Origin of the sequence: Croceicoccus mobilis (assembly GCF_001661965.1) — a bacterium.
GTDB classification, from domain to species: Bacteria; Pseudomonadota; Alphaproteobacteria; order Sphingomonadales; family Sphingomonadaceae; genus Croceicoccus; species Croceicoccus mobilis.
Genome location: NZ_LYWZ01000024.1, coordinates 57,672 through 115,342, shown reverse-complemented (window position 1 = coordinate 115,342; position 57,671 = coordinate 57,672). Strand labels below are relative to the sequence as shown.

The following is a 57,671-nucleotide window of genomic DNA, read 5'->3' as shown; positions in this document are numbered from 1 at the left end:
AGGTCGATTGTCATGTCCGGTCCGACGATGGGCGCTTTGTCGCCCTCCCAGCACCGCATGAAGAGTGTGCCACGATTGGTCTGATTGCTATCGGGTTGAAGGCTGCGCGGGGATATACTCAAAGCGTCGGTTCCCGCCGGATCGAGCAGTTTGAGGCGGACCGAACGGTAGCTCTTTCGGCCTGGCGCCACTGGCGTGAACCATGCAAGTGTAGCTGAAAGGCTATGCGGTCGCGCCTGCCCGCTCATTACTGCAGGCACCGGTATGCGCACCGTTGCGACTCGCTCGGGTGACAGCTGACCCACCGCCCAGAACGTCGCGCGATCATCAGCGCAAGCAATGGCCTCTTCCGCATCTACGTAGCCGAAGCCGAGGAAGCGTCGGATGTTGTCCTTGATATGACTGTGATGCCCACCAACAGGTCCGATAGTTGCTTTGATCCGCGCGGCGATATCGTCCGGCCAACGGGCCGGATGAACCAGCAGCGCCTTGAGCAGGACTGCGCGCTGAATATGCGGAAGGTCAGCGAAGCCGGGATGAGCCGCTTCAAGCGCATCATGTATTCGATGGCTGGTGCGCGAAGCCAAGGCAGTCGCGCCGCTAGTTCCCCCGGAATAGGCCTCGGCCGCCTCGATCCCGCCGATACGTGGCGCCGCGACCTTAAGCCCGGTTGGCCGCGTGGACGCTGCGGGCCTTACGAAGACATGACCATCGGTTCGCACTTGTCGAAGGTGCTCGCGACCGCCGGGCATCAGGATGTCTGGTTTTACCGAGCGAGCGAAACCAGGGCCGAGCGCACTCGACGGATTTGCTGCCCGCATCTCAGGGAACGGATCTATGATGGTCCGAGCGCCGCGACGATCGGTGGCTGAGACCCAGTCGTCGTTCGACGCGCCCACGGTAACACCGTTGATCGTCTCGGAAGGTGAGAACATTCGCCGGTCGGCCATTACATTGCCGATCGCGGTTAATGTGCCGTCGCATCGGGCGCCGCCGTCTGCATCTTCAAAAGCACTGCCAGTTGCGAATGCGGGAATGCCGAAAGCTTCCTTGACGTTGCCGGCGCTCACCAGAAACAGGATGCCATAGCGATAGGCAAGACGGTCCAACAGGCGTGCCCACGCCGACAGCGCAAACTGAAAGGGACGGCGTTCATTACCGAGCGACAAATTGACGATCAGTACGCCGGGCGCGGTGGCATTGTCGCCTTCACGCATCGCGCGTACGGCCAGATAAATGATATCGACGACAAGGCGGCGGGGCGGGAACCGATCGCTTGCGCCCATGACCGGAATCATATGGACTTTTCGAGGCAGTGCCGGCGCGGGATTATTGCGGTCGCCATGTACGATGAGCGAAGCCATGGCCGTGCCGTGAACGCGCTGGTCTACCGGAGCATTGGGTTCGAGCTCAAACTGGTCGTCCACGACGAGATGGCGTGCCAGAAGCGGATGCGCGGCGACCGGAACGCCATCGAGCAATGCCAGAATGGGCTCTCGCAACTCTCCTATGTCTTCCGGCGCTCCCGCTGGCGTTGCATCTTCTATCTCGATGGTCGTGGCTAAGCTTTGCGGCCGGATGTGCATGACCGGATCGAGGCCGGCAATGCTATCGGCCGAGCGTTCGATGATTTCGCGGATCGCCCGTACCGGCAGATCTATAAGCAGCGCGTGATAGGCGATATCGGCGAGCCGCGCCCGTGAGACAATTTGACCGCCGCGCACAATCACGGCTGCCCGAACTTTCTCTTCCTGCGCGTCCGCCTGCGCTTCCGATCTCCGATAGATCAGTTCGATCTCAAGAGGGACCAGTTCATTGTCATCCCGCTCTTCGATCTCTTCGGCCAGAAAACCCGCATCAATCGGTTGGACCCGATCTTCCGGTCCCCATGGGCGCAAGTCGCGGAGAAGTTCGAAAACGCCGCGCCAGGGCGTCTCGCCAAATCGGAGCTGGTCATCATTCCAGCGCTTCCACAGAGAAAGCAGTTCGGCGAGAGCGCGTGCATCCGGCACAAGCAGATAGGCGACCGGTGCCTTGTCCTCGTCGCTCCCCAGCTCTTCTTCATCGATCAGCTCAAGGCCCGGGACTTTCTGGACGGCGGTTGCGAAATTGTTGATCGAACCGCGCACCTCGAAAACGAGCAGTCTTTCAGGGGCGAGAGCTGCCGGATCGGCGCGCAACTCAAGGCCGTTCGGATCGCGCCCAAGGGCTTGGGCAAGACGATCGAATTTTGGTGTGAAGGTGTCCCGCTGACGGTCTTTCGGAAAAGACTCAGGTGGCCTGGGAAACCTTTGCTGACCGGCGGGACGCGGTCTTGGCTGTTCTGGAGTTAGCCTTAACAGAGGCTTGGTCGGATCGCTCGGCATCTATGGATTCAGGCCGTACCCGCGATTTCCATAAATCGAGCTCCTTGGCGAGCGCGTCATCAATACTGATCTCCCCCAATCCCAATATCTGCCGACGCCGTACATTCTGGCAAAGGTCGAGCGCTTCGGCGTAGCTGATCGAACCTAGGCGAGTGGCGAGCTTCTGCATGGGCATCTTCGGTGCCTCGGGCCAGCCACAAACGATCCGATCCAGAAATATCTCCAGAAGCTTGCGATCCGGTTCCGGGAAGGCCAACCGCATTTGGAAACGGCGCCACACGGCGCGATCAAGCAGCTCCGCATGATTTGTAGCGGCAATCACGATCACATAGGGTGGCAACTGATCCAACTGCATGAGCAGGAAGGAGACGACTCGCTTGATCTCTCCGGTCTCATGCGTGTCGCCACGCTCCTTGCCGATCGCGTCGAACTCGTCGAAGAACAGAACGCTCGGCTGTGTCCTCACATAATCGAACAGCTTGCGCAGACGCGCATTGGTTTCGCCAAGATAGCTGCCGATCAGGGCGTCATAGCGCACAACGAAGAAAGGCAGAGCCAGAGACTCTGCTACGGCTTCGGCGAAGGATGTCTTGCCGTTTCCGGGAGGTCCGGACAGCAAGATGCGGTGGCGCGGTTCATAAGCATGTGCCCGCAGTACATCGGCGCGCATATGCTCTTCGATGAGTTGTCGCCCATTTTCGCGTGCGGGAAGTGAGAGCAGCAGATCATCGAACCGGACTTTCGGTTCCACTTCGAGAATAGTATCGCGGCCCGGGCCGATCTGTGGCTGCGAGGTCGTGAGCGGTGGTGGCGTTACTGGAACCGTTGATAGAGCGCGTTCCAGACGATCCGCAAGAATATGATGTTTCTTAGCGCGTTCGTCGGCGACTATGGCCTCGGTAGCTGCACGCAGCGTCTCGCGATCGCCAGCAACGCTGGCGCGAACGAGCGAGACGAGGTGATCAGCGCGTGCCATTTTTCTCCTTTTCAATCCGATAATTCACCGCGCCAATTCGACACATCGTGAATCTAGCCAAATTTTCCGTCGCTGTAATCAACTAATCTCGGTGGCTTCCCCGACTTGGTCAGCGCCATGACGCTCCCGCAGCTGGGCCGACAATCATGCCGTTGTCCATGAGCACCTGAATGTTGGGCAGCTTTAGACATGCTAAATCGAAGCAAGGAATGGCCCCATTGTCGGCGAAAGTCGCTTGGCTCGACGGGGTGCGGGGCTGTCAGCATGGTATTAATTCAATTCAGTGTCAGGTCGATGTGGCATTCAAGACCATCAGGCAAGAAACTCAGTTTGACAGTCCCGTTCGCGGCGACCGCTTTCGACATCAATTTCGTCCCAAAGCCACTGATATCTTCCTCGCCCACCAAAGGTCCTCCACGCTCTTTCCAGTTGATGGCGATGCTAGCTAACGATCGTTCAATTCTGACTTCGACGTAACCCGTTTCATTGGAAAGCGCTCCGTAACGGGTCGCGTTTGTGAGCAGTTCATGAAAAACCAGACCTAACCCCTGCACGGCGGGTGCCGATAAGGCCATCTCACGTTTCACGTAGACCTGGATCCGGCTCACTTGAACGTCAAATGCCGACAATTCTTGTTTCAATACTCGGCTTGGCACCATCTCGTCGGTGCAACCATCAACTAGCAACCGGTGGGTTCGGGCCAAGGCGCCAACCCTGCCGTCCAGCGCATGGGCGAATGGCTGAACGTCATTTGCATCTCGAGCCGACATTCTGATCATTGACCCGATCACGGCCAGCATATTTCCCACCCTGTGGTTCAACTCCTCGGTAAAGAGTTGAAGCCGAGCTTCCTTTTGTTTGGTACCTGTTATGTCCATGACGTGGCCGATCATTTTTACCACGTTGCCATCGTCGTCCTGCAAGGGACGTCCTGCGGCTTTGATCCAGCGTATGTCGCCAATGGCAGTCCTGATCTGGGTTTCGAAGAACCATTCCTGACATTTTTCGACGGCTGCCATTTGCAGATTATCGACCCGCGCTCGGTCTTCTGGAACAACGTGCTCGAGAAACTGATCGTAGGTCCATGCTGAAAGCGGCTCAGCATAGCCGAATATGCTGTCGTGAACCCTGTTTCTCACAGCGCTCCTGGAGCGCAAATCAAGCTCCCAGATGCCGATCTGACTCGTTTCAATGACAAGCCGCAAGTGGTCGGCACTTCGCTCCTCAAATGGCTGCAAATCGGGCATATGGGCAGTCTAGGCGAGCAGATGAGCACTGTCATCTAGCCATTCTCTCCGCGAGGTGGGCCCGCCACCCCGAGATCGTCAGCGATCAGAGCATCCTCCGCTTTGGGCATTCCAGTTAATGTAGAAGCAAAGGGGGGGTGGTAGGGCCGGTTCGACCAATGGATGGCGCCAATCATTTGCACCAATTCGCATACGTTCGTTCGGCTCTCGGCTTCGTTTCAGCCATAATCCGCCGTGTGAATGTAGGGCAGGTTTTCAACGGTCGCTTTCGATGCTTTGAATGTCGGTTGTGTCGGCGAAAGCGGCTTACTGCGAATCTAATTGACAAGGATTAGATAGATGTCCGGCGCCGGTGATCGCTGAATTTTTCGCCACCCAAAGCATTGGTGCGCATGCCATTGACTTTCTATGGCTTGCAAAGCTTGCAGCCTGCCCGGCGGCTTCGCGCACGGCCTCGCTTATGGTGCATTGTCATCTCCAATTTCTAGGACTGCAAAGCAGGCAAGGCCGATCAAAAGCATCTCGTGATAGCGACGCGCTATATAATACCATACATCAGATTGGCGCTGGAAAGCAGTGTCCCTGCCTAACTAACGTGATCGCCGCCTGACATACCACGCAATCGCCACCGGCAGGGCCAATGCCATCGCAATCGGCATTGTCAGCGATAGGATGGCAAAGGTCCAGTTCTGCCAATTCGATGCACGCTCGTGGGCGAACTGTTCAACCTGAAATACGACCTGGATAACACCCGAAACGCCCAGAATGCCGAACAACAGGTTGAGCAGCCTCTCCTGACTCTGCTCGTGTTGGTCGTCCTTCTCACGCTGCCTGCGATTCAAGTCCCGGACGTCCTCCTCAAGCGCCGCCAGTGCACCCTGATAGGCCTCCTTCAGACGTGAAGTTCCGCGCAACAGTTCCAGTTCTTCAAAGACATCGCGCTCGGTATCGTAGCGAAACGGGTTGCGATAACGATGCCGCTCATATTTCTCGAACGCATCACGGCGAACGGAGTTGATCTGCGCTTCCGCCTCGGCAAAGCTGCCGCTGTCGATCTTCGACTGGATTTCGTCGATCGCCCTGAAAGTCGCCTCCTCCTGCTCGCGGGTCAGCGCTTCGTTATGCATCGCAAGTGCGTGAATCAGGAACGCATAGGGGCAGGTGCCGATGTGATCGTTGCCAACCTCCAGAGTGCGCGATCGAGGGACGAAGGTGATCATCGCCCGAGGATTGGCGAAGCGGACGAAAAAGCCCTCCTCTTCCTGCTCTTCCGATTTTGGATAGATGGGATCCAGGCTGTCGAGCACCTCGCTCGCTTCCTGATTGGTGAAATCGATGATGTTCTGGTTGAAGCCTGCAAGAAAGAGGTAGGCTAACCGGGTCTCTGCTGGCCGGCTGCGCTGTCGGCGTACGCTGCGCCAGTAGTCAGGGCCCAGAAGGACATGTGGCGACGACGCCTTCAGGGCCTTCTGCTGCGCGATCAATTCCGGATATTGGCGGAACTGGGCATCGGGCACGCGGGTGCGGCGCTTCATCAACACGCCATTTTCGACAGGTTCGATCAGTTCAAAGAATTGGCGGTCGTGAAAATAGAAACTGGACCGATTGGCAGGAACCGTCAGGCCCGGCATCTCGATCGAAGGAACATTTTCGACCGCCTCGGTGAACCCCGGCAGGGCAATGTTACAATCCCTTTCCAGCCTGTCACGATCCGCCCGATAGCATTCGGCCACGAAATCCCAGAACGGCACGGCTTGAGCTTCACCCGCTGCCCGCGTGACGGTTAATCCCACCAATGCATCGAGACCTTCTGGGCCCCGTGCGGGATCGAATTCCTTGGGCCACGCCAGTTTCTGCAGGAGCGATAGGAAGTAATAGGTCGCAGGCACGGTCCCTGCCCCTTCGGCTGCAAGGTCGACTCCATAGCGATACTCGAAACCAAGGTTCCAGCTGAAGGCTCCGTCAGGATAACGATACCAGAAGCGGCGGAGGGAAATTTTACGGTTGCGGCGTTCCGGTTCGATCGCAACGGCAAAGGCACTGCCTTCCGTCATCCATTCGACAAGGCTAGGCATGGCAAAGTCGAGCGTTTCCGCCGGACCCGCGCAAAACAGGAGATCAGGCACTTTCTGCTGGCGTGATCGATCAGCGATATCGTTGAACAGAGGGTCGATCGCCTGGCTGAGTGCCAAAGAGCGATCGCATTGGGATCCGTCCGGCACGTGCCCGATGCGGGATCGCGGCAGATAGAACGACAAGGTCCAGTAGAGCGTTCGGTCTTCAGCCGCCGATCTCACCGCTGCCATCTTCTGGATCAAGTGAAGTTCCCCCGATATTCAGTGATGAAGCGGGTCAGACCGCCCTCAGCCGCAATCACCTCGCGCCAGTGCCAATATTGAATCGCATTGCGGCCAGTTCGTCCTGTCACTGGATAGCTTATCCAGTGCTGGTCCGATGTTCAGAAGATCGATCATCTCGCCTGCTTCGGCGCGGACACGCAAATCTTCCAGCTGAGCCGAGGCGATCGGATCGCTGGTTGGGTCCCGCCCCTTGAGCACTGAAATCTGAAAGAAGCTTCGCAAATGATCGTGGAGAAAACGCGCAGACATTTGTGGCCCGCTGAAGCCTAGGACCGAATAGACCAGCGCATCCTCGGCAGCCTGATCTGCCGATAGGGCCGGCTGCACATAGTCAAAATCAACGGCCCGTGCGCCAAGATGCTGCCAAAGCCGAAGTCGCTCGACCTGATCGGTCCCGCCCCTTTCGTTGTCTTGAGCATATTCCGCTTCGGTCATGCGAAGAGGATCATTCTGTTCAATGAAGATCGCGGGGGAACCCGCCCGATCGCCCAAGGCCCGAGAAGACAACTGTGCCACGACCGACAACAGCAGGCGTGCGTATCCGCGACCTCGTACCGATTGGTCAACGAACAGATAGTTCAGCGCAACCGCAGTGGGCGGATGACCGGTTAGCGGCTGTATGGCCGTTGCCAGGAAATTTGCCCCTCCCAGCAAAGTTCCGTCGTTATCCTCGAGAACTGCGATCATTTCGCAGTGGGATGGCGGGTCGGAACATGTGTTGCCTGCATTCATGCCGAGGCAGGCTCGAAACCCCTCAATATCCTCTTTCTCGTCGGGGAGCACGAAAGCCCGTTCATAGGCCTCGAAGAACCGATCGACGATTGGCGATAAGGCCCGGGTCGTTGCGCTGACACGCAACCCGCCTTCCAACCCCAGTACCCAAGCTTCATCGGAATCGGGAATGGGCTGATCGACCTGCATAAGTGACTATTAGCCTTCATTCGAAAACGTGTCAGCCTCACTGTCGCTGCATTCGTCACGAGGTATGCGCTTACCGGTACCCAGCCACCACTTGCTTAGTGAACAGGGCCGGACCGCTTGCCAAATCAGCTTGCACCTCTAAGCTTGCAGAATGGGTCCGACAGATCACAGCTTGCGATACATGGCATATTGCCAGCCCCCCGCGAAACCGGGGCAGTTGCTGGGTCTTTGGCTGATGATCGCGGTGGTCGTGCTGTCGGCACTGCCGACACAGGCACAGCCGCGCAGCCGGATTGTCGGATCGGCATTCGACCCCGGTTCGGTGTCCGTCCTGGTCAAGGCGCGCGACGAACATCCTGCCGCCAAATCCGAACAGAGACGCAAACAGGACCCCGATCAGGCTTCGGGCCCGGCGGTGCCTGTATCGTCGGTCACTGCGGCCCTGGCAGTTACCACAGGTCCAGCTCGCGATGAGATTGCCTCCGGATCGGCACCTCCAAGCGCACCGCGCCTGACAGCCAATCCGCCGCGGGCACCACCTTCCGACAAGGCCTGATACCGGCAAGACCTCACCGTCCTGCCGGATGATCGCGCACCCTGCTGTGGCTCGCGCGATAGCCCCTCTATATCCGCCGCACACTGTTTAAGGGGTTCGACGCCCCCTATCGGCAGTAGCGGCATACCGTCTCCTATCTGGCAGGAGATTATATTGCCCCATTATACGCCCCTGATCGGCACCATCGTTGCCGGTCTCGTCACTGCATTCGTCATGGGTGCCATTGCCCAGCGCCTGCGCATTTCACCGATCGCGGGCTATCTGTTCGCGGGCGTTCTGATCGGTCCGTTCACTCCCGGCTTCGTCGCCGATATCTCGCTGGCGAACGAGCTGGCCGAAATCGGCGTGATCCTGCTGATGTTCGGGGTCGGGCTGCATTTCTCACTGCGGGACCTGTTGTCGGTCAGGAAGATCGCGGTCCCCGGTGCTTTGGTTCAGATCGTAACCGCCACGCTGCTCGGCCTCGGCCTTGCGCACTGGATGGGCTGGCCGCTGATCGCGGGCCTGATCTTCGGCCTTGCGCTTTCGGTCGCCAGCACGGTCGTGCTGCTGCGGGCCATCCAGTCGCGTGATCTGGTCAATACCGATCGCGGACGGATCGCGGTAGGCTGGCTGATCGTCGAGGATCTGGCGATGGTCGTCGCGCTTGTCCTGCTGCCGCCCGTGGCGCAATTGATGGAGGGCGGCGGTTCGGCGGCGGGCATCGTCGCCGTTCTGGGACTGACCACCGTGAAGGTCGGTGGTTTTGTCGCCTTTATGCTGATCGTGGGGCGGCGGCTGATCCCGTCGGGCCTGCACTGGGTCGCGCATAGCGGTTCGCGTGAATTATTCCGTCTGGCGGTACTGGCCATCGCGCTGGGCGTGGCTTTTGGCGCGGCGCATATCTTTGGCGTGTCCTTTGCGCTGGGCGCGTTTTTCGCAGGCATGATCCTTGGCGAAACCCCGCTCAGCAAGCGGGCCGCAGAGGAGACGCTGCCGCTGCGCGATGCCTTTGCCGTGCTGTTCTTCGTGTCAGTGGGTATGCTTTTCGACCCGTCGGTGATCGTGGCACAGCCGCTGCCCTTGCTGGCCACGGTGGCGATCATCCTGCTGGGCAAATCGCTGGCTGCCTATGCCATCACCCGCGCCTTCGGCTATGAAAACCGCACGGCGCTGACGGTATCGATCAGCCTCGCGCAGATCGGCGAATTCTCGTTCATTCTTGCCGGTCTGGGCACCGATCTTGGCGTCCTGCCGGACGAGGCACGCGACCTGATCCTTGCGGGCGCCATTCTGTCGATCTTTGCCAATCCGATCCTGTTTACGCTGGTATCGAACCACATCGCGGGCGGCGTGCATTCGCAACGCTCTGCCAACGGTGCGCAAAGCAAGCAGGTGGAACGGATCATCCTGGTCGGCCATGGCCGCGTCGGCAGCCTGTTGGCCCGCGACCTGCGTCCGGCCGACCGGCACATTCTGGTCATCGAAGATCGGCCCGAAACCGCCGGGGCCGCCTCGCAAGAAGGGTATGAGGTCATCATCGGCAATGCCGTCAACTGGCAAGTGTTAGCCGAAGCCCACATCGAAAGCGCCGATGTGCTGATCATCGCAATCCCCGAGGGATACGAGGCGGGAGCTATCGCCGAGACGGCGCGCGGAATGAACCCCGCGATCACCATTGTGGCCCGCGCCCATTCGGAACAGGAAGTGAAACATCTGGAACGGCTGGGCGTCGATCACATCATCATGGGCGAGCGCGAGATTGCCCGAGGCCTATTCAACCATATGCGCCAGCGGCGGGAAACCGCCTGAACCTGTTGGCGGCAGGCATCCCCCAGCTGCCGCCGGAACGGCGTGCCCAATTCCCTCTTCCCATGGGCACGCCGTTCCATCTCCATCAACCGATACCGCTGCCCCACAACAGGAAGCCTGCCAGCGGTATTCCCACGAATATGCCCAGAAAGACCGCCGCGTTGCGCAGGTCCCTCAGGCCAAAGCTGTCGATATGATCGCTACGGAACTGGCGATATTGCGGGGCGATATCCTCCTCGGATGCCAGCATCGCGACATCCATGGCGGTCGCTTCCGTGCGGAACCAGCGCAGCACGCGCTGCAACTCGGCGTCGGTCAGATCGGGGTATCGGGCAAGGATGGCGGCAATTTCGGCACGCAGCATTATGCACGCCTGTTGGCGCGTTGTTTCGTCGGTCATTTTTCACCTGATGAACGATTGGGATCATGGCCCGACCGTGCGGGCCCGTTCGATCAGATGCGTGGTGGTCCCCGTGCCCGGTTGGCCCGCGGGGCGGACTGGCGCAGATCGCCTGCCCGCGATGGGAACCAGAGGCTTTGCCCGTCCGCATCCGCACCGGCAGAGACAGAGCCGGTATGGAACGGCACGGTCGCCTTGCCGCCACCGCCCTTTTTGAAATCGTCGGCACGCAATGCATTTTGCACGGCGGGCATGATTGCCTTGTGCCATTCCAGCGGTCCGCCCGCTGTCGCGCCGTGCTCACCCGTTCCAGCAATGGCAACAGGCTGCCCCGCTTGCGCGGGTGCCGCAGCCGCCATTGCCAGCGCAAGCAGCGCGAGCAAGCGGAACATGGAATGGATCAGAAGTCGCACGCGAAACCCATCTGACGAAATGGGGGCTCGCGCAAGCTGATGAATGAAGGACGCCTATCGAATTGCGGATTAAGCACAGGGAACGACCGCTATGTTGGCGCAGCTGGCCAAGAAACCCGGGTGCCCGGACGTGCGCTTTCGCAGTTTTTTAGCCAAAAAAGCGGGCGGTCCGCAAAGGACCATTGCCGTAATCAACTCCATTGAGCTGCTTGGACCGTGCTACTCGCTTGACAGCGATCATCCACTATCCGGTGGTTTTCAGTAGCTTTAGAAAACTACCCTTTCTCGCCAGCACATCGACAAGGGTATAGCGGTCAAGCACACCGAGAAACGCGCTCAAGGCTTCGTCCAACACGCTGGTCAGGCCGCAGGCCGGAGCGATGATGCAATCTGCACATCCGACGAGGTCGAAATCGTCCTCCGTATGGCGGATCAACTGGCCAACATTGATGCTGCTGGCTTCGCGCGCCAGCCGGATCCCTCCAGCACGTCCCCTGACGCTGACCAGATATCCTTCGTGCACCAGGTCGCTCACCACCTTCATGAGATGGTTTTGCGAGATTCCGTAGGCGCGGGCGATCTCGGCGATCGAGCAAAGGTCATCGGGGCGTGCGCCCAGATAGAGCAGCACGCGCATGGCATAATCTGTGTAGCGTGTCAGACGCATTGCCCGGCTTCCAATTTCGTTTGCCAAAAATGATGCATCTATATTGCATGTTTAATTACGTCCGAATAGATGCATTGCAAATGCATGTTTTGGAGTCGGAGCATGGGAACCGCAAAAATCGACGAGGCCAGCCTGCGGAATACCGTTGAGGCCTTCTACGCGCGGGTCAGGGAGGACGAGCAACTTGGCCCCCTGTTCAATGATGCGATCGACGACTGGCCAGAGCATCTGGACCGGCTGGCAGCCTTCTGGTCGTCGGTTATGCTGGGGACCGGTCGCTACAAGGGACAGCCCGTTCCCGCCCATCTCAGGCACCGAGACCAGATGAGCCCGGAACTGTTCGAGCGCTGGCTCGAAATCTGGGCCCGGGCAACCGATGAGACGATGCCCCCTTCTGCCGCCCGCGCCCTGCAGGAAAAGGCACGGCGGATTGCCCAAAGCCTTCAGCTTGCCCTCTTCTTCCGGCTCGACACGGACGCGCCGTCGCGGGCTCCTCGCGCGGCGGTCGAGGCGAACTGAGCCACAAAGATTCCCACAACCAGAAAGACAGGAATGATGACCCGAACCCTCAGCGAAGAGACGATTGCACTCGTCAAGGCGACTGTCCCGGCACTTGAAGCCCATGGCCTCGATATCGTGCGCGAGATGTATGCCCGCATGTTCGAGAACCGGGAGATCCGCGATCTCTTCAACCAGTCCCATCACGGCGACAGCGGTTCGCAGCCACGCGCGCTGACGGGGGCGATCCTCGCTTATGCCAGCAATATCGAGAACCTGGCCGCGCTGGCGCCCGCCGTGGAACGGATCGCGCAGAAGCATGTCGGCCTGCAGATCCTGCCCGAACATTATCCCCATGTTGCGCAAGCACTGCTGGGCGCGATCAAGACCGTACTTGGCGAAGCTGCCACGCCGGAAATCCTCAATGCCTGGGGCGAGGCATACTGGTTCCTTGCCGACATTCTCATTGCCCGCGAGACGATGGTCTACACGAAGCAGCGCGAGGCCGAAGGTGGCTGGAATGGCTGGCGCGATTTCCGGATCGACGCAGTCGTCGAGGAAAGCAGCGTGATCAAATCCTTCATCTTGCGGCCGGTGGATGGACAGCCGGTGCTACGTCACAAGCCCGGCCAGTACCTGACCTTCTCTTTCGAGATACCGGGTCATCCGCCGGTGAAGCGCAACTACTCGATCTCGTCTGCGGCCAATGGCGAGACCTATCGCATCTCGGTCAAGCGCGAAGCGCTGGGGCTTGCTTCCGGCTGGCTGCATGACCAGGCAGCAGTCGGGACGGTGTTGAAGGTCGCCCCGCCTGCCGGGGAATTCTTTCTTCCCGAACACACGGAGCGACCGGTCGTCCTGCTGTCTGGTGGCGTGGGCCTGACTCCAATGGTCGCCATGCTGGAAGCACTGGCTGAACGCGGCGAAATCCAGCCCGTGCAATATATTCATGGCACGCATAACCGCGACACTCATGCCATGTCCGATCATGTTCGCCAGCTTGCCTCGGCACACCCGAATTTCACCGTCATGGATTTCCACCAAACGCCCTATGACGATGAGGTCCGGGGCGAGCATTACGATCACGCCGGGATCATCACCGATGATTGGCTGCTGGCGCACGCGGCAGTTAATCAAGCGGACTATTTCATCTGCGGCCCGCGTCCGTTTCTTCGCGCAGCCGTTTCGGCCCTGTCGTTGGCTGGTGTGCCTTCTGCCCGGATCCACTACGAGTTTTTCGGACCGGCTGACGAATTGCTCGCCGCCTGATTAAACGGTTCAAAACTCATGTTCCCCGGGGAGCCTTGCCGATTTGGCAGGGCTCCCTGCATCTTTAAATGCGGTGGTCACACACCCAGTCGAAAGCTTCACTTGTTCAAACAGCTGATTTCTCATTCTGCAAAGCTCATGCCGCAGGCTGCCATTGGCCATCTCGGCTGGCTACGCGGAGCGATCGGTGCCGGTTTCGCTATTATAGCCGCAGGTGCAATTACCATCGTTTTCCTGGGGGCGAACAGCGCGGCCTTGCCTTGGCTGGTCGCGCCGATGGGGGCATCCGCAGTGCTTTTATTTGCTGTTCCGGCCAGCCCTCTGGCTCAGCCATGGCCGGTCATTGGCGGCGACCTTCTGTCGGCCGTGATCGGAATAGGTGCAGGCGTACTGATCGGAAGCCCCTTGATCAGTGCCGGACTGGCGGTCTGTCTTGCCATCGCTGCCATGTCCTTGGCGCGATGCCTTCATCCACCGGGCGGAGCATGTGCGCTTCTATGCGCGCTTGGTGCGGCGGGACCTGATGCCTGGGGTTGGGCCTATATGCTGCCAATCGCGATCAATGTGTTTGGTCTTGCTGCCTTCGGATGGCTTTACAACAACCTGACAGGTCACCCCTGGCCCCACCGGCTCGTTGTGCCCAGCACCCAGCACGCAAGGATGGCGACCGCCTACACGCACGAAGACCTCGAAGTCGTCCTTGCTGACTGGAACGAGGTTCTGGATGTCGACATCGATGATCTCGATGCGATCTATCAGGCACTTCAGCGGCAGGTTCAAAGGCGGGAGGGACAGGGCGGGTAAGTTCTACTCAAGACCCACGATCGGCCATTCCCATCAAAGCGTCGCTTTCAACAAGCCGACAATGAAGGCTGCGACCGTGACCAGAAGAAGTAGCAACGCTATGTTCGCTGCTCTCCAACTCTTTTCGCCACGGGACAGCATTTCCTCAAATTCCAGATCGATTTGGGAATCATCGGATTGCCCTTCTGTGGGTTGATCAAGGAAAGGCGAAATTAGTTCCGCAGCGCTTACAGTGGCCTTCGGTATCGGCAACAAGAACCTGCAGCCGTGACGCACACCGTCGATCCATACGATTTCGGCGGCACACTCTCCTGATATTGGCAGATCGATATGGAGGGTTTCACCAGGGCGGAGCGCAGCCCTCGTCTCCAGAAGTAGACCTGTCTCGGAAAGGTTGCGGATTATCGCCGGGGATCCGGAACTTGCGGCCTTCGCCTCAACCTCTACCCTGACTGTCCGTCGCGCCCGTGAGCGACCATCGCGCACCGCCTTTTCGGTATGAAGTCTCGCTATGAACATTTGCACCCCCAGTTTGGCAGCGATGCTCAGCGGTGAAGGTTAACAATTCCCTAGGCTTAACTAATGTAAATACCCTTCTGCATGTGAGCCTGATTTGTAAGCCTGCGCCATCTGGCGAATAATTGCCGTCAATCAATCGTCCACTATCGCCATGAAGTGCCTGAAGGCCGCCGGTCCGCTATCGTTTAGAGTTTCGGACGCCGTGAGGCATCGGAAAGCCGGCGGTGCCCGAACCAGCGGGCCGCAAGCGGTTATCTATGGGGATTTCGGATTCGGAAAGTGCTGGGCGCTGGTGAGCGTGGCCGATAATGCCAGCGTCGAATTATACTAAGTAACGCCATGTTGATCACTTCAGGAACTCCCGACCAGCAAGCAAGGTATCGTGCCAATGGCCAATGTTGGTCATTGGAGAAGTGCCATGGGACATTCAGATCTAGACCCCGCCATTCATGATCGGCGGCCTTGGAACGCAGGACAGACTATCGGTCCTAAACGCCCGCTGAAACCGAGAGATATCTGGGCTATCCGGTTCTTCCTAGATGAGCACAAGCGAATACGAGATCGGGCTTTGTTCGACCTCGCCATCGACAGCAAGCTGCGAGGCTGTGATCTTGTGAAAATCCGGATCGGCGACTTGGTTAGCGGTTGTGCAGTCCGTAATCGAGCAACGGTCATCCAGCAGAAGACCCGACGGCCCGTTCAGTTCGAGATCATGACGGAAGCACGAAAGAGCCTGACCGTCTGGCTTGAACGACGAGGAGGCTCATTCCTCAATTTCGTGTTTCCGAGCAGGATCGATTATCAGGGGCACCTGAGTACCCGGCAATATGCGCGGCTCGTAGATGAGTGGGTGTCAACTGTCGGGCTCGACAAACGGGAATATGGTACGCATTCGCTTCGGCGCACCAAGGCTTCAATTATATACAAGGCCACGGGCAACTTGAGGGCAGTGCAGATATTGCTGGGGCATACCAATATCGAGAACACCGTTCGCTATCTGGGCGTCGATATTGACGATGCCCTGACGCTATCGGAGCGAACTGAGGTTTAATGAGGGAGCTGGCTCCTTGGGCCGCGTCCCAAGGGGCCGGTCTAACCCGTGAACGAAGGACAGCTTCTAGCGACGCGAAACCAAACGCTAACGTCAGCATTGTCGGCGGTTCGAGGCCTAACGTGTCGCCAAGCTAATACTCGAACGCGGCGGAAGAAAACCGCCGTTGGTCGGCACCGGCTCTTTGCATTTCGATCAATTTTTCACTTCAACGGGCAAACCGGCCACCATCAGGACAACCTGCTCGACAGCGGCAGCCACAGCCTGGTTCAATCGACCAGCCTCGTCGCGAAAGCGCCGCGCTAATGCATTATCGGGCACAATTCCAAGGCCCACTTCGTTTGCAACCAAAGCAATTGGCCGCGGACAGACGATGACCGCTTCGACCAGTTCCGATACCGGCGGATGCTTCTCCGCAAGTATCCAATTCGACAACCACAATGTCAGGCAATCGACTAGGATCGCATCGGAATTTCCGCCCGCGTCCGCGATAGAGCCAGCCAAATCCATCGGCGCTTCCAGCGTTTGCCACGCGTCGCCGCGATCCGCGCGATGCCGTTCAATACGCTGCGCCATCTCCTCGTCAAGAGCCTGCGCCGTCGCGATATAGGCAAAGCAGGTGCCTTGCGCCGCGACCCAGTTCTCGGCAAAGCGGCTTTTGCCCGAACGCGCGCCGCCTAGTACGAGAAGCGTGCTCATGCCCCGGCCCCCGTCAGCGCGACCAGCCCGTCGATGTCGAGCGCCTGTTCCAGTACCGCTGCAATATCGTCCAGCGCCGCATCGACGCGCGCGCCGTGGTCTGCCCCATGCGACCCCACGCCGATCCGCACCAACAAGGCGCTGCGCAGTGGGCCGGAGGACAACATGCCATGGCAATAGGTGCCGGCAACCAGCCCATCGGGACTTTGCGCGCCATCTGCCCCCGCGCCTGCCCGCGCAACACTCAGGATTGAGAACGGCCGCGCACAATCCGGCCCATCCGTGCGGCCCATATGGATTTCATAGCCCGTGAATTCGGCGCCCCATGCCGTGCCGCCGATTTGCGCGACCTGCTTGTCGCCTGTTAGCACAGTCTCCACATCCAGCAGGCCCAGCCCTCGCACTTCGCCCGCAGCCCCCTCAACCCCGTACTGATCGCGGATCGTACGGCCCAGCATCTGATAACCGCCGCAAATACCCAGCACCGCACCGCCGCGCCGGTAATGCGCGATGATATCGATGTCCCACCCCTGTTCGCGCAGGAACCGCATATCGGCCATGCTGGCCTTTGACCCCGGCAGCACGACAAGATCGCAAACCGGGATCGGACTGCCCGGCGGCACCATTACCAGTTCCACTTCCGGCTCGGCCTTTAACGGATCGAGATCGTCGAAATTGGCGATGCGGGGTAAGATCGGGCAGGCGATGCGCTTGCGTCCCGCCCTGTCCGCACTGCCGCGTTCCAGCACCACAGCGTCCTCGCTGGGCAGATGATCCGCCTTGGTCAGCCACGGTACCACGCCGAACCCACCCCAGCCAGTCAGCTGTTCGATGGCGGTGTAACCATCGGCGAACAGTGCCGGATCGCCGCGAAACTTGTTTACGATAAAGCCGCGGATCATCGCCGCATCGGCAGGATCGATCACCGCCTTCGTTCCGGCAAGTGCTGCGATTACCCCGCCGCGATCTATATCGCCGACCAGCACCACCGGAACACCAGCGGCGCGGGCGAAACCCATATTGGCTATATCGCCCGCCCGCAGGTTGATTTCCGCTGGCGATCCAGCCCCTTCGACGACGACTAAATCGCAGCGCGCCGACAATCGGGCATAGCTTTCCATCACATCGCCTAGCAAAGCACCACGCGCCTGCCGGAACATCGCTGACCCCAACGTACCGCGCACCCGCCCATGCACCACCATCTGCGATGTGCGATCCGCTTGCGGCTTGAGCAGAACGGGGTTCATGTCGGTGTGCAATTCCGCGCGGGCGGCCAGCGCCTGTGTTGCCTGTGCGCGTCCGATTTCTCCGCCTTCGGGGGTGACGGCGGCGTTGTTCGACATGTTCTGCGGCTTGAACGGCAGCACTATCGTGCCGCGATTGGCCAGCGCGCGGCACAGCCCCGCGACCAGTACCGATTTCCCGACATCGGACCCTGTGCCCTGAAGCATCAAACCGGCCATGCCCATCCTCCCCCAATCAGCCCGGCAAATGCAGCCATCCAGACCAGCGCGCAGGCCCGTATATAAATACCGATAGCCCTGCGCAGATCGGCGGCGCACGCCTGTCCCCCCGCTCCGATAACCGGCTTTGGATATGTCTCCCCGTCATAGGAAGCCGGTCCCGCCAGCCATACGCCAAGCGCGCCCGCCATCGCCGCCTCGGGCCAACCGGCATTGGGAGAGGCGTGGTTTGCATGGTCGCGCCACATGGTCTGCCAACCGCCCCATCCGGCGAGGCAGATCAATATGCCCGTGATCCGCGCGGGGATAAAATTGGCTATATCGTCGGTCCGCGCCGCGACACGCCCGAAATACCCCCACGGGTCTTCCTTATGCCCGATCAGGCTATCGGCGGTGCTGGTCGCCTTGAACGCCCAGACACCGGGTAGGCCCAGCACCATCAGCCAGAATAAGGGCGCGACAACCCCGTCGCATAAACTTTCGGCAAGGCTTTCGATGGCCGCTCGCGATATGCCCGCATGGTCCAGATTGGCGGTATCGCGGCCTACGATCTTGCCAACCGCCTGACGCGCCTGCGACAGGTCGCCCGCGTTTAGTGCGGTCAGCACCGGCCTTGCGTGTTCGAACAGGCTGCGCTGCGCGATGGCGGGAAAGGCAAGCAAGGCGATGGCAAACCAGCTGAAAGAACCGAAAAAATGCCGCATCGCAACCTCTGCCGCCCATGCCGCCGCAACAGCGACGCCCATCACCAGCAACAGCGTCAGCGCCCCGCCTGCCAGCCGCCGGCGGGCGCTGTAGGCGGGCCTGTTCCATCGCCGCGCACCCCAAGCGATCACGCGGGCAAACGCGCCGACCGGATGGCCCGCATGGCGATACAGCCGTTCCGGCCAGCCAATTGCCGCGTCCAACATCAACGCCGCTAGCACCACCGGCTCAGCCATCGGAAAGCGCCTTGTCGAGCCGGCTCAGCGCCGCATCGTCGCGCGGCAGACCGAACCGCAACCAGTCCGGCCTATCCGCGAAAGGCCGCGTCAAAATATGCCTTGCGGCCAACGCATCGAACAGAGACCCCGCCTGGCCGTACTCGATCAGGCGGAACAGGGGTGATCCCCCGACCGGCGCATATCCATGCCGCCGCAACACCGCATCAAGCGCGGCGGCACGCAGCGGCAAGGTTGCGCGCGTCGCGGCAATCCATCGCGCATCGCTATAGGCAGCCATGCCGATATTTAGCGCAGCGGCGGGCAAAGGCCAGTCGCCCAGCAATCGGCGCAATCCAGCAACAATCACAGGCGGCGCGATTGCAAAGCCCAGTCGCACCCCCGCAAGACCAAAGAACTTGCCGAACGATCGCGTCACGATCAGTGCGCGCCCCTCCCGCACGTCGTCCGCGACGCTGATGTCAGGCGCGGGGTCGGCAAAGGCTTCGTCCACAACCAGCCACCCGCCCGCAGCTTCCTGCCGCGCCAGCCATTGGCGCAGGACGGCAGGGGGCATGATGCGCCCGTCGGGATTGTTCGGATTGGCCACGATCAGCACCGCCCGCTCGTCCGCAGGATCGCTGACAGCAGGGCGGCTGTCCGTGAATATGGCGCGATGTGTGCGATAGCATGGGAGTACAAACCGCCCTGGCAGGTCCAGCGCCACGCCTAGCAAACGCAGGCCGATCTCGCTGCCCGGCACGGCGCAACAAAGCGCGGGATCGACCCCGAAATGCACCGCTGCAAGCTCCTCCAGCGCTGCCAGATGCGACGGCGAGGGCAGGCTTTGCCAGTCGAAGTGCATCTCCGCTGCGCGGGGCCACGGGTTGGGGTTGATGCCGGTCGACAGATCCAGCCATTGCGCCGCCTCACCGCCGAAACGCGCGCGCGCCTCATCCAGCCTGCCGCCGTGCCAGTGGAAGGCGCCGGTCATAATAACGCGACCCACGCCAACAGCAGGACGGTTTCGGTGACTTCGATCCCCGCGCCATGGCTGTCGCCCGATATGCCGCCAAGGCGCGAACGGACCCATGCACGCCACAGCCAGAATACGGGCACCGCCAGCGCCAAAACAGGCACAAACCATGCAGCTAACGCGCCAATCGCGCACCAGGGCGCGACATGCCGCCACCGGATCGCACCTGCGAAACGCGAACCCATACCTGCGTGCAAAGACGGCAGGGTCAGCGTCCAGACCAGCGGCCCGATCCGCGAAATGCAGGCAATGGCAGGCAAGGCCCAGGCTCCACCCCGCTGCGCCAGCAGGGACAAAAACACCAGCTTGGCCGCCAGTTGCAAGGTGATGGCGACCACGCCGAAACTGCCAATATGCGGATCGGCCAGAACGTCGGAAATCCGGCGCTTATCCTTGTGTCCTGCCCCCGCGGCATCCGCCACATCGCCCAGCCCGTCCAGATGCAAGCCGCCTGTAACCGCGACCCAACCGGCCATGCCAAACAAGGCGGCAAGCCACGGATCGACCGGCAAACCCGCCCATATGCCGCCCCATATCGCCAGTCCCACTGGTAGCCCCGCCAGCGGGAACCAGCGCATGGCAGCGGCGAAATCCGCCGCATCGGCGCGAACATCGGGCAATGGCAGTCGCGTCATAAACTGCAAGGCAAGAACTACCGGCTTCACTGCGCAAGCCCCGTAATCTGACCGGTCAGCCCGCCGTCCTGCCAAACGCGCATGGTCAGCGACGCGCCGTAGGGCAGATCGAATGCCCAGACGCCACGATGGTCCAGCCCCGTCAGAAGCGACACCGCCGCCCTGATCGCCCCTGCGTGCGAGACGACGATGGCCGGTCCCGATAGTGCCAGAATTGCCGCGCGCACACGCTTGCGCAATGCGCCCCAGCTTTCGCCGCCGGGCGGAGGATTCCTGTCCGGATCGGCCCAGAACCGTTGCAGCGCCGCTTCGGGCAACAGGGCAGGATCGCAGCCGTCCCATGCCCCGAAATCAAGCTCGCGCCAGCGCGGGTCCAGCTGGAGCGGCAGATCGCGATCGCGGGCGATGGCCCTGCCGCCCTCTGCTGCGCGGTGCAGGTCGGAAGCGATCACGCGATCCGCAGCGAGGTATCGTGCGCGAGCGACGAGACGATCATGCGCGCCATCGGCTGCAGGTTCGTCGCAATGACCCAGCATCAGCCCGCTACGAAGCGGCGGTCCGTGCCGCAGCAGGAATAAATCGAACGAGATCATATGGCCCCCGCGACGGCGGCTTCTTCGAATGTCGCCATGCCCCCGTGCGCCGCTAGCGCCGAGCGGACGATCTGCGCCGCCACCGCCGCGCCCGAGCCTTCGCCCAAACGCATGTCCAGCGCTAGCAGGGGGGCGAGGCGCAGCGCATCCAGCAAGCGCCCGTGCGCGCTCTCGCCCGAACAGTGGGCGGCAAGGCAATGGCCGGTGATTGCAGGCGTAAAGCGCGCCATCGGCGCCATCGCGGCGCAGGCGATGAACCCGTCGATCAGCACCGGAATGCGCCGGTGTCGCGCCGCCAGCATCGCGCCCGCCATGGCCGCAATCTCGCGTCCGCCCAATCTTTGCAAAAGCTTAAACGCAGAGCCGCAGTCGCTGGAATGCAGTGCCAGAGCCTCGTCCACGACGGCCCGCTTGCGCGCCAGCGCGGCATCGTCGATGCCCGAACCCTTGCCGACCCAATCCGCCGCATTCCCGCCAAAGCTGGCCGCGCACAGGGCCGCCGCAGGGGTCGTATTGCCGATGCCCATTTCGCCCGGCAGAAATAGCTGGCAATCGTCGGGCACGGCCGCCGCGCCTGCGTTCAATGCGGCAAGGCAGTCGGTCTCGCTCATCGCCGGACCTTGCGCGATATCGTCCGTCGGCCGGTCCAGGTCCAGCGCCACCACCGCCAGCGACGCGCCGCAGGCCCCGGCCAGCGCGTTGATCGCCGCGCCGCCGTTATGAAAATTCGCCACCATTTGCGCGGTCACTTCTGCGGGAAAGGCGCTGACCCCGCGTGCGGCACAGCCGTGGTTTCCGGCAAAGACGACGGCAGCGATCCGGTCCAGCGCAGGACGTTCCGCGCCCTGCCAGCCCGCAATGAACAGCGCGATTTCTTCCAACCGGCCAAGCGATCCGGCAGGCTTGGTCAATTGCGCCTGCCGCACGGCGGCAGCGTCACGCGCGGCATCGTCGGCCATGGGCAGGTTGCGTAATGCGCCGTCGAATGTCGCGGGGGTGGCAAAGCGGATCATGCGACCACGCCCCCTTCAGGAGGGATGCGGACGATGAAATGTCCCTTCACCCCCTCGGGCCAGTCGGCATAACGAACCTGCCCGTGTTCGCTGGCGGCATGATGCACGGCATAGTCCAGCACGGCGCGTGCGCTACCTTCATCAGGGGGGAAATCGCCAAGGACATAGCCGATCTTGCCCGCCGCGCGGATATGGACCGCGCAGTGGCGAGAACAGGAAAACAGGCAGGGCATTTCCTCCACCGCGATGGCCGCATAGCGCTGCTCGGCCTTTTGCAGGTCGCGCATGGCCGCTGCCAGCAGTGCACCGCCGCGCCGCCCTTCGTCATCCTCGCGACGATCGGCTGACAGGCGGCAGGTGCTGCAGACGACGACCGATGCGCCGCTACTGGCAGGGCGGAGCATTAGAAACGCGCCCTTGCGCCAAGAAAGGCGCTGCGTCCCAATGTGCCGTATCCGTTGGCGGTCGCGTAATCGGTGTCGAACAGGTTCTCGACCCGTCCATACAGCGCCAGCCCTTCGGCCACCGTCACCTCGGCGCGCAGATCGGTAAGCAGGTAATCGTCCAGCATGACCCCGCCCGCGCGGTCGCGGCTTTTGCCCGAATAGCGCAGCGCGATGCTGACCGAATAGCCGTCCTTCGGCGCATAGCCGAACGACCCGTTCGCTAGATAGCGCGGGACACGGGGCAATTGCTGGCCATAGGTCGCGCCGTCGCTGCGATCCTCGGCATCGATCCAGCTGACATTGCCGCGCGCGAACCAGCCCCCGAATTGCGCCGAACCGGCCAGTTCCACGCCGCGCGCCCGGCTTTCGTCAATATTGGCGTAATAGCCGAACCGCTCAACATCGGTGCCCGGAATATAGCATTCTTCAGGCAGCGTGCTGGTGGTGGGGCAATAGGCAAAATCGATCAAATTATCGCTGTCCCGCTCGAAATAGGTGGCAAACAGCGACACGCGCCGGTCTAACAGATGCTGCTCCACTCCCGCTTCCCAGCCCTTGGCATGTTCAGGCTGCAGATCCGCCGATCCGTATTGGGTGAACAGCTGATAGAGCGAGGGCGCCTTGAACCCCTCGGAATATTGGGCGCGCAATATGGTGCCGCCATTCCAAAGGGCGAAACTTCCGCCCGCGCTGAAGACAGTGTTGCCGCCGAAACGCGAATGATCGTCGTGGCGAACTCCGCCCTCCAGTGTCAGCCCCGCCATGGGCGACACCCGGGCCTGCGCATAGACACTGTCGATATCCGCTTCAGCCCGCGTGGTGGTGACGGGCAGAGTATTATCGCCCGGCGAAGCAGTGCGCATGCGCTGTTCCTCGCGCTCCGCACCGAAGGTGAAGTGCACGGCATCCGACAGGGCGAAACCGCCCTGATATTCGAAACGGCGGCTGCGGCCCTGCGCGTCGAATGTCTGGCTGCGCACCGAACGGTCGCGGTCGAAATTTTCGCGGTCGGTGCGGCTTTCCATTACGGCAAGCCGGTTGGTGAACCGCCCGTCCAGCAGCGCCGCATTCACGCCGGCATAGGCGGTCCACGCCTGCGTCAGCCCATATGCGCGTGTGTCGCCCGAAGAACCGTCGAAATCATTACGCCCGTCGGCATAAAATCCGCGCAGGTCCAGCGACAGGCCGGTCGCGATCCGCGCCGTCAGCGTGCCGCTGGCGGACTGACGGCGATAGCCGTCCCGCTCGGTTCCGTTCGTGCGCGCCGAAATGCCGTCGGTGGTGAAGGTACTGCCGGCGATGCGCCAGTCGATGGCCTTGCCGCTGCCACCTACGCCTGCCCGCGCGTTCAGCGTATTGCGCGATCCGGCTTCCAGCGTGACACGGCCTTCCAATGGCTCGGTCGGCCGTGCAGTGACCACATTGACCACCCCGCCAATCGCATGGCTGCCCCACAGGATCGATTGTGGCCCGCGCAGGATTTCGATCCGTTCGATATCGTCGGCAAACAGATTGCCGAAGTCGGCGCCGCCATCGGTGGTGGATGCATCAGACAGGCGCATGCCGTCGATCACCAGCAAGCTTTGCCCCGCATCGGCACCACGAATGCGCAGCGATGTCGCCGCGCCATAGCCTCCATTGCGCGACATGTTGATGCCGGGAGTGCGGACCAGAATATCGGTGACGGCGACGGGCTGCTCCGCCTCGATCGTTTCCAGATCGAGGATGGTGAAAGAGGACGATACGCGGTCGCTGTCGACCGGCGTGCGCAAGGCGGAAACGACGATTTCGCCGCTCGCATCATTGGCAATGGCGGCAGTCGAAAGGAACGATCCAGCAAGCAGCGCCGGAAGGAAAACAAGACGAAATTCGGGCATAAACAATCCCCACAAGTGACAAGTTGCCATGCGCGGATCGCAGCGGGGGAACGGCTGCCGCGCGAATACGCACCGGCCGTCCCGTCCGGCACGCGCCGCACGAGGCAGTTTCTGTCGTTTCACGAGGGACTTCCCCGTTCGGCCGGCACACCCTGTCCGGACGAAGAACGACAGCGTCAGGCAGGTCTCCTGGCTCGCGGGTCGATGCCGGTCCGGCCGCCTTCTCGGGGCGATGATCGCCCCAATGGCATGATGGCCGATGGCTCTCCGCTTACAGTTGCAGGGGCAGCCGCGGTCTTGAACCGCGTTCCCTTTTGATCCCCTTGCGGGGAACCTGTCGCTGGCGGGGCGGATAATGGCCTGCGAAACATATGGCAAGCCGCTTGTGGCTAGATGGTCGCTTGCATGATCGGCGGATGACCCCTATCGACAAGAATGTAACGGGTGCCCGCAAGGGCTTAATCGGGAAGTCCGGCGCGCAGGTTGCTACATCTGCGAATCCGGCACTGCTCCCGCAACTGTGACTGGTGAGCGTTCCGCCACAAGCCATTGGAAGGATTGTTTTCTTCCGAGAAGGCGGCGGAAATGCGTTGAACCGGTAAGTCAGGAAACCGGCCCGTTGCCGTCGTTCTTCGCCCGGGCGGGATGTACCGGTCGAACGAGGGCCCGACCCCCTTGGTGGACGACACTTGTGTGTGCGTTGAAAAGGGAGGGCCGCATCATTCGGCACTCGCAGATCATTTCGGCTGCCGCGGCCATACGCCGCGCCTGTCCCGCCGCTTTGCGCGGCGGGCAACGCATCGTTGTACCCCATGCAGGAGATCAATGATGACCGCCGTTTCGCTCGCAGGAAAGCGCCTGAATATCCGGCAATTCGATGCCGTTCTTTTCGCCGTGCTGGCCGTGGTGATGCTGGCCACCCGCCCGTATTCGCTGTCCGAATATATCCACCTTCCCGAAACCAGCCTCGCCAGCTTTTTCGTGGCGGGATTTTACCTCCGCTCGCGTCTTGCCTTTGCCGCGCTGTTCGCGCTGGGTTTCGTGATCGATGTGGTCACGATCTATGTGATGGGCGGTTCGGACTTTTGCTTTACCATCGCATATTGGATGCTTCTGCCTGCCTATGGCGTGATGTGGCTGGCGGGCAGGTTCGGCGCGGCGCGGTTGGGCATGAAACCGGCGACCCTGCCCGCGCTGATCGCCGTGCTGTGCGGCGCGACCTTCGTGTCGAGCCTGTTTTCCAGCGGCGGTTTCTATGCATTCAGCGGGCATTTCCCCGACGCCTCGCTGGCAGGTTTCCTGCCGCGCATCGAACGCTATTTCCCCGGCACGCTGGCCGCGACGCTCACCTGGGCGGGCATGGCGGCGATCGTCCATATTGCAGTGGAGCGGCTGACCGGACGTACAGTGCCGGACAGCAGCCGATGATCGGCAGCGACAACGACGCCATCAATGCCCGCCACCGCGAACGCACGCGCCAGCACAAGGTTGCGGTCGATAAAAGGATCGCCGCCGCCACGCAGGACAAGGGCCTCCTGCTGGTGATTACCGGCAATGGCAAGGGTAAGTCGTCGTCGGCTTTCGGCATGGTGGCGCGCACTTTGGGCTATGGCCACAAGGCGGCAGTATTCCAGTTCATCAAGGGCAAGGAGGAAGTGGGCGAGCGCGCCTTTTTCGCGCGCGACCCGAACATGCGCTGGGAACGCTGCGGCGAAGGGTTCACATGGGAAACGCAGGACCGCGACCGCGACATCGCCGCCGCCCGCGCCGGTTGGGAAAAGGCGAAAGAGGCTCTGGCCGATCCGTCCATCCACCTCGTCGTGCTGGACGAGCTGACCTATCTCGTTACCTATCGCTATCTCTCATTGGAAGAGATCATGCCCGCGATCGCGGCACGTCCGCCGATGCAACATGTGGTGATCACCGGCCGCGCCGCGCATGACGATTTTATCGCAGCTGCCGACACGGTCAGCGCGATCCGCGACGTGAAACACGCCTTTCGCGCCGGTATCCGCGCACAGCAGGGCATCGATCTGTGAGTGCAGCGGCGCATTGCCCCGCCCTGCTGGTCGCCGCACCTGCATCGGGGCAAGGAAAGACGAGCGTGACCGCCGCTCTCGCCCGCCGTCACCGCGATGCGGGGCGGCGGGTGCGCGTGTTCAAATGCGGGCCCGACTTCCTCGACCCGATGATCCTTGAACGGGCAAGCGGCCATCCGGTCCACCAGCTCGACCTGTTCATGGTGGGTGATAACCATTGCCGCCGCCTGCTGCACGATGCCGCGCAGGACGCCGACATCATTCTTGTCGAAGGGGTGATGGGCCTGTTTGACGGTGATCCTTCCGGCGCCGATATCGCCGCGCGGTTCGGCCTGCCGGTGCTAGCCGTGATCGACGGTTCGGCCATGGCACAAAGCTTCGGCGCGCTGGTCCACGGGCTGGCGGACTACCGGCAGGACGTTGCGGTCGACAGCGTAATCGCCAATCGCGTGGCAGGCGAACGCCACGCCGAAATGCTGCGCGACAGCGTGCGTGCGCCCGTTCGCTGGCTTGGCGCCTTGCCGCGCGATGCGGGTTTCGCGCTGCCCGAACGCCATCTGGGACTATTGATGGCGGCAGAGATCGCGGATCTGGACGCACGCATCGCGGCCTGCGCCGCCGCCTTGCCCGACGATGCGCTGGCCCTGCCTCCGCCCGTCGCCTTCCCCGCCCCCGCGCCCAGCAACGCACCCAGCAACGCCCCCGGCCCCCTGCCGCCGCTGCTGCAAGGGCGACGCATCGCCATCGCCCGCGATGCCTGTTTTGCGTTTATTTATGTCGATAACCTGGCCGTTCTGCGCGAATTGGGCGCCCAGCTGCGCTTTTTCTCTCCCCTTGCGGGAGAAGATTTGCCCGAATGCGACGCACTTTGGCTGCCAGGCGGCTATCCGGAACTGCATCCGGACATGTTGGCTGCTGACGGTAAGTGGCAGCGGAGTATCCGGCGCCATCATGCAATGGGCAAGCCCCTGCTGGCCGAATGCGGCGGCATGATGGTCTGCTCGGAGCGGTTGGAAACGTCGGACGGCGTTTTTCCAATGCTGGGGCTGCTGCCTGCGCAGGTGATCATGCAAAATCGACTGGGAGGGCTCGGTTTGCAGGAAATCAATCTGCGAACAGGTGTATTGCGTGGCCACAGCTTTCATTATTCGCGGATCGAAACCGGTCTGATACCGCTCTGCCGGTCACGCAATCCAAATGGCGGCAGGGACGAGGCCGTGTTCCGTTGCGGTTCCCTGCTGGCCAGCTATGTGCATTTCTATTTCCGGTCCGCTCCGGAAGCTACAGCAATGCTTTTCTAGGCCCGACGGTAATTCCGCGTTCTAAGTGGGATAGCTGCAGTGATGCTGAGCAGCGATCCGTTTGGCAACATGAATGAGTGTCCGCTCACAAGAAGCGGAAATTAATTCGTGTATGACCGCTATGTCGGCGTCAGAGGCCCTTTGGGCCTTGGCACCAACACGTCAGCCTCTGGTAGAATTCTCCGTCGAGTTGGCACGCTGCTCGATCGATCCTATTATGTCCGCCACCCGGTGCTCGTCGATCAGCCAGTTGCCATATCGGCCAACCCATTGCGCCTGACCACGGCAGACATCTTTGACCACTACGATCAACTCCTCACGCTTTTCGTTGCGTAGCGCAAATCGCCCATCAGGGATCTGGCTTAGCTTCAACCAACCCAAAGAAGTCTGGATCTCGCCAGCTATTGCCTTGCTGCTGGGAGATGAGACTGGAGCCGCTGAATGTGCGGTAGTTTGCGGCTCCGATGCGGCAATGTTGAGCCTGGCCCGCCAGTCAGTTCTGGCGAGAACGTGGGCTGCGACCAGGGCTTCGCATAGACTGGTGAAGGCTTCCTGTGAGTAGCCCCCCAACAGGTGTCGTCCGGCTAGTCCGAAAGCGTGTCCGAAGCCGATTTTCTCGGCCTCCGCATTCCACCAAGCCGCAAAGTTGTCCGATTTCACTATGCTAATGTCTTCAGGCATGTGGCGCCGGTCGATGCTCGACGTCGGAGAAATGAGGACGACGGGCTGGATCCCGCGGATTGCCTTTCCGCCGATCCGGTCCAACAGCTTCCGGAGCGCGATGCACCGGCGACGGGCCTGGTTGATGGGGGACGCAATCGGGCGAGGCTTGCCATTGAGCCAGACAGTCCAATCGCCGTGTTCGTCGCAGACCAGGCGGTCGCTATAGTTCTTCGTCTCCAGCACCCATGCCTTCGCCTGGAAGCGATGGATGACCAGGTGATCGATTTGCGCGAAGCTGTCATCGGTTTCAAAGCGCAGGTCGTGGATGAGCGCGAGCCGTTCGCTGTGCCCGAATTCACGATTGATGAAATGCGCCGCGTCCCGTTCGCCCGCGATGCCCGACCGGATGGCCTTGATCTGCCGAATTACAGCGGCACGATCCGCATGAGGCAACTCGTCCGCCAGTCGTTCCAACTCGGCCAGATCACCCGAACGATCGTCTGCGTCTTTGAAAATCATGCGACCCCAGGCATTTTACCCTGATGAGAATTTGCCGATATTGACCTGTATTATGCAATTACCCTTTCGATACGGATATTGTGAGCGTTGAAGATTGCCGAGTTTTAACTCGTTACTGACTGTCTGATGATATGGGGACGTCATGCAAAAATTCTTGATCCTCGCGGCACTCCTCCTTCCAGCATCGGCGCAGGCCCAGATGCTGTTCGGAAACCCTCGCGTCGTCGATGGGGATACGCTGGCCTTTAACGGATCATACGTTCGTCTGCATGGTATTGATGCTGTTGAACGGGACCAGGAGTGCATTCGCAGCGGTGAGCGCTGGCGTTGCGGCGAAGAGGCAGGGGCTGTCCTTTCGGAACTAGTCGCAAGGGGCACCGTGAATTGCAGGCAAATGGGCACTGACCAGTACGGCAGATCCGTCGCCATTTGCTCTGTCGACAGGGTCGATCTAGGACAGCGCATGGTACAAGCCGGACTGGCCGTCGCCCTGCCTCAATATAGCCGAGCATATGTTTCCGACGAACAGGCAGCCAAGGCCCAGCAGATTGGCATTTGGGCGTCGGAGTTTGAGCAACCTGCCGATTATCGCGCAGCACACCCGCAAAAGGCGCTGCCTCAAGCGCTGCGACGTACCAAAGGGCCGATGCCCACCATCGTCCCGACTTCTCCCAGGGACGAGGTTTATTTCCGGAACTGCCGTGAAGCGCGCGCTGCAGGCTATGCGCCCATGTATCGCGGCCAGCCCGGCTATCGCCCGGAGATGGACGGCGACAATGACGGTGTTGCGTGCGAACCGTATCGCGGACGCTGAGAATACTGGGCCAGAGGCAAGGGCGACTTCGCCGTCGTCATCGGTTCCGTCATTTATCCCTCTCGTGCAATTCTGCAGGTTGGCTCCGGACGTCCTGCTACCGGATGACATGTGACAAATCCTCTGATAATATGTACTTCCACTATAGGAATTGTCACATGCTTGCAGCGCCAGTGCCCCAACGGGCCAAGCTTCGCGATCTATTCGCTAACCGTACGATCATGCGGGCTGGCGAGCTGCGCGCAGCGGGCATTGGTCCGCAAACGATCGCGCGTGCGGTGGAAAATGGCGAGATTGAACGGGTTTCTCGCGGCGTATACCAGCGCAGCGAGGCAGACATGGAAGAACATCATATTCTGGCCGAGGCAGCGGCGCGTGTTCCCAAGGGGGTGATCGCCCTCACTTCCGCCCTCGCCTTTCACGGGCTGACGGATCAGATGCCGCGTAAAATCTGGATGGCGATCGGCCCAAGCGACTGGTCGCCGGTGCAATCCTATCCGCCGCTGCGCATTGTCCGCCTCACGGACCGCTATCTGCGCCACGGCATCGAACATCATGCGATCGCCGGGGTCGATGTACCGATCTACTCGATTCCCAAGACGCTGGCCGACGCATTCCGCAATCCCAAGCTGGTCGATCGTTCGGTCGCAGTCGAAGGGCTGCGGACGGCCCTCGAACAACGCAAGGCAACGCCCGGTGCGATCGCAGAAGGCGCCAAGGACGGCGGAGTATGGAAAACCATGCGACCATATCTCGAGGCCCTCACCTCCAATGGCTAAGTCTCCCGTGAACATTGCCAAATCCGTCAAGGACCGGCTGCTCAATATTGCCCGCAAGGAAGGTCGCGTCTTCGACGTCCTGCTGGTCCGCTTTGCACTCGAGCGCCTGCTCTTTCGACTGTCGATCTCGGATCACAAGGAACGCTTCGTGCTCAAGGGCGGAATGCTCGTCACCGCGTGGATCGACGATGATAACCGGGTCACGCGGGATGCCGACTTTCTAGGCCAAGGCACTACCGACCCTGACGGGCTGATCGCCGACTTTCGCGCGATCATGATGATCGAATGCGAAGATGGCCTGCAGTTTGACATCGACGCGCTTGATGCGAGGGCAATCCGCGAGGAAATGGAATATGGCGGCATCAGGCTAAAAACGGCCGCCTATCTGGAACGCACCCGGATCCCGGTGACGATCGACATCGGCTTTGGCGATGCGATGGCGGATGCCAGCCAAAGGATCGATTATCCAACGCTGCTGGACTTTCCTGCCCCTTACATACGCGTCTATCCGCCAGCGACCGTCATTGCCGAAAAATTCCAGGCTATGGTCGCACTCGGTGTGCTGAACGGGCGAATGAAAGATTACTACGATCTTTGGGCCATTCCGAGAAGCCTGGACATCACTCCAGACGACCTCGACGCCGCGATCCTCGCAACCTTTGACAGGCGCGGCACAGCTATCCCCTCCTCCAGACCGCCCGGACTGTCGAGCGACATGTTGGAGGACGAGGCAAAGCAGCGCCAATGGCGCGCCTATGCCGCATCGATCGAACTTAAAGGTATCGATCTGGATGCAGTTCTGGACGCAGTGTGGGGGCTTGTCGGTCCATCCTGCGAAAGGCTTTTGGCCAAAAAATCTTAAACCGAGCGACCCATTAGATCTATTCACGAGAGGCGCTTGCGGGTGAGCGCGCTCAACCGTATTTGGCAATCCTCCATGCGCTTTTCGCACTTGCGATATTGCAACTGCGAAAGCATATAGGATCTGCCTTTCAGGCATCCTCTCCCAAACTTTCAAGCCCGGCGCATGACGTGCCGGGCTTTTTTATTCGCGACATCTACGCTTGAACGAGTGGCCGTCCCTTCCGGCTAGCGATCCCCTTCGGTGGATCCAGCTCTTTAGACCAGCGTTGGCCGCGAGCGCATAGCGTTCAGCACCGGGGGAGCGACGATATAGACCGCATGACGCCCCCCTCCCCTGTTCTGGTGGCCTCGGACCCGTCCTGCATAATAGCGCCGGACGAAACCAGCCTTGACCAGATCGGATACGGCACGGCTGACATTCGCCTTACCGACTGCCAGCGCTTCCTCTTCGAGCGCAGCTGCGACAAGCATTTTATCACTAGCGCGGGGACCAAGGCGCTCTTCCACCTTTCGCCTCAAGGTCGCCCGGCGGCGATCATACGCAGCTAGCGGAACGAGCTTGCCTGCCACCCATTCGCGCAGAGGCTGGGGTACGCCGTCAGCGCCGGCCACCCATGGCCCTGCCCGCCCGTCGGGCCGCGCTGCCTCTGCGATAAGGCCCAGCACCATGAAGGCGTAGCGAGGCCTGCGCGAAGAATGCGCAAGCGCGTGCAGGATCGAGCCGATATCGGGCCGTTCGGATAGAGCGGGCGAGTACATAAGGTGAATCTGACACGGATCGAATCGCTTGTGAATCCCGCAAATGCGCTGGTCGCCATCTGCATGCGCACTTTGTCATCCGTGACACTTTGCCTGCGGCAACGCGATCGACCGTGTTACCGGCTGAACTAAACCGATGGATGTCGCGAATGATCACACCCGAATTCAGGTCGGCGCGGCTGCATGGCTTTTCGGCTGCCTCGGTAAAGTGTCACCGGTGGCGCAGTATGCATGGCTCGACGTTTGAAGCCCAGCATCCGCGTATCGTCGGCCTGTCAGCCGAGCGGAAACAGCGATGGCTTCAGGTGCGCGGTAGCGTATTGGGCAGGTCCGGTGATCGCCAAGCAAGCGGCAGCGAGGAGACTCTGAATTTCGCTCGACCGGGTTGAGCTATCAACGCGTCGCGAGAATTGATCGGCTTGGGCGACCAAAGCCGCTCCCGGCTTCTGGACATACCGAAGCAAGTCTGGATCTGGCTGGATCCTAGCGGAAAAGCTCGACGCTAAGCATCGATCGTAATCGGCTGAACAGGCTCGGCTCATCGAGTCCGCGGATCCGACCATATTTCCGAATGCGCGCGGTTTCGGATAGGGGTCTGCTTCCCATCCCCGCGGCAACGCCACGGCTCTTATGGATCGTGTAGCGCGACATATCCGGAGCTTTAACTGTTCACCCTGTCGCCGACAAGCAACGCTTTGCCGTTATCGTCGCTTACAGCACGCTCCCTGAGTCACCCGGCGAGCTTCAAGGATATTCTGCCAGCACGGTAGTGGAAGAGGGTCGCCAGAGCCGAAACAGCCGAGCGATCGGTCAGACCTGGCGTGTCTAAACCCATCTCTAGACCGTGCATGATACGCTCGCAAAGCGATAATCCGCGCACCCTGACCATCTCGTAATCGACGCCTGCATCGGCTGCGAAGCGCTCGAAGCTTCCGGCCGACATGGCTTCGAGCGTTCTGGCACCTCCATATTTCATCGCGAACCTGTTCGACAGCTCCGGCCAGACCACCGTCGAGACCAGATCGTAGAGCGGCGCAAGCACCACCTCACCGCTGTCTCCGCGCAACAGGCTGAAGTTCTTGGCATGTGCGTCGGCATTGCCAATGACGAGAATGAGAGCGCGGCATCGATCAGCTTGAGAATTTCCGTCTCGGGATCTGTCCCGGCGCGCTTGACGAGATCGAAGCAGTCCCGGAACACCGGCCCGCCATCGCTTCTCTGCTGGCTGTACGTGCTGAATTGGTCGAGCAGATCAAGGAAATGGATCGCCGCATGCGCGTCATCGCAAGCCAGTCACACGCCTGCGCGATCCTCATGACCATCCCAGGTGTTGGTGTGCAGACATCCGCCGCCTTTGCCGCTGCGGTGGATGAGACAGCCCGCTTCCGACAATCGCGCAATGCCGGCGCCTAATTCGGCCTGGTGCCCAGGCGCTACCAATCGGGCGAACTCAACTGGACGGGCCGAATCACCAAGCAAGGTGACGGGACCGTTCGCAAGCTGCTCTACGAAGCGGCCAACTCGATCCTCACCCGCAGCCGCGAGACCTTCTTGCACGCCGCCTCGCAGTGATCATGCACGCTATGCTGCGCGACGCGCACTTTGTTCCATGCATGAGGTAGGGTAGAACTCATTTTTCCGCGGTGAAGCATCATAGTTGATCCGAGCGCGGTGTCCTGCGAGGGAACGCAGGGCCGAACGATATGCAAAGGTTACTGGATGGGCTAACAAGCCCGCTTCGAGTCAATGCAACGCTCGCCTCTGTGAGACCCGATAAAGCACGGCCAGCTTCCGGCTCGGTCAGTGCGGACAGATCCTTTAAGCCCTCAAGGGATCAACACCGCCAGCGTCTTGCAATTACAGATCCTGAGCCTACAAGATTGCACCTGCACATCGGCTGCCAAAAGTCGATTGGACGCGTGTCGTGAAAGTGTTCTATCGAACGGTTGCCCCATGTATTCGACGGTAGAACGGGTCGCCTCCCCGGTCGGCCACCAACTCAATCGCGCCGCCATGGGCGAGCACGACTGGAACTTGCCGTTCCTGATCCTCCAACGCATAAGATCGGATCAGCCCCGGACGCATAATCGGGAATGCGGTAACCAACCCCCGTATCAGAGCTTGATCACCGACGTCTCTCAGGCCCCACCTCCACCTGTGTGCGGATGCACACGCACCGCTCTTTGCCGAACGGATGATGCCACGCGCACTGAGTGTTGACAGCGGATATCAGAGCGCTGTCCTGTCCCCACCTTGCGCCGTTGATCTGAAGCGTCATACTCATCCGCGCCCATCAGCGAGACGATCAGCGGCGCGACATCGTCGGCCAGCTGGTGTTCGTACGCCGCGTCGTCCGCGACGGCCCGCCTTGCCGTGCCCGCTGAGCGCCCTCAGCCCGTCACGGCGACGCGGCGGCCCGCAAGCGGCGCAAGGAAGGCGGCAGCGAGAATGGCGAACCCGCTCAGGACCAAAGTCAGGTCGTAAGATCCGGTCAGCTCGCGCCCGCGCCCGGCCAAAAGCGGGCTGAACCCATAGCCCAGTGCGAACACGCTGTAGTGCCAGCCGTAGATCGCTCCGTAGGCGCGCTGGCCGAACAGCCGGGCGCACAGGAAGGCGATGAGATCGATTTCCGCGCCAGCAGCGAGACCGAGGAGCAGCACCGCGACCACCGCGAATTGCAGGCCGAATCCGTAAAGCAACAGGGCCCCGGCGGCCGCAAGAGCGAGGATGGTAAAGGAAACCAGTGTGGCTGGGATGCGGTCCAGCAGCCAGCCCACGGCAATCCGCCCGGCAACGCTGGATATTCCGATCAGCGAAGCGAGACCTGCGGCCTTGTAGGGGGCGGCACCCATTTCGCGGAACATCGGAACGAAATGCACGACCAGCCCCGCAACGCCGAGCGCCATAAATGCCGCCATGGTGGACAGCGCCCAGAACTGCATGGTGCACGCCGCTTCGCCAAAGCTCATGCCGGTGGAGGCGGTCTCCCGCCGATCACCGCGATCGCTTTCCGCCCCGCGAAAGCCGAGATAGACCAGCGGCGCGATAACACAGGCGCTGAGCCCGAGGCCCGCAAAGGCCGTGCGCCAGCCGCCTAGCTCGATCAGCCCGGTTGCGGCAAGCGGTACCCAGAAGCCGGAAATGCCTGCGCCAGTGAGCGCGATGCCGATGGCCAGCCCCCGGTGCTTGTCAAACGCGCCAGCGACCGGACGAACCATGACAATGGGTGTCGACCCGACACCGACCACCGCGATCACGAAATAAGCGATCCAGAGCTGGACCAGGCTCTGGAGGTAAAAACCCAGCCCGATCAGCATGATTCCATAAAGGAGCGTGCTGCCCGCCGCGATCCGTGCAGCACCGAAACTATCGCTGAGACGGCCGGCAACTGGACCGGAGAGGAACAGCCCGATCGTCAGAAGAGTGACCGCGAAGGAGAGCGAGTCGCGCGGCCACCCGAACTCGGCCTCCAGCGGGCCCATGAAGGCTCCCATGCTGTAGAACATGGTGGCCGGCATGCTGGCGGTGAGCCCCAGGAAGGCCGCGCCGAGGATGCCGCGGTTGTCGGCAAACTCGGCGCTATACACGCCGGGGAGCAGCCGCCGGCCACCCAAAGGAGACTTCCCGTCAATCAAATCGGTATTCGATGTACAGACCGTAGGTGCGCGGCATGCCGGGCACGCTGAAGATCGTGTCGATCACTGTGTCGACGGTGGTATAGTATTTCTCGTTCAGCACGTTGCGGCCGAACAGCCCCAGTTCCAGCCGGTCTTCCATCAGCGTCGTCGACACCGTGCCGTTGACGAGTGTGTATGGATCGATGCGGAATTCCTGCCCGGCTCCCACGGCGCCTTCGGCCGCCCCCTGATAGCTTGCGCTGAGGACGGCTTTCAGCCCCACCGCAGGGCTGATCCGCCCGTCATAGGCGAGCTGGCCGTTGACTTGCCAGTTTGGCGTATTGGGAAATTCATTTCCCGCAAAGTCCTCCAGATTGCCAAGTCGATTGATGCCCACGAACTCGGTGATCTCGCTGTGCACATAGGTTGCGCTCGTCTGCAGCCGCAGCTCGTTGGTCGCCTGCACGAATGCTTCCAGTTCCGCGCCGTAGACTTCGGACTTGGGGACATTGACGATGCGTGACAGCGTTGTGAACACCGGATCCTCGACGTCACCGAACAGTTGCTTGTCCTTATACTGGTAGAAAAAGCCACTCGCGTTGAAGCGCAGGAAGTCTACCGGGGAGAGTTTCGCGCCAATCTCATATGCCGTGAGCCGTTCCTGCACCGCCGGTTCGAACTGCGTTTCCACGTTGGCGGGAAGAACCGGAAACGCGCCCGACTTGTATCCGCGCGAAACGGTCGCGTAGAGCAGCGCGTCGGGATCGGGTTCGAAATTGACCCCTGCCCGCCAGGATACATTGTTCTGCGCGAGCTTCTTGCGCGCCAGCACGTTGTCCGAGAAATCGGCGCTGTAAGTCAGACACTCGTTCGGCTGCACATTGGTATTCGAGCCGGTCAGCGCGGCGACGGCCGTATTCCAGATCGGGACCGTGTTGCCGTCTGCGTCCTGCGAACAGCCCGAGAAGCGAATCGTGTCTTCGGTGTAGCGCGCACCGCCGACCAGGCTAAGGCGATCGGTCACCGCCCATTCGGCATTGGCAAGCAGGGACCAGGACTTGTTGGACTGGTTAGTGATATTGCGGAAGTTGCGGAAGCCGCCCGCGACCTCCTCCGGCGTGTAGGTCGTTTGCGGAATCGTACCGCCAAAGAACCGCAGCAGGCGCACGGTCGAATTTTCATCGTAATAGCCGAACTGGTTGTCGGTCAGCCGGTCACGCGCATAGAAGCCGCCGAGCATCCAGGTGACGCTGTCGAAATCGCCGGACAGGCGCAGTTCCTCGGACCAGCTCTCGATATCGCCGTCCGATTGATAGGCAAGAATCTCGAACGGGGTGCCGTCCAGGTCGGTGAAATCGCGCCGCTTCAGATCGTGGTAGCCCGTGAGGGAGGTCAAGGTGAGGTCGGGCGAAAATTCATAATCGACGCGCAGTTTCGCCGAAACGAAGCGGGAATCGGTGCGGAACGCGGGCTTGCCGTCCTCGGCGGCGTCCCAGTCGGCCAAGCGGCTGTTCCCGTCGTCGAACACCGCGTCTTCGATGCCTGGAATGGCGAAGGCCGGGCGAGCGAGATCGAGCGAGGTCGCCTGCGGCGCGACGGTATCCGAGTTGTCGTCCCACCAGGAGAGGGAAAGCGCCACCGTCAACGCCGATGTCGGCTCCCATGCCAGCGATCCGCGCAGGCCCGTACGGTCGACCTTGCCGAGCCGCTCGTCACGCGTGCGGCTGCGCTGCCATCCCTTGTCCCGGTTCTCGGCCCGTCCGGCAAGACGCACGGCGAGCGTATCCGAGAGCGGCAGGTTCACGAAACCCTCGATATTATAGGTCTCGTAATTGCCCGCCTCGGCGCGCAGCTTCGCTTCAAGGAAGTTGCCGGGCTTGGCGGTGATGAAATTGACGAGTCCGCCGGTGGTGTTGCGGCCGTAGAGCGTTCCCTGCGGACCCTTCAGAACCTCCACCCGTTCAATGTCGAACAGCGGACCGTTACCCATGTAGGGAAAGGCATAGGCAACCTCGTCCACGTAAATGCCGACTGGGCTGGTCGACGACAGGTTCGGCGTCTGGAAGCCCACGCCGCGCAAGGTGTAGATCGGCGTGTTGGCATTGGACCGGCTGAAATTGAAGCCGGCAACCACCTGCGTCAGGTCGCTGGCCGAGGCGACGCCCGAATCCCTGAGCGAGTCGCCGGTGAAGGCCTGGATCGACATGCCGACGTCGTCCACGCTCTGGCTGCGCTTCTGCGCGGTAACGACGATCGGATCGCCTTCGGCCGCAGACGCGGCCTCTTTTTCAGGGGCATCGGCTGCCTGCGCAACGGCAACGCCAGACGCGCCGAACACGCCGAGCGCAACGCCCGCGAGCAGACCATAGAGATCTTTGGACATTATTGATTTCCTCCCCGTGCCGTCTCGTGGTCGGACGACTATTGAGGGTAGACTGATAGTGCGGCGCGAAGAAATGTGCGATGGCATAGCGCGTCACGGTGCGTCCGTTCGTGCCATATTGCGGGCACGGTATGTCATGAACCTCTATCGATCCCAGCGCAGCTTGTATCGTAGATCGCCGGGGTGATAAGCTCCCCCACATTGCGCCACAGCTTTGTTACCTATCTGCTCGAACAGGATGTTGATATTCGTGCCATCCAGGTTCTGCTGGGACGCACCAAGGTCGCGACGAGGAAGTTCTATGCCGTGACCAAGCCGCTCGACCGCCACATGGAATTGATGGAAGGCAAAGGCCGGGCAGCTGACATGTTTCGGGTCATGTCAGCGATCGAGCACTGCCGCACCGCTGCGCTGGGCGGGCACGTCGAGGCTTGCAATCGAGGCAGGATCAAACGGCAAACCATAGGAAAAGCATGCCCCCTATACGGCTGTTGCCATCACGCCCGGCGATGGGCATCAAAACGGCACAAGATCGCTGCGGTGGAAGATCGGTGCAGCCACCGTGCAACGCCGCTCAGCGCAGGTCACGTCAGCTTCAACGGTCGCCGCATCTGCTGCGCTAATCATGGCGTGGGGTTCGATACAGAGGGCAGATGCGTGCGCAAACTCAATCAGGAACGTTTCCCGGCAATTGCCCAAGTCCGCGGCTATCCCGGACAGCGGCACCCCGACAGGTTTGAGTTTGCCAGTAACGGTGGTAAGGGTTGCACATGCAAACCGGTCTATCGTCCTGGGTTCTGGCGATCATCAAATCCATCGAGGACGCGAACATCGATGCTGACTCATTGTGTCGCAAGATCGGGATGGATGCATCGAAAATCGGCGATCTTACCTATCGTTACTCTCAGGAACAGGTCACCGCACTCTGGATAGCGGCCAGCAAGGCCACGGCCGATCCGGTCTTCGGGCTGAAGGTGGCGCGCCATGTGCGGCCGTCCACCTTCCATGTCGTAGGCTATGCGATGAGTTGCAGCGAGACCCTTCGCCGCGCCGGCGAACGTTTTGCCCGATATTCCCGCATCATTTCCGATGCCGCCATCGTGCGCTTCCAAACAGTGGAGGATGGCGTTTCGCTTTCGGTCGAACTCAAACCCTTGGGCGAACGCCCCGTTTATCACACCATCGATACGATCCTGGCCGGGTTTCATCATCTGTGCGAATGGATTGTCGGTGCCGAAGTCGTGCCGCTTGCCGTCCATCTGCAACATCGCGCGCCGGGAGATCCGCAGCCTTATGGCGATGTGTTCCATTGCCCGATCGTCTTCGATCAGCCGCGCAACGAGATCATCTATTCGAACAAGGCGATAGACCAGAACATTCCCTCTGCGAATGAGGAACTGGCGCATGTCCTTGACGAGATGGCCGCCAATCACATCGACAAGCGCCAGACTCAACGGTTTTCGTCCATGGTGCGGCAAGCGTTGCTGGGCCAGTTGCCGCGCGGTTTTCCCAGTCGGCAGAAAACCGCAATCCTGCTGGGCATTACCGAACGGACATTGCTCCGCCGCCTTGGCGATGAAGGCACGACATTTCAGGATGTGCTCGAACGACTGCGCGAAAGCCTGTCATTCGATTATTTGCGACGGCCAGAACTGACCAGCGAGGAAATCGCATTCCTGCTGGGCTTTTCGAGCAATAGCTCTTTTTCGCGCGCGTTCATGCGCTGGACCGGCGAACGCCCAAGCGAATGGCGCGAACGGGTCAATGTGCGCGAAACGGCCCATCCTGCCGAAGACGGCGATCCTACCGGCCACGGCGATTGAACTGGCCGCCTATTGCGGCGTTGCGCCCGCAGCCATTTCAAGCCCCGCGATCGATGGCCCAACCGACCATCCGCCGTCGACCAGAAGAACCTGTCCGGTGATATAACTTGCATCCGGGCTGGCCAGGAAATGGACCGCCGCCGCGGCCTCTTCCGGCTGACCGATGCGGCCCAATGGGGCAAATATGCGCGCATTGCGTTCAACCATGTCAGGCGCTTCGGCCATGGCCATCGGCGTTTCGATGATGCCGGGTGCCACGCAATTCACGCGCAGGCCAGCGGGGCCATATTCCATCGCGGCGGTCTGCGTCAGCGAGATGATCCCCGCCTTCGTTGCCGCATATTCGCCCCATGTTACGAAACCGCGCATGGCGGTGATGGACGAGAAATTGACGATGGCACCGCCCGGCGTCATTCGCGCCGCCGCCTCGCGCGTGGCGCTTTGCACGCCCAGCACATGGAGCCGCCAGAATCGTTCGGATCGCGCGGCATCCCATTCGTGGAGGGGCGCTGCATCGGCGATCCCGGCATTATTGACCATGATATCCAGCTGTCCAAACCGATCCACGCACATCTGGCACAGCGCCGCAAGTTCTTCGGGTTGCGAACAATCGGTGCGGCGAAAATCATGGGTTTCGGCATTACCCATCTGCGGCGGCGCATTCAGATCGGCGTCGAATACCCTGGCCCCTGCCCCGCGCAACCGGCGCGATATCGCCTCGCCTATGCCCGACGCCGCACCGGTGACGATGGCGACTTTGCCTTCAAGTGAGAAATTCATTGGAAATCCGCCTCTGCCGGGGCCTGAAGACCCAGTTGCCGCATCATTGCGCCCGCATCCCAGAGGCTACGTTCCAGCACGATCAGGCCTTTATCGAAGGCATGGATCGTCAGCCCCGCGATACAGGTGCGGTGCCCGGCAGCCGGCAGGCCGAGGAAGTCGGTGCGATGCTCGATCTCCCACTCCCATTCCAGCGTGCCGCCCCGCTCATCGCCGTGATAGCGGGTTGCACGAAACCGATGGACCGAGGCATCGGGATCGGCATTTTCGAACGCGGCAAACCATCGCCGAAGCCGGTTTCGGTCATTGATGATCCGCACGCCAAAATTGATGTCTTCATACTCGAACGTGTCAGGATAGTTTTCCATCAGACGGTCGAGGCGATTGTCGAACTGTTCGAGCCAGTCCTGCTCCCAGGCAAGGTTCATGATCAGCCTTTAACAACAGGGGGGTTGGAGCGGGTCAGAGCCCGCTCCCGAGGTTGAGCCCTAGAAGCTGTAACGAGCCTCGACTCCATACGACCGGGTCGGACCGCGATAGTTGACGGTGAAGAAGCCGAGCAGTGGAACCACTTCCTGAAAATATTTCTCGTTGGTGATGTTGTCGGCAAAGGCCGAAACTTCCCACCCCGTGTCACTGCGCAGGCTGAGCCGCGCCTTCAGAAGGTCGAGCGGGTCGCGGCGGGTGCCCGGGGTGTTGGCGACATCCCACCAGATCGGGCCATAGCGATTATATTCGACCCGCGGCACCAGTTCCAGCGTATCGGTCAGCGCGATATCCTGAGCCACGCCTAGCGAAAGCGTATATTCAAAGGCGCCGGGGGCGACATTGCCGACAAAGGACGGGTTGCCGTCAAACTGCTTTATCTTGCCATCGATATAGCCCGCGCCGCCATAGATATGGGTTCCGCTGTCGAGGTTCAGGTTGAAATCGACGTCCACGCCGCGCACGCGCACCTTGTCGATGCTGATGGTGGTCTGAAGACCCACCGTGGGATAGAATTCAAATTGCTGCGCGCCTGAAATATCGGTGTGGAACGCAGCCAGGTTCAGCGACAGCCGGCGATCGAAAAGCTGGGACTTGAGACCGATTTCATACGATTCTGAAACTTCCTTGTCGTAAAGATCCTCGACGTAGACGCCATCGGGGTCCAGCCCGGCCCCGACAGCCGCCGCGCGCAGGGCGGCACGCGCACCGATGGGGTTGAAGCCGCCCGATTTGAAGCCTTTGCCATAGCTTGCATAAAGGCTTGCATCGGGCGAGATTTCATAGGTCAGGCTGGCTTTTGGCTCGAACTGCTTGAAAGTCTTTGAATCGGTACAATCGGCAAAATCCCGGCCGGTGAGCGCCACGCAATTGTTGTAACTTGCGCCCGTCAAAGGGTTGATGTCGGGCGAGGCGTTTTCGCGGATCGAGCGTTTTTCCGTATCGTATCGACCGGCTAAGCGCAGTTCCAGCGCGTCGGTGATGTCGACCTCCACGCTTGCAAACGGCGCATAGCTGGTCGTTTTATAATAAGGGTTCGAATAGGACAGAGAGGGATAGGTATTGCCCGCCTCGCGCAGCATGCGCGGATTTCCCGGCAGGGTGCCGTCGGCATCGACAAGGATATTGCTCGTCTGGTCGCGGGTAAAGCGAAGGTAATAGAACCCCGCCTGCCAACGAAGCCGCTGGTCGCCTGGCGATGTCAGGCGAACTTCCTGCGAGTAATTCTTGTCGAGATAGGTGTATTGCTGAATCGTGGCGGCCGCATCCCCGGTATCGGGAATATAAGGTGGAGAATCGCTGCCGAAATACTGGTCCAGCCGATTATAGGCGCTGATCGAGGTGAAGGTCGCGAAATCGGTCTCGTAATCGATCTTCAGCGTTGCATCCCAGAAGTTTTCATCGAACTGGCCGCGAACGTTCGAGATGAAATCCTGTTCGGCGAAATTCGCATCGAGCACGGGCGGGTCAGCGGGAAGGCCGCCAATGCCGGACCCGGCGATCTGGGCGTTATATGCGCTCCCTCCGCCCTTTGCATCGTGTCCGCCGACCTTGAGATCGATAGTCAGCCCCTCGCTATTGTCGAATAAAAGACGCCCGCGCCCCGCCACGTTGCGGCTGCGGTGAACCTTTTCGCCGGTTACGGTGTTGGTGAACGGGCCATCGGTGTCGCGGAACGATCCGGCTATGGCAAAGCCCAGCGTTTCGGTGATGGGGCCGGTCAGGTTTGCACTGGCCCGATAGGTATCCCAGTTGCCGACCGCACCAACGAAGGTGCCTTCCAGCACGTCGGATGGTTTCTTGGTGCTGATCACGATAGCGCCCGCCGCGGCGTTGCGACCATAGAGCGCGCTTTGCGGCCCTTTGAGCACTTCGATCTGTTCGATCGCAAACAGGTCCTGGTTGAACGGCTTCACGCTCGACAAGGTCACGCCGTCGATCACGATGGCGACGTTCGGATCGGAATTGCGGACCGATGTCTGACCGCGGATATTGATATAGGCCTCGCCCGCATTGTCCTCGATAAAGGTGACATTGGGGGTGGTGGACAGGAAATCGGCAGGGCGCGTGATACCGCGATCGGCAATGGCCTGGTCGGTAAACACCTGAACCGCGATGGGCACATCGGTCAGGCTTTCGTTGCGCTTGGTCGCGGTCACGACGATTTCGCTGTTCCGCCCGTCGGCATCGTTCGCAGCTTGCGCGGTCGATTGATCCTGTGCCTGGGCCGGAATGGCCAGTGCGGTCGCGACGGCGAGTGCGGAAACGTAATGGATATTCGTGGTCTTCATCGAACCCCTCCCAATTTATCCTCGATATCGGGCCCAATCTTTTGGCGATTTCGGGCTCTCTTGTCCTGATTGCTGCCCATTGCGGTGGTAAATTGAAATACCATTTCGCGCCAACACATGACGCTGTGAGACATAATTTCATGCTGCAATGCAACGCAAATTCGCGATTTCGCGCGCTCTAGGAGGTGATGCGCTCTGGCATTCGAAGAGATATTGGCACAAACGGTCACGTTCTGGCGCAGCAAGTTATCGCAAGTGGCTGACGGCGCGTATAAGGAACGGAAGGATTTCGAGGCTGGCAAGAGCCGCCCGAAACCTGCGTGATACGCAGCAAGAAAGCCCGTCGCGTCGAGATTGGCATTCGCAGGAGAGGAATATGCACAGGTCCTGGGCACAATACTGGATCAATCTGTTCAAGGAAGGAACGGACGAGCTGATGAAGCTCTATAGTCCGCAATTCCTGTTCGAAGATGTAAACTTCGGTCTGCGGATCGAAAACGACAAGAACGCCTTACGACAGTTCTTCGACAATTTCCAGAACACCGACGAATCAGTCAGCTATAACAAGTTCGACGTTTTCGATTATGTTGGCGACGACCGGCTCGGCCATTTCCAGTGGACCTGGGAAACGAAGCATGCGAGCGATTTCCTAGGCGTTCCGGCAGCCGGGAAAGTCACCAAGACACGCGGCATGACGACGATGGGCTGGAACAGCGACGGGCTGATCATCCTCGAACGCAGCATCTGGGACGCGGTGGCGGTCTATGGCCAGCTTGGCGCGGTTCCGCCGGTCGAACATTGATCGGCGTGTCCGCCAACAATCGTATGCGCGAACAATCCTGCCCTGCGAATGATATTTAGAACGGAACAGCAGCCATGACACCAGAAACGGCCACCACCGAAAAGGTCACTTACGATCCGCTAGACTCAAAGGTGACCGATCACCCCTATCCGCATTATGCGCAACTGCGGGAAATCGCGCCGGTCCACTACGTTGAATCGATGAACGGCTATGTCATCTCGCGCTGGGATGACGTGATGGCCGTGCTACAGGATGGCAAGACCTTCTCCTCCGCGCAGTTCTGGCCCGAATTACTCGGCGAATACGATCCGGTACCAGAGGTCGCGCCGATGATCTCGCTCGATCCGCCGGGCCATGTGCGCATCCGACGCCTTGCCAACAAGGCGTTCGTGCCGGGCAAGGTCAACAAGATGGGCGACAAGATCCGCCGCGTCGCAAACGAGCTGATCGACGATATCGTCGATCGCCACGGCGATGAGGGCGAGTTCGATTTCGTCTGGGAATTCACCGCCCTTTTCCCTGTCACGGTCATTGCCGATGTGCTGGGCGTGGATCTTGCCCAGCGCGAGGATTTCAAGCACTGGGTCGATGCCCTGCTCTCGGCCGGCAATCGCGCGGCCTATGATCAGGACCGGCTCGATGGCATCGCCGAGGCATCGAAGGATATTCGCGCCTATTTCGAAAAGGTGTTTGACCAGCGCTCCGCCAATCCGGGCGAAGATCTGATCAGCGGGTTCATCCAGGCAGAGGTCGATGGCCAGAAGCTGACCCGCAGCGAAGTGCTCAACATGGCGATCCTGCTGCTGATCGGCGGGGTAGAGACGACCACCAACCTGCTCGGCATCAGCTTTACCCACATGAAGCGGATCGGCAATATTCAGGAAAAGCTGCGCGCCGATCCGGAGCTGATCGGCCCGTTCGTCGAGGAAATGCTGCGCTATGACGGGCCGGTTCAGATGCTGTTCCGCCACACGACGCGCGCGGTCGAGATGCACGGTGTCACGATCCCGGCCAACACGCTTGTCATGCCATTGCTTGGCGCCGCAAATCACGACGACCGCAAGTATGACAACGCCGAGCAATTCGAACTGGACCGTAAGCCCAAGGAGATGATGTCATTCGGTCAAGGGCCGCATTTCTGCCTTGGCTTCTATCTGTCCAGAATGGAGGCGCGCCTTGCCATCGAGACGCTGCTGGAGCGGTTCGAAGTGCTCGAACCGCTGACTGGCGAGCCGAAATGGATGGAAAGCTATTTCGCACGCGGTCCCAAGGGCCTGCCCGTCCGGTTCAAGATCCGTGGCTGATCCGTTCGATCATTTCCGCCCCCGCTTGATCGACGCGAGGCCGGTGTCATGGGCATGACGGACACACGCGCACGGATCGGCGAAGCCGAACTGCTGGACATTGCCGGACCGGGCAGCGTCATTTCCGGCGCGGACCTGCGCGAACGAGAACCCGGCTATTTCATGGACGGCATCAGGGCCGACCTGCTGGTCCGCCCGAGCACGACCGAACAGGTGGCAGCCATACTTTCGCTGTGCAATGCGCGGCAACAGCCGGTGGTCGTCCATGGCGGTGTATCGGGCTGGGTCCGTGCAACGCAAACGCGCCCGGGCGAAATCATCCTTTCGATGGAGCGGATGAACGCGATCGAGCGGATCGATGGTGAAAACCGTTCGGCAATCGTCCAAGCGGGCGTCATCCTTCAGAATTTTCAGGAAACGGTCGAGAAGCAAGGCCTGTGCTTCCCGCTCGATCTTGGCGGTCGCGGTTCATGCCAGCTTGGCGGCAATGCCTCGACCAATGCGGGCGGAATGCGCGTGCTGCGCTATGGCATGATGCGCGAACAGGTGCTTGGCCTCGAAGTGGTGCTGGCCGACGGGCGTATCGTGTCTTCGATGAACTCGATGCTCAAGAATAACACCGGCTATGACCTCAAGCAATTGTTCATCGGTTCGGAAGGAACATTGGGCGTGATCACTCGGCTGGTGCTGCGACTGCGCGAAATGCCGGTCAGTTGCAACACCGCGATCGTTGCGGTGCAAACCATGTCTGCCGTCGCCAGCCTGCTGAGGAAGGTGGATGCCGGACTTGGCGGCCAGCTGAGCGCGTTCGAACTGATCGACAGCGATTTCTTCGGAGTCAATACCAGTGAAGGACGTCTGCGCTCTCCCTTTGCAAAGCGTAGCCCCTATTATGTCATTATCGAAAGCCAGGGTGCCGATTCCACCCGCGATGCCAACATATTCGAAAGCGTGTTGGCCGAAGCGATGGAAACGGGGCTGGTGTCGGATGCCATCATTGCCGCTTCGGAACAGCAGCGCGCCGACATCTGGGCGATCCGCGAAACGCTCGAACATGTGGTCAGCGATTTCACTCCGTTCTATGCATTTGACGTCAGCCTTACGGTTGGCGAGATGGAGGCGTACATGAAACGCGTGCGCGCAGATTTGGCCCAGACATTTCCCGACGGAAAGATCGCGTTCCTAGGGCATGTCGGCGATGGCAATCTTCACATCGCGATCGGTGCGGGCGGCCCGGACGACAGGCACGCGGTCGAGGAATGCGTCTATCGCCCGCTGGGCGCAATCGGCGGATCGGTTTCTGCCGAACACGGTATCGGGCTGGAAAAGAAACCGTGGCTGCCGATCAGCCGCAATGCCGAGGAACTGGCGGTCATGCGCCAGTTGAAGGATCTGTTCGATCCGCAGCGCATCCTCAACCCCGGCAAGGTGCTGACGATCAACGCTAGATAGACGAATTTACGGTCGCACCGGCAAAGACTGGGCGGCCAGTAACGGGAGAGACTACGACATGCCGCAATGCAAGCGAAGCGCCAGACTTCTCGCACGATGAGTACGATTGTCGTCAATGTCGCGCGGCGGCCCGATCTGAGCCACGCCGAATTCGTCAACTATTGGCGCGATTACCATGCCCCCCTGATCCGCAGCTGCCCACAATTTACCGAACAGCTCGTGTCCTACACGCAATATGATGTGCACGCCGGCCCCGACGATTTGGCCAGCCTGTTCGGCGGAAGCGGCAAGTACGATGGCGTGGCGGTCCTGCGGTTCCGAAATCGCCATGCGCTGGAGGCGGCTTTCAACTGCGACGAATATCGCAATACGATCCGCCCCGATGAACCCAATTTCGTCGATCTGGAGAATTGTTCGGCACAGGTGACCGATGCGGTCGATGTCATCGGCGCGCCCTCGCCCTTGTTCGACGTATCCGGCAAGACCGCCGTCGTGACCGGCGGGGCCAGGGGCGTGGGCGCGATGATTGCCGCCGCCCTGTGCGAGGCCGGGGCCGACGTGATCGTGCTGGGCCGGGGTGCCAGGGCGGGACAGGATTTCGTCACCGGTCTGGAAGGTGCACGCGGGTCCTGCCGCTTTGTCGAGGCGGATCTGGCCACGTCCGCGGGCGTATCGGCCGCAGCGGCCGATATCGCGGCGCTGGCCGGCAAGGTTCACGTGCTGGTCAACAATGCCGGCAGCTTTGCCGCAAGCGCGATAGAGGATGCCGACCCGGATGGCTGGGACCGGCTCATGGGCCTCAACCTGCGGGCCCCCTTCTTCCTCGTCCAGTCGCTGTTGCCCCAATTGAAGGCGGCATCGGACCCGGGCGATCCGGCGCGGGTCATCATGATCGGCTCTATCGGTGCGCTTTGGGGAAACAGCAGCAATGGCGCCTATGCCTATGGCGCCAGCAAGGCCGCGGTGCACCAGCTGACGCGCATGTTGGCATCGGACCTGACGGCGGGCGGCATCAACGTCAATGCCATCGCTCCCGGTTTCTTTCCCAGCGACATGACCGACGGGTTCTTCGAAGCCGTTCCGGGGCTGAGGGAACAGATGATCGGCGGAATACCGGCGGGCCGGCTGGGCACGGCCGAGGACATTGGCGGCACGGTGCTGTACCTTTCCTCGCGGGCCGGGGCGTATGTTTCGGGCGCGGTACTGCCGGTGGAGGGCGCGCTGTGGCAGGCGTGACGACAATTGCCCTGATCGAGCGGCGCGCGGACATTTCGCGTGAACTTTTCACGCGTTATTGGCGCGATGTGCACGGGGTGATGGCGGCCCGGATTCCGGGCTTTGATTTTTATGTGCAACATCATGTGACGCAGATCGCGGGCGATAATGGCGATATCGCCTTCGAGGGCATCGCCGTCGTCCGGTTCGCGAGCGAGGCGGATCGCGCCGGCCTTGCCCAGAGCGCGGTGGCGGCGCAGATAGTACGCGACGAGCCCAACGTTTTTACTCGCGCGCTGCTATATAATCTCGAAGCGCAGGACAGCCAGCATTTCAACGAGAACACCGCTGAGGACCGCGATGTCACCGGATTCCTGCTGTTCGCAGAGCCAGGCGCGGCAAAGCACTGGGCCAGCGCGGCAAGTGGGCTAGGCATGGAAGTTCACCTGCACGACTTGCGCGGTGCCGACCCTTCGTTGTGGAACGGGATCTCGCCCGGCGCGGTCGGCTGGCAAAGCGTGGCGCAATACTGGAGCGGCGGGTGCGCCCTGCCGCCCCTGCCCGATGGCGTTACCGTTTTTCGCACCGATGAACGTTATGTAATGGTTGCCGGCGGACGCCCCACCCCCACCGGCCTGCGCGGCGCGGATGCGGTGCGCACCATCCGCGAGATCGGTGCCAACAACCAGCTTGAGCACGACGTCGAAACCCTGATCTTCGGAGTATGAGCATGACCGGCAGCCTGTCCCTTGTCAGAGCATGTGCGTGGGCAGGTCCGGTCTTTCTCGTCCTGCTGATCGTCTTCTGGGGGTTGCTGGGCGGCAATGTGCCGCCATTCGGCTCTGATGTGCCCGCCCCGATAGTCGCACGCTATCTTGCCGAACACACGATCCAGGTGCGCATCGGCATGATCGTGACCGTGGCTGCTGGTCCGCTTTATCTGGTCTGGGGCGTGGCCATTTCCGTGGTGATGGAGCGGATAGATCCTGCCGAACCGATCCTGCCCCGCCTGCAGCTGTGGGGCGCGGGCTTTACCACTCTGGTCATTACCATACCCGGCTGTATCTGGGCGACTGCGGCGTTTCGTCCCGAAAGGCTGGCACCCGAAACCACGCTCATGCTCTATGATCTAGGCTGGATGCTGTTCGATGTGCAATGGTCGCTGACCTCGCTTCAGATCCTGGCGATGGCGGCTTGCTTTCTGCGCGACCAACGCGCCGTGCCGGTCGTGCCACGCTGGGCAGGCTGGTTCGTGGCATGGACCGGCTGCATGTTGCCGATCCTCGCGCTGATTTCCCTGTTCAAGTCGGGACCGTTCGCGCGCGACGGGCTGATCAATTACTGGTTCGAATTCCCCATGTTCTTCCTGTTCATGATGGTGGTTTCAGTGGTGCTTTTCCGGGCGATTGCGCGGATCGAGCGCGATGGTTGAAGCCGGCCCTCGCACCAGTGGAAAAACAGACACCACGCACTCCACGCTTGTCCCCCACCCCATCGCCATATTCATCATCATGGATATCGCTGCATTTGGCGTGTTCCTGGTGATCTTCATGGTAGAGCGGCTGGGCGATCCCGCCGGCTTTGCATCGGGCGCGGCAAGGCTGCACGCTGGTCTGGGCTGGATCAATACATTCGTGCTGATGACCAGCGGGGCGTTGGTGGCAACGGCCGAAAATGGCTTTCGCACGCAAGGGGCATGGCGATGCTGGCTGGGCGCGGGAATTGCGGCCGGATCGGTTTTCGCGGTCATCAAGCTGTTCGAATATCGCGAACGCATTGCCGCCGGGGCGGCGGGCGATGACATCTTTACCGGCTATTATTTCGTGCTGACGGGCCTGCACTTCGCCCATTATCTCGTCGGCATGGTCCTGCTGGGCATGCTGCTGCTGCGGCGCGGCAATGGCGGATCGCGGCGGGCCTCGGTCTTTGGCGCGATCACGCTCTACTGGCACATGGTGGACCTGCTGTGGCTGTTGATCTTCCCGGTCGTCTATCTGCAGGTGGCGCCGTGACGGGGCGGCGCGGGATCGCGCTGACATGGAGCGTGCTGCTGATGCTGGGCTTTGCCAGCCTGTCGCTGAACGGAATTGTCGCGGGGGTGCGGTGGAATTTTGCCGCCGTGATCGCGGTGGCAGCGGCAAAGGCGATAATCGTCGCCTGGGTGTTCATGAATATCGGCATGGCACCGCGGGGCTGGCGCATCGGCTTTGCCGCCGTGATTGCGGCGATCGCTTCACTTGTCGCGATCCTTCATATGGCGACCTAGGCGGCAGACTTCGCCCTTTCGACTAGCCGCGCCGTCGGTTCAAAGCGCGATCCGTGTCGACGCGCCAGTTCCTTGGCATTGGTAACGAACCGCGCCACGCCCTCTGTCTCGATAAAGCGCAGGGCCCCGCCGGTCCAGGCGGGAAAGCCCCAGCCGAACACCGACCCCAGATCGCCGTCCTCATCGGTTTCCAGAATCCCGCCCTCGCGACAGCGCACTGCCTCCAGCGATTGCGCATAAAGCAGCCTGCGCTCGATCTCGGCATCATCCGGCTGTTGGCCCGCCAACGCAAACGCCTGGGAAAGACCATGCCATAAATGTTTGGGCCCATCTTCGGGATAGTCATAGAAACCGCGGCCGGAACTGCGGCCGTGGCGGTTCAATTCCTGCATGCGCCGCAAGGTGGGCAAGCCCGCCGGTTCGGCAATGTCGCTCTCCTGGCTTTGCGCCTGGTCATGGATTGTGACCGGCAGATCGATCGTCACCTCGTCCAGCAAGGCCAGCGGGCCAACCGGAAAGCCGATCGAGCGGGCGGCGTTTTCGATGCGGGCCGGCGCGATCCCCTCCCCCACCATTGCGGCGCCTTCGTTGATGAAAAACTGCACGACCCGGCTGGTATAGAAACCCCGCCCATCCTTGACGACGATCGGGGTCTTGCGCAATTGCGACAGGAAGTCGAGGCTGGCCGCCAGCGTTGCATCGCTGGTCTGCGCGCCGCGGATGACCTCCACCAATTCCATGCGTTCGGCGGGGGAGAAAAAGTGCAGTCCGATCAACCGGTCGGGGCGTATCGACGCCTGGGCCAACCCGCCGATCGGAAGGGTAGAGGTATTGCTGGCATAGATCGTGTCGGCCCCGGTCACGACTTCGACCTTGCGAATGGTGTCGGCTTTTACCGCCGCATCCTCGAATACCGCCTCGACCACTAGTTCGCAGGCTGACAGCTGTGCGAAATCATCGGTTGGCGCAATCCGGCCCAGCAACGCATCCGCCTTGTCGCGTGTCATCCTGCCACGCTCGATCAACTTGTCCATGCTGCGCGCAGAATACGCCTTGCCACGCTCTGCCAGCGCGGAGGTGCGATCGACCAGCACGACTTCGATCCCGGCCGTTGCGGCAAGCTGTGCGATCCCTGCGCCCATCATGCCTGCGCCCACGACCCCCAGACGCCCAACCGTTCGGCGCTCATGCCCGTGCGGCCGACGTGCACCTTTCAACGCCGCCTGGCGCGCAAGGAAGGTGGTGGCGACGATGTTCTGCGCCACCTTGCCGCTCAGCAGGCGGCCGAAATATTTGCTTTCTATCTGCAAGGCACGGTCGAACGGCAATTGCATCCCCTCGAACACGCAGGAAAGGATGGCAACGGGCGCGGGCTGTCGGTGACCGGATTTGCCCGCCACACCGGCAGCAGCAAGCGAATAGCTCAGAGCCACTTCGGGAAGGACAAGCCCGCGCGCCTCTGGCGGGCGATAGCCTTTCCGGTCCCACGGCTGTTCGGGCGCGGGGCGCGCTAGCAACCAGCGCTTCGCCACGTCTTGCGAATCTTCAGCCGAGACGATTTCATCGACGATGCCAAGCCCGGCGGCCTTGTTCGCATCGACGGTCTTGCCGACCAACAGCAGGTCGAGCGCATTTTTGGCGCCGATCATCCGTGGCAATCGCTGTGTTCCCCCGGCCGCAGGCAAAAGGCCCAGATTAACCTCTGGCAGGCCCAGCACCGCATTTTCGCTCGCCAGGCGGCGCGTGCAGGCAAGCGCCAGTTCCAGACCGCCGCCAAGGGCGGCCCCATCCACGATGGCCACGCTGGGGATGCCCAGAGTTTCAAGCCGTCGCAGCAGGCCGCTGATCCGCTGGCTGATTTCGTACCCGCGCCGGGCGGTCATCGCCGGAAATTCCGCCGCCAGCATGGTCAGGTCTGCTCCGGCAAGGAACCCCGCCTTTGCCGAACGTACGACCAGTCCGGGGCAATCCTGCCGCTGCGCGACAATATCCAGCGCCCCGCCCAGGTCATTCATGAAATCGTCGCAGATGATATTGACCGATCCGCCGTCGCGTTCGAGCGTGAGGGTGGCCACGCCATCGTTGCCAAATTGCAGGTGCATGTGCTTCATCGCGCGCCTTTCAAACCCGTTCAATAATCGTGGCCGAACCCAGCCCGTTGGCGGCGCAAAGCAGCACCATCGCTGTCGATTTCCCGCTCCGTTCAAGCTCGTCAAGCGCGGTGCCCAGGATCATTGCCCCGGTTGCGCCAAGCGGGTGCCCCATGGCGATCGCCCCGCCGTTGACGTTGATCCGGTCGTGATCGACATTCATGATATTCATGAAGCGCAAGACCATGCTGGCAAACGCCTCGTTAAGTTCGAACAGATCGATATCGGTGACCGCCATCCCGGCGCTGGCCAGCGCCTTGCGGCCGACGTCAGCCGGGGCGGTCAGCATGATTGTGGGTTCCGAACCGATAGAGGCCCATGACCGGATGCGAGCGCGCGGCTTCAACCCGGAGCGGGCGCCGAATTCCGCATTGCCCAGCAGCACAGTGGCAGCCCCGTCGACGATGCCGCTGGAATTGCCGCCAGTGTGGACATGGTCGAGCGCCTCGATCTGGCGATAGCGTTCCTGCGCGATCCGACCGTATCCGGCATCGGCAAGCCCGGCGAACGCCGGCTTCAGCTTCGCCAGATCCTCGCGCGTGGTGCCGGGCCGGATCGCCTCGTCACGGGCAAGGATGATCTCGCCCAGCAAGTCGCGTACCGGGACGACCGATTTTGCAAAGCGGCCTTCGTCCCATGCCCGGGCCGCGCGCCGCTGGCTTTCGGCTGCATAGGCATCGACATCGGCACGGCTGTAACCGTCGATGGTCGCAATGATGTCGGCCCCGATCCCTTGCGGCGCGAAATATCCGCCAAAGGCGATGCGCGGATCGCTGGTCCACGCCCCGGCATCGGTCCCGAATGCCACCCGGCTCATCGATTCGACGCCGCCGCCGATCCCGGCCTGCGCCATGCCCGTACCGATCTGCCCCGCGACCAGATTGATCGCATCCAGTCCCGATGCGCAAAACCGGTTCAGCTGGATCGCAGCGACGGATTGATCGTAGCCAGCTCCGATTACCGCCGCCCGTGGCAACACGCCGCCCTGTTCGGCTACCGGTTGCGCAATGCCGATGGCCACCTCGTCCAGCAGAGCGGTGTCAAGCGTATTACGGTCACGGATCGCTTCAAGCTGCTGGATCAACAGCTGAACCGCCGGTATCTCGTGCAGCGCGCCATCGGGCCGCCCCTTGCCCCGCGGTGTGCGGGCATGGTCATAGATCAGGATGTCCTGCATTATCAGTTCCCGTCGGTTCGCATAGCGATTGCGATCAGCCAGCTTGTGGCTTGGCAATGTTAAGCGTCTGCAACGCCAGATAGGGATAAAGTCCCTCGATCCCGCCCTCGACTCCAAAGCCGGACTGCCTGTTGGCGGGGAACGGCACCGCCGGGTCCAGTGCGCAGTGCTGGTTCACCCACACGCTGCCGCTTTCGAGCCGGGCCGCCACCTTGGCGGCCGCAGCGACATCACTGCCCCAGACCGAACCGCCCAGTGCGAAGGGAGAGGCATTGGCGCGTTCGACGACATCGTCGATGTCGCTGTAGCGGATCACGGGCAGGATCGGGCCAAACGGCTCTTCATCGACGATGGCATGGCCCTCGGCCACATCGCGCACCACGGTGAGCGGCACAAAATAGCCCGGCCTGTCCCCGATCTCGCCGCCAGCGATCACCTTGCCGTCGCGCTTCGCCTGTTCGAGATAGCGACAGACCTTGTCGTACTGCGCCTTGTTCTGCACCGGGCCGAACTGCGCGTCCGCGTCTGTCCCCGATGCCAGCTTGCTACCTTTGGCCATCGTCGCCAGCGTATCGCACATCGCGTCGTACAGGCTGTCGTGCACGTAAAGCCGCTTGATCACCGCGCACACCTGCCCCGAATTGAAGAAGGAGAAGGCGAAAATCGGCGCGGCCACCTGTTGGATATCGGCATCGGGCAAAACGATGGCCGCATCGTTGCCACCCAGTTCCAGCGTCACCCGCTTCAGCGTCGGCGCGCAAGCCGCCATGATCTTGCGCCCCGTCTCGCTCGATCCGGTAAATGTTACCTTCGCCACATCTTCGTGCGCAACCAGCGTAGCGCCCGCGTCATTGCCGCCCGACAATATGTTAAGCACGCCCGGGGGCACGATATCGGCCAGGATCTCGCCCAGCCTCAGCGTGGTCAGGGGTGTGGACGGCGCGGTCTTGACCACCACCGTATTGCCCGCAGCCATGGCCGGGGCGATCTTGTTGCAGGCGATGAACACCGGCGCATTCCACGGCACGATGGCGGCCACCACGCCCAGCGGCTTGCGATGCAGTTCGACACGCCGGGTATCGTCCTCGACGATAAGTTCCGGTTCGATCCGCAGCGATCCGTAATAGTTGAGATAGCCGGTCGCCAGATGCGCCAGTTCAAACATGGCGAGATCGCGCGGCCTGCCGGTTTCCGCGATCAGCAAATCGGCCAGCTCCTCGATGTTCGCCATGATCGCATCGGCCATCTCCTTCAGCACCGCTTCGCGCTTGCCAAAGCCGCAGTCGCGCCAGGCCGGAAAGGCGGCCCGGGCGGCGGCCACTGCGGCATCGACATCGTCGGCAGTCGCGTCGGGCACCTGGTCGAATCCTTGGCCAGTGCAGGGATCGATGACATCCATCGTGCGCGATCCGGCGGATAGTGACCCGCCAATCAACATCTTGTGCATATTGCCTCTCAATCCTCTTTCCACAATTCAGGCGGTTGCGACCGCTCTTGTTTCATCCGTGTCGCGCGCATCGACGGGTGCAGCGAACTTGTTCATCAGCCTTGCATTCAGCGTCGCAGCCGCCTCGGCATTGCGTTCCTTGATGTGGCCATAGCCGCGTATGGTAGCGGGGACCGAGGCGATCTCTACCGCCGTGCCATGATTGTCCGGAGAAAGCCGCAGGATCACGTCCAGCATGCGCTGTTCGTATTCGTCGATCAATGCGCGTTCCATGCGCCGTTCGCCGGTGTAGCCAAAGAGATCGAAAGCCGTGCCGCGGAGCCCTTTGAGCTTAGATAGCAGCTTGAAGGCGCTAAAGACCCACGGGCCGAATTCACGCTTCTGCAATTCACCGGTTTCCGGGTCCTTTTTCGAAAATAGCGGCGGGGCCAAGTTATAGCGATAGCGCGCACCGGGCTGGAACGTCGCCTCAAGCTTAGCGCGCATGGCCGGATCGACATGCAGGCGCGCGACTTCATACTCGTCCTTGTAGGCCATCAGCTTGGCGAAATTGCGCGCCACCATAATGGCCAGCGCATCGGATCCGGGCACCGCCTGTTCCTCTGCCGCGCGCACGCTGTCGACCAGGGCGCGATAGCGCGCGGCATAGGCCTCGTTTTGGTAATCGGTCAGCAGCCGGCTGCGATGCGCGACGATATCGTCAAGATCGGTCAGCGGCTGGAACACCGGTTCGGAAATCGTGTCGGCCACGGCCGCGTCGATGCGTTCTGGATCGACCGCGCGCAAGCGGCCCAGTTGAAAGGCGGACCGGTTGAATTCGATGGCCACGCCATTAATCTCGACCGCGCGCAGGATTGATTCCGGCGACAGCGGCAAGAGACCAAGCTGGCAGGCAAAGCCCAGCATGAATAGGTTGGCGGCAATAGAATCGCCTAGCAACGCCAGTCCAAGCCCGGTCGCATCGACCGCGTGATAATCGCGTGACATCCGCTCTAGCCGTTTCAGCAGCAGCCCCTCTTCAAGGCGCATGTCGGGATTGCGCTGGAACGCCGGAGTCGGGGTGATCCGTCCGTTGACGACGGTTCGGGTGCGTTTTTTGTTCAGCGTGACTACCGGTTCGGGCGAAAGCGCGGCGATGGCATCGAACGCCAGCACCACATCGGCTTCACCCGCGCCCAGCTTCTGCGCGGCCAAATCGCTGTCTTGCGCGGCAATGCGGACATGGGAATAGACCGCGCCGTTCTTCTGGCTTAGCCCCGTCATGTCGAAGACCGACGACGATTTGCCTTCTAGGTGCGCCGCCATGCCCAGCAAGGCGCCAATGGTGACAACGCCAGTCCCGCCGATTCCCGACACCATGATATTGCACGAACCTGCATCAAGGCCGATGCGCTTCGGTTCGGGAAGGTCGAAACCCGTCTCGCCCGCCAGCGCCGATGCCTCCGGCTTGCGCGGTTCCGCATCCAGTACGGTGATGAAGCTGGGGCAGAACCCCTTTACGCAGCTATAATCCTTGTTGCAGCTCGACTGGTCGATCTGGCGCTTGCGGCCCAGTTCGGTTTCGTTGGGCCAGACGCTGACGCAATTGGACTTTACCGAACAATCCCCGCAGCCCTCGCACACCGCCTCGTTGATGAACATGCGCTTGGGCGGATCGGGGAACTTGCCGCGCTTGCGCCGCCGCCGCTTTTCCGCCGCGCAGGTCTGTTCATAGACTATGACGGTCACCCCTTTCACCTGCGCCAGATCGCGCTGAACCGCGTCGTAATCGTCGCGGTGGTGTACGGTGACGCCATCGCCCAGCCCGCTGTCGCGGCCATACAGATCGGGTCGGTCAGTCACGACTACCGCGCGCACGACCCCTTCGGCGAGTACCTGGCGCGTGATATCGCCTACCGAAAGCGGACCGTCCATCGGCTGTCCGCCGGTCATCGCGACGGCATCGTTGAACAATATCTTGAACGTCATCGACACCTTGGCCGCCACCGCGCCGCGCACGGCCAGCAGCCCCGAATGGTAATAGGTGCCATCGCCCATGTTCTGGAACATGTGCGGCGTATCGGTGAAATGGGCAAGGCTATACCAATGCGCGCCCTCGCCCCCCATCTGCGTATTGGGAAGCATTTCGGGGCCGGAATACATCGCCATTGCATGACAGCCGATGCCGCCCGCCGCGATGCTGCCATCGGGAAAGCGCGTGCCGGTGTTGTGCGGACAGCC

General features: G+C 61.1%; 51 protein-coding genes, 3 pseudogenes and 2 riboswitches (2 of these 56 cut by a window edge). Of the genes and pseudogenes, 23 read left to right on the top strand and 31 right to left on the bottom strand.

Going from position 1 to position 57,671, the window contains the following annotated elements:
• From A9D13_RS14155 to A9D13_RS20575, 6 genes are all read right to left on the bottom strand, one after another.
• Positions 1–2,180, bottom strand: partial view of a S8 family peptidase gene (locus A9D13_RS14155; RefSeq protein WP_066775010.1) — the 5' portion only. The gene continues 148 nt to the left of window position 1, outside the view; only the first 2,180 of its 2,328 coding nucleotides appear in the window; it begins with the start codon at positions 2,178–2,180; its stop codon lies beyond the left edge, outside the window.
• 91 nt (positions 2,181–2,271) lie between these two features.
• A complete protein-coding gene (locus tag A9D13_RS14150; RefSeq protein ID WP_066775007.1) occupies positions 2,272–3,342 on the bottom strand; it encodes an AAA family ATPase in 1,071 nt (356 codons plus the stop codon).
• Between the two features lie 275 nt (positions 3,343–3,617).
• On the bottom strand, positions 3,618–4,589 hold the full coding sequence (locus tag A9D13_RS14145; RefSeq protein ID WP_066775004.1) for an HWE histidine kinase domain-containing protein: 972 nt from the start codon (positions 4,587–4,589) through the stop codon (positions 3,618–3,620).
• Positions 4,590–5,179: 590 nt separating this feature from the next.
• A complete protein-coding gene (locus A9D13_RS14140; protein ID WP_066775001.1) occupies positions 5,180–6,907 on the bottom strand; it encodes a hypothetical protein in 1,728 nt (575 codons plus the stop codon).
• Positions 6,908–6,952: 45 nt separating this feature from the next.
• A complete protein-coding gene (locus A9D13_RS14135; RefSeq protein ID WP_066774998.1) occupies positions 6,953–7,870 on the bottom strand; it encodes a GNAT family N-acetyltransferase in 918 nt (305 codons plus the stop codon).
• A 165-nt stretch (positions 7,871–8,035) separates the two neighbouring features.
• Positions 8,036–8,209: a hypothetical protein gene (locus tag A9D13_RS20575; protein WP_156522086.1), complete on the bottom strand. Its 174-nt coding sequence runs from the start codon at positions 8,207–8,209 to the stop codon at positions 8,036–8,038.
• Between the two features lie 370 nt (positions 8,210–8,579).
• Between A9D13_RS20575 and A9D13_RS14125 the strand changes: the two genes are divergently transcribed.
• A complete protein-coding gene (locus tag A9D13_RS14125; protein ID WP_066774993.1) occupies positions 8,580–10,217 on the top strand; it encodes a cation:proton antiporter domain-containing protein in 1,638 nt (545 codons plus the stop codon).
• A gap of 85 nt (positions 10,218–10,302) precedes the next feature.
• On the opposite strand, the gene A9D13_RS14120 is transcribed toward A9D13_RS14125, so the two are convergent.
• The 3 genes from A9D13_RS14120 to A9D13_RS14110 form a co-directional block, all read right to left on the bottom strand.
• Positions 10,303–10,581: a hypothetical protein gene (locus A9D13_RS14120; RefSeq protein ID WP_156522085.1), complete on the bottom strand. Its 279-nt coding sequence runs from the start codon at positions 10,579–10,581 to the stop codon at positions 10,303–10,305.
• A gap of 89 nt (positions 10,582–10,670) precedes the next feature.
• Complete coding sequence (locus A9D13_RS14115; protein ID WP_156522084.1) at positions 10,671–11,030, bottom strand: hypothetical protein; 360 nt, start codon at positions 11,028–11,030, stop codon at positions 10,671–10,673.
• A 244-nt stretch (positions 11,031–11,274) separates the two neighbouring features.
• A complete protein-coding gene (locus A9D13_RS14110; protein WP_066774985.1) occupies positions 11,275–11,697 on the bottom strand; it encodes an RrF2 family transcriptional regulator in 423 nt (140 codons plus the stop codon).
• A gap of 102 nt (positions 11,698–11,799) precedes the next feature.
• Here A9D13_RS14110 and A9D13_RS14105 point away from each other — a divergent pair, with 102 nt between their 5' ends.
• The 4 genes and pseudogenes from A9D13_RS14105 (at position 11,800) to A9D13_RS21160 (ending at position 14,268) form a co-directional block, all read left to right on the top strand.
• Complete coding sequence (locus tag A9D13_RS14105; RefSeq protein WP_066774982.1) at positions 11,800–12,216, top strand: group III truncated hemoglobin; 417 nt, start codon at positions 11,800–11,802, stop codon at positions 12,214–12,216.
• 36 nt (positions 12,217–12,252) lie between these two features.
• A complete protein-coding gene (gene hmpA, locus A9D13_RS14100; protein ID WP_066775060.1) occupies positions 12,253–13,464 on the top strand; it encodes an NO-inducible flavohemoprotein in 1,212 nt (403 codons plus the stop codon).
• 18 nt (positions 13,465–13,482) lie between these two features.
• Positions 13,483–14,076 (top strand): annotated as a pseudogene (locus A9D13_RS21355) (HPP family protein); the annotation flags it as partial.
• Positions 14,077–14,124: 48 nt separating this feature from the next.
• Positions 14,125–14,268 carry a hypothetical protein gene (locus A9D13_RS21160; RefSeq protein WP_229665565.1) on the top strand — a complete coding sequence of 48 codons (144 nt, stop codon included), beginning with the start codon at positions 14,125–14,127 and terminating at the stop codon, positions 14,266–14,268.
• A 33-nt stretch (positions 14,269–14,301) separates the two neighbouring features.
• On the opposite strand, the gene A9D13_RS21440 is transcribed toward A9D13_RS21160, so the two are convergent.
• Entirely contained in the window at positions 14,302–14,787 is a 486-nt protein-coding gene (locus A9D13_RS21440) for a PilZ domain-containing protein (RefSeq protein ID WP_066774976.1), read from the bottom strand.
• A gap of 418 nt (positions 14,788–15,205) precedes the next feature.
• Between A9D13_RS21440 and A9D13_RS14085 the strand changes: the two genes are divergently transcribed.
• The gene (locus tag A9D13_RS14085; protein WP_066774973.1) at positions 15,206–15,838 is read left to right on the top strand and encodes a tyrosine-type recombinase/integrase; all 633 of its coding nucleotides are present in this window, start codon (positions 15,206–15,208) and stop codon (positions 15,836–15,838) included.
• A 195-nt stretch (positions 15,839–16,033) separates the two neighbouring features.
• Here the strand turns inward: A9D13_RS14085 and cobU are convergent, their stop codons facing one another.
• Genes cobU through A9D13_RS14040 form a run of 9 tightly spaced genes read right to left on the bottom strand, consistent with a single transcriptional unit; the run spans position 16,034 to position 24,520 of the window.
• Positions 16,034–16,537 carry a bifunctional adenosylcobinamide kinase/adenosylcobinamide-phosphate guanylyltransferase gene (cobU, locus tag A9D13_RS14080; RefSeq protein ID WP_066774970.1) on the bottom strand — a complete coding sequence of 168 codons (504 nt, stop codon included), beginning with the start codon at positions 16,535–16,537 and terminating at the stop codon, positions 16,034–16,036.
• Positions 16,534–18,000: a cobyric acid synthase gene (locus tag A9D13_RS14075; protein WP_066775053.1), complete on the bottom strand. Its 1,467-nt coding sequence runs from the start codon at positions 17,998–18,000 to the stop codon at positions 16,534–16,536. The genes cobU and A9D13_RS14075 overlap by 4 nt, the downstream gene beginning before the upstream one ends.
• On the bottom strand, positions 17,988–18,941 hold the full coding sequence (cbiB, locus tag A9D13_RS14070; protein ID WP_066774960.1) for an adenosylcobinamide-phosphate synthase CbiB: 954 nt from the start codon (positions 18,939–18,941) through the stop codon (positions 17,988–17,990). The genes A9D13_RS14075 and cbiB overlap by 13 nt, the downstream gene beginning before the upstream one ends.
• A complete protein-coding gene (locus A9D13_RS14065) occupies positions 18,934–19,914 on the bottom strand; it encodes a threonine-phosphate decarboxylase (RefSeq protein WP_066774957.1) in 981 nt (326 codons plus the stop codon). Before A9D13_RS14065 ends, cbiB begins: the two co-directional genes overlap by 8 nt.
• Positions 19,911–20,621, bottom strand: a complete 711-nt coding sequence (gene cobS, locus A9D13_RS14060) for an adenosylcobinamide-GDP ribazoletransferase (RefSeq protein ID WP_066774954.1) — start codon at positions 20,619–20,621, stop codon at positions 19,911–19,913. The genes A9D13_RS14065 and cobS overlap by 4 nt, the downstream gene beginning before the upstream one ends.
• On the bottom strand, positions 20,618–21,184 hold the full coding sequence (locus A9D13_RS14055) for a histidine phosphatase family protein (RefSeq protein WP_066774951.1): 567 nt from the start codon (positions 21,182–21,184) through the stop codon (positions 20,618–20,620). The genes cobS and A9D13_RS14055 overlap by 4 nt, the downstream gene beginning before the upstream one ends.
• Positions 21,181–22,197 (bottom strand): nicotinate-nucleotide--dimethylbenzimidazole phosphoribosyltransferase, encoded by a 1,017-nt coding sequence (gene cobT / locus A9D13_RS14050; protein ID WP_066774950.1) that lies wholly within the window; start codon positions 22,195–22,197, stop codon positions 21,181–21,183. Before cobT ends, A9D13_RS14055 begins: the two co-directional genes overlap by 4 nt.
• Positions 22,194–22,601 carry a DUF1636 domain-containing protein gene (locus A9D13_RS14045; RefSeq protein WP_066774946.1) on the bottom strand — a complete coding sequence of 136 codons (408 nt, stop codon included), beginning with the start codon at positions 22,599–22,601 and terminating at the stop codon, positions 22,194–22,196. Before A9D13_RS14045 ends, cobT begins: the two co-directional genes overlap by 4 nt.
• Positions 22,601–24,520, bottom strand: coding sequence for a TonB-dependent receptor plug domain-containing protein (locus tag A9D13_RS14040; protein ID WP_066774943.1), 1,920 nt, complete (start codon positions 24,518–24,520; stop codon positions 22,601–22,603). The genes A9D13_RS14045 and A9D13_RS14040 overlap by 1 nt, the downstream gene beginning before the upstream one ends.
• A gap of 162 nt (positions 24,521–24,682) precedes the next feature.
• A riboswitch (cobalamin riboswitch) is annotated at positions 24,683–24,873 on the bottom strand.
• A gap of 72 nt (positions 24,874–24,945) precedes the next feature.
• Positions 24,946–25,154, top strand: a riboswitch (cobalamin riboswitch).
• Between the two features lie 194 nt (positions 25,155–25,348).
• Here A9D13_RS14040 and A9D13_RS14035 point away from each other — a divergent pair.
• From A9D13_RS14035 to A9D13_RS14025, 3 genes are read left to right on the top strand one after another with little or no spacing between them, the layout of a single operon-like run.
• A complete protein-coding gene (locus A9D13_RS14035; RefSeq protein ID WP_066775049.1) occupies positions 25,349–25,948 on the top strand; it encodes a hypothetical protein in 600 nt (199 codons plus the stop codon).
• Complete coding sequence (gene cobO / locus A9D13_RS14030) at positions 25,945–26,559, top strand: cob(I)yrinic acid a,c-diamide adenosyltransferase (protein ID WP_066774934.1); 615 nt, start codon at positions 25,945–25,947, stop codon at positions 26,557–26,559. The genes A9D13_RS14035 and cobO overlap by 4 nt, the downstream gene beginning before the upstream one ends.
• Complete coding sequence (locus tag A9D13_RS14025) at positions 26,556–27,860, top strand: cobyrinic acid a,c-diamide synthase CobB (protein ID WP_066774930.1); 1,305 nt, start codon at positions 26,556–26,558, stop codon at positions 27,858–27,860. Before cobO ends, A9D13_RS14025 begins: the two co-directional genes overlap by 4 nt.
• A 162-nt stretch (positions 27,861–28,022) precedes the next feature.
• On the opposite strand, the gene A9D13_RS14020 is transcribed toward A9D13_RS14025, so the two are convergent.
• Positions 28,023–29,042 (bottom strand): nuclease-related domain-containing protein, encoded by a 1,020-nt coding sequence (locus A9D13_RS14020; protein WP_066774927.1) that lies wholly within the window; start codon positions 29,040–29,042, stop codon positions 28,023–28,025.
• A 142-nt stretch (positions 29,043–29,184) separates the two neighbouring features.
• Here A9D13_RS14020 and A9D13_RS14015 point away from each other — a divergent pair, with 142 nt between their 5' ends.
• From A9D13_RS14015 to A9D13_RS14005, 3 genes are all read left to right on the top strand, one after another.
• Complete coding sequence (locus A9D13_RS14015) at positions 29,185–29,856, top strand: thermonuclease family protein (RefSeq protein ID WP_066774922.1); 672 nt, start codon at positions 29,185–29,187, stop codon at positions 29,854–29,856.
• A gap of 158 nt (positions 29,857–30,014) precedes the next feature.
• Entirely contained in the window at positions 30,015–30,635 is a 621-nt protein-coding gene (locus tag A9D13_RS14010; protein WP_066774920.1) for a type IV toxin-antitoxin system AbiEi family antitoxin domain-containing protein, read from the top strand.
• 7 nt (positions 30,636–30,642) lie between these two features.
• Positions 30,643–31,497, top strand: coding sequence for a nucleotidyl transferase AbiEii/AbiGii toxin family protein (locus tag A9D13_RS14005; protein WP_216635511.1), 855 nt, complete (start codon positions 30,643–30,645; stop codon positions 31,495–31,497).
• Positions 31,498–31,754: 257 nt separating this feature from the next.
• Here the strand turns inward: A9D13_RS14005 and A9D13_RS14000 are convergent, their stop codons facing one another.
• Together A9D13_RS14000 and A9D13_RS21155 are read right to left on the bottom strand one after the other, a co-directional pair.
• The gene (locus tag A9D13_RS14000; RefSeq protein WP_066774914.1) at positions 31,755–32,258 is read right to left on the bottom strand and encodes a hypothetical protein; all 504 of its coding nucleotides are present in this window, start codon (positions 32,256–32,258) and stop codon (positions 31,755–31,757) included.
• A 730-nt stretch (positions 32,259–32,988) separates the two neighbouring features.
• Positions 32,989–33,447 carry a HipA domain-containing protein gene (locus tag A9D13_RS21155; RefSeq protein WP_373288781.1) on the bottom strand — a complete coding sequence of 153 codons (459 nt, stop codon included), beginning with the start codon at positions 33,445–33,447 and terminating at the stop codon, positions 32,989–32,991.
• A gap of 71 nt (positions 33,448–33,518) precedes the next feature.
• Between A9D13_RS21155 and A9D13_RS20160 the strand changes: the two are divergent.
• A pseudogene (locus A9D13_RS20160) lies at positions 33,519–33,830 on the top strand (transposase).
• A gap of 818 nt (positions 33,831–34,648) precedes the next feature.
• On the opposite strand, the gene A9D13_RS13985 reads toward A9D13_RS20160, so the two are convergent.
• Positions 34,649–35,872, bottom strand: coding sequence for an MFS transporter (locus A9D13_RS13985; RefSeq protein ID WP_066774907.1), 1,224 nt, complete (start codon positions 35,870–35,872; stop codon positions 34,649–34,651).
• A gap of 13 nt (positions 35,873–35,885) precedes the next feature.
• A complete protein-coding gene (locus tag A9D13_RS21300; protein WP_066774904.1) occupies positions 35,886–38,258 on the bottom strand; it encodes a TonB-dependent receptor in 2,373 nt (790 codons plus the stop codon).
• A 411-nt stretch (positions 38,259–38,669) separates the two neighbouring features.
• On the opposite strand from A9D13_RS21300, the pseudogene A9D13_RS21435 reads away from it, so the two are divergent.
• Together A9D13_RS21435 and A9D13_RS13975 are read left to right on the top strand one after the other, a co-directional pair.
• Positions 38,670–38,918 (top strand): annotated as a pseudogene (locus tag A9D13_RS21435) (Rieske 2Fe-2S domain-containing protein); the annotation flags it as partial.
• 110 nt (positions 38,919–39,028) lie between these two features.
• Positions 39,029–40,081, top strand: coding sequence for an AraC family transcriptional regulator (locus A9D13_RS13975; RefSeq protein WP_066774901.1), 1,053 nt, complete (start codon positions 39,029–39,031; stop codon positions 40,079–40,081).
• A 9-nt stretch (positions 40,082–40,090) separates the two neighbouring features.
• Here the strand turns inward: A9D13_RS13975 and A9D13_RS13970 are convergent, their stop codons facing one another.
• From A9D13_RS13970 to A9D13_RS13960, 3 genes are read right to left on the bottom strand one after another with little or no spacing between them, the layout of a single operon-like run.
• Positions 40,091–40,861, bottom strand: coding sequence for an SDR family NAD(P)-dependent oxidoreductase (locus tag A9D13_RS13970; protein ID WP_066774893.1), 771 nt, complete (start codon positions 40,859–40,861; stop codon positions 40,091–40,093).
• Positions 40,858–41,289, bottom strand: a complete 432-nt coding sequence (locus A9D13_RS13965; protein ID WP_066774890.1) for an ester cyclase — start codon at positions 41,287–41,289, stop codon at positions 40,858–40,860. Before A9D13_RS13965 ends, A9D13_RS13970 begins: the two co-directional genes overlap by 4 nt.
• Before the next feature lie 60 nt (positions 41,290–41,349).
• Positions 41,350–43,638: a TonB-dependent receptor gene (locus A9D13_RS13960; protein WP_066774888.1), complete on the bottom strand. Its 2,289-nt coding sequence runs from the start codon at positions 43,636–43,638 to the stop codon at positions 41,350–41,352.
• Positions 43,639–44,014: 376 nt separating this feature from the next.
• Here A9D13_RS13960 and A9D13_RS13955 point away from each other — a divergent pair, with 376 nt between their 5' ends.
• The 8 genes from A9D13_RS13955 to A9D13_RS13920 all read left to right on the top strand — a co-directional run bounded on the left by A9D13_RS13955 (position 44,015) and on the right by A9D13_RS13920 (position 50,677).
• Positions 44,015–44,440, top strand: coding sequence for an ester cyclase (locus A9D13_RS13955; RefSeq protein WP_066774883.1), 426 nt, complete (start codon positions 44,015–44,017; stop codon positions 44,438–44,440).
• Positions 44,441–44,514: 74 nt separating this feature from the next.
• The gene (locus A9D13_RS13950; RefSeq protein WP_066774881.1) at positions 44,515–45,744 is read left to right on the top strand and encodes a cytochrome P450; all 1,230 of its coding nucleotides are present in this window, start codon (positions 44,515–44,517) and stop codon (positions 45,742–45,744) included.
• Between the two features lie 54 nt (positions 45,745–45,798).
• Positions 45,799–47,196 (top strand): FAD-binding oxidoreductase, encoded by a 1,398-nt coding sequence (locus A9D13_RS13945; protein ID WP_066775045.1) that lies wholly within the window; start codon positions 45,799–45,801, stop codon positions 47,194–47,196.
• Between the two features lie 96 nt (positions 47,197–47,292).
• Positions 47,293–48,432, top strand: a complete 1,140-nt coding sequence (locus A9D13_RS13940; protein ID WP_172808179.1) for an SDR family oxidoreductase — start codon at positions 47,293–47,295, stop codon at positions 48,430–48,432.
• On the top strand, positions 48,429–49,139 hold the full coding sequence (locus A9D13_RS13935) for an EthD domain-containing protein (protein WP_172808178.1): 711 nt from the start codon (positions 48,429–48,431) through the stop codon (positions 49,137–49,139). The genes A9D13_RS13940 and A9D13_RS13935 overlap by 4 nt, the downstream gene beginning before the upstream one ends.
• A gap of 2 nt (positions 49,140–49,141) precedes the next feature.
• Complete coding sequence (locus tag A9D13_RS13930) at positions 49,142–49,843, top strand: hypothetical protein (RefSeq protein WP_156522081.1); 702 nt, start codon at positions 49,142–49,144, stop codon at positions 49,841–49,843.
• Positions 49,836–50,423: a cytochrome c oxidase subunit 3 gene (locus A9D13_RS13925; protein ID WP_066774873.1), complete on the top strand. Its 588-nt coding sequence runs from the start codon at positions 49,836–49,838 to the stop codon at positions 50,421–50,423. Before A9D13_RS13930 ends, A9D13_RS13925 begins: the two co-directional genes overlap by 8 nt.
• Positions 50,420–50,677 carry a cytochrome C oxidase subunit IV family protein gene (locus tag A9D13_RS13920; RefSeq protein WP_066774872.1) on the top strand — a complete coding sequence of 86 codons (258 nt, stop codon included), beginning with the start codon at positions 50,420–50,422 and terminating at the stop codon, positions 50,675–50,677. Before A9D13_RS13925 ends, A9D13_RS13920 begins: the two co-directional genes overlap by 4 nt.
• Here the strand turns inward: A9D13_RS13920 and A9D13_RS13915 are convergent.
• The 4 genes in view from A9D13_RS13915 to A9D13_RS13900 are tightly spaced (at most 34 nt apart) and all read right to left on the bottom strand, a layout consistent with a single transcriptional unit that may run on beyond the window.
• Positions 50,674–52,788, bottom strand: coding sequence for a 3-hydroxyacyl-CoA dehydrogenase NAD-binding domain-containing protein (locus tag A9D13_RS13915; protein WP_066775040.1), 2,115 nt, complete (start codon positions 52,786–52,788; stop codon positions 50,674–50,676). The two genes, A9D13_RS13920 and A9D13_RS13915, sit on opposite strands and share 4 nt — an antisense overlap.
• Positions 52,789–52,798: 10 nt before the next feature.
• Positions 52,799–54,004 (bottom strand): acetyl-CoA C-acetyltransferase, encoded by a 1,206-nt coding sequence (locus tag A9D13_RS13910; protein ID WP_066774869.1) that lies wholly within the window; start codon positions 54,002–54,004, stop codon positions 52,799–52,801.
• Positions 54,005–54,038: 34 nt separating this feature from the next.
• Positions 54,039–55,451, bottom strand: coding sequence for an aldehyde dehydrogenase family protein (locus A9D13_RS13905; protein ID WP_066774867.1), 1,413 nt, complete (start codon positions 55,449–55,451; stop codon positions 54,039–54,041).
• 27 nt (positions 55,452–55,478) lie between these two features.
• On the bottom strand, positions 55,479–57,671 hold the 3' portion of the coding sequence (locus A9D13_RS13900; protein WP_066774864.1) for an indolepyruvate ferredoxin oxidoreductase family protein. It continues 1,293 nt past the right edge of the window; 2,193 of the gene's 3,486 nt are visible here — the last part of the coding sequence; the start codon falls outside the window, past its right edge — the gene reads right to left on this strand; its stop codon occupies positions 55,479–55,481.

Bases quoted from the DNA above. Each gene is read 5' to 3' on its own strand.
- A9D13_RS14065 (WP_066774957.1), bottom strand. From the start codon at position 19,914: ATGACCGGCGCCTTCCACTGGCACGGCGGCAGGCTGGATGAGGCGCGC.
- A9D13_RS13910 (WP_066774869.1), bottom strand. From the start codon at position 54,004: ATGCAGGACATCCTGATCTATGACCATGCCCGCACACCGCGGGGCAAG.
- A9D13_RS13950 (WP_066774881.1), top strand. From the start codon at position 44,515: ATGACACCAGAAACGGCCACCACCGAAAAGGTCACTTACGATCCGCTA.
- A9D13_RS14105 (WP_066774982.1), top strand. From the start codon at position 11,800: ATGGGAACCGCAAAAATCGACGAGGCCAGCCTGCGGAATACCGTTGAG.
- A9D13_RS14085 (WP_066774973.1), top strand. From the start codon at position 15,206: ATGGGACATTCAGATCTAGACCCCGCCATTCATGATCGGCGGCCTTGG.
- A9D13_RS13945 (WP_066775045.1), top strand. From the start codon at position 45,799: ATGACGGACACACGCGCACGGATCGGCGAAGCCGAACTGCTGGACATT.
- A9D13_RS13915 (WP_066775040.1), bottom strand. From the start codon at position 52,788: ATGAAGCACATGCACCTGCAATTTGGCAACGATGGCGTGGCCACCCTC.
- A9D13_RS14015 (WP_066774922.1), top strand. From the start codon at position 29,185: ATGCAAAAATTCTTGATCCTCGCGGCACTCCTCCTTCCAGCATCGGCG.
- A9D13_RS14035 (WP_066775049.1), top strand. From the start codon at position 25,349: ATGACCGCCGTTTCGCTCGCAGGAAAGCGCCTGAATATCCGGCAATTC.
- A9D13_RS14055 (WP_066774951.1), bottom strand. From the start codon at position 21,184: ATGATCTCGTTCGATTTATTCCTGCTGCGGCACGGACCGCCGCTTCGT.
- A9D13_RS13940 (WP_172808179.1), top strand. From the start codon at position 47,293: ATGAGTACGATTGTCGTCAATGTCGCGCGGCGGCCCGATCTGAGCCAC.
- A9D13_RS14020 (WP_066774927.1), bottom strand. From the start codon at position 29,042: ATGATTTTCAAAGACGCAGACGATCGTTCGGGTGATCTGGCCGAGTTG.
- cobO (WP_066774934.1), top strand. From the start codon at position 25,945: ATGATCGGCAGCGACAACGACGCCATCAATGCCCGCCACCGCGAACGC.
- A9D13_RS14135 (WP_066774998.1), bottom strand. From the start codon at position 7,870: ATGCAGGTCGATCAGCCCATTCCCGATTCCGATGAAGCTTGGGTACTG.
- A9D13_RS14045 (WP_066774946.1), bottom strand. From the start codon at position 22,601: ATGCTCCGCCCTGCCAGTAGCGGCGCATCGGTCGTCGTCTGCAGCACC.
- A9D13_RS21300 (WP_066774904.1), bottom strand. From the start codon at position 38,258: ATGTCCAAAGATCTCTATGGTCTGCTCGCGGGCGTTGCGCTCGGCGTG.
- A9D13_RS13930 (WP_156522081.1), top strand. From the start codon at position 49,142: ATGACCGGCAGCCTGTCCCTTGTCAGAGCATGTGCGTGGGCAGGTCCG.
- A9D13_RS13960 (WP_066774888.1), bottom strand. From the start codon at position 43,638: ATGAAGACCACGAATATCCATTACGTTTCCGCACTCGCCGTCGCGACC.
- A9D13_RS13955 (WP_066774883.1), top strand. From the start codon at position 44,015: ATGCACAGGTCCTGGGCACAATACTGGATCAATCTGTTCAAGGAAGGA.
- A9D13_RS14150 (WP_066775007.1), bottom strand. From the start codon at position 3,342: ATGGCACGCGCTGATCACCTCGTCTCGCTCGTTCGCGCCAGCGTTGCT.
- A9D13_RS13975 (WP_066774901.1), top strand. From the start codon at position 39,029: ATGCAAACCGGTCTATCGTCCTGGGTTCTGGCGATCATCAAATCCATC.
- A9D13_RS14075 (WP_066775053.1), bottom strand. From the start codon at position 18,000: ATGGCCGGTTTGATGCTTCAGGGCACAGGGTCCGATGTCGGGAAATCG.
- A9D13_RS13970 (WP_066774893.1), bottom strand. From the start codon at position 40,861: ATGAATTTCTCACTTGAAGGCAAAGTCGCCATCGTCACCGGTGCGGCG.
- A9D13_RS14010 (WP_066774920.1), top strand. From the start codon at position 30,015: ATGCTTGCAGCGCCAGTGCCCCAACGGGCCAAGCTTCGCGATCTATTC.
- cobT (WP_066774950.1), bottom strand. From the start codon at position 22,197: ATGATCCGCTTTGCCACCCCCGCGACATTCGACGGCGCATTACGCAAC.
- cobU (WP_066774970.1), bottom strand. From the start codon at position 16,537: ATGAGCACGCTTCTCGTACTAGGCGGCGCGCGTTCGGGCAAAAGCCGC.
- A9D13_RS21160 (WP_229665565.1), top strand. From the start codon at position 14,125: ATGGCGACCGCCTACACGCACGAAGACCTCGAAGTCGTCCTTGCTGAC.
- A9D13_RS14120 (WP_156522085.1), bottom strand. From the start codon at position 10,581: ATGCTGCGTGCCGAAATTGCCGCCATCCTTGCCCGATACCCCGATCTG.
- A9D13_RS13905 (WP_066774867.1), bottom strand. From the start codon at position 55,451: ATGCACAAGATGTTGATTGGCGGGTCACTATCCGCCGGATCGCGCACG.
- A9D13_RS14000 (WP_066774914.1), bottom strand. From the start codon at position 32,258: ATGTACTCGCCCGCTCTATCCGAACGGCCCGATATCGGCTCGATCCTG.
- A9D13_RS13925 (WP_066774873.1), top strand. From the start codon at position 49,836: ATGGTTGAAGCCGGCCCTCGCACCAGTGGAAAAACAGACACCACGCAC.
- A9D13_RS14145 (WP_066775004.1), bottom strand. From the start codon at position 4,589: ATGCCCGATTTGCAGCCATTTGAGGAGCGAAGTGCCGACCACTTGCGG.
- A9D13_RS14040 (WP_066774943.1), bottom strand. From the start codon at position 24,520: ATGCCCGAATTTCGTCTTGTTTTCCTTCCGGCGCTGCTTGCTGGATCG.
- A9D13_RS13965 (WP_066774890.1), bottom strand. From the start codon at position 41,289: ATGAACCTTGCCTGGGAGCAGGACTGGCTCGAACAGTTCGACAATCGC.
- A9D13_RS14110 (WP_066774985.1), bottom strand. From the start codon at position 11,697: ATGCGTCTGACACGCTACACAGATTATGCCATGCGCGTGCTGCTCTAT.
- cbiB (WP_066774960.1), bottom strand. From the start codon at position 18,941: ATGGCTGAGCCGGTGGTGCTAGCGGCGTTGATGTTGGACGCGGCAATT.
- A9D13_RS21440 (WP_066774976.1), bottom strand. From the start codon at position 14,787: ATGTTCATAGCGAGACTTCATACCGAAAAGGCGGTGCGCGATGGTCGC.
- hmpA (WP_066775060.1), top strand. From the start codon at position 12,253: ATGACCCGAACCCTCAGCGAAGAGACGATTGCACTCGTCAAGGCGACT.